Origin of the sequence: Aeromonas sp. R4-2 (assembly GCF_040908295.1) — a bacterium.
GTDB classification, from domain to species: Bacteria; Pseudomonadota; Gammaproteobacteria; order Enterobacterales; family Aeromonadaceae; genus Aeromonas; species Aeromonas veronii.
Window position 1 is genome coordinate 1 of the sequence record NZ_JBFODL010000017.1, and the last position, 56,290, is coordinate 56,290.

57 protein-coding genes (1 of these 57 cut by a window edge) are annotated in these 56,290 nt (G+C 59.0%); 19 read left to right on the forward strand and 38 right to left on the reverse strand.

The features are described from left to right. Window positions 1-181 precede the first annotated feature (181 nt). The 6 genes from AB5Y99_RS15890 to AB5Y99_RS15915 are packed head-to-tail and all read right to left on the reverse strand — an operon-like array spanning window position 182 to window position 5,009. Window positions 182-1,360: a hypothetical protein gene (locus AB5Y99_RS15890; protein WP_368210115.1), complete on the reverse strand. Its 1,179-nt coding sequence runs from the start codon at window positions 1,358-1,360 to the stop codon at window positions 182-184. Between the two features lie 2 nt (window positions 1,361-1,362). Next, complete coding sequence (locus AB5Y99_RS15895; protein WP_005339371.1) at window positions 1,363-2,025, reverse strand: energy transducer TonB; 663 nt, start codon at window positions 2,023-2,025, stop codon at window positions 1,363-1,365. Next, window positions 2,022-2,423, reverse strand: coding sequence for a biopolymer transporter ExbD (locus AB5Y99_RS15900; protein ID WP_005339369.1), 402 nt, complete (start codon window positions 2,421-2,423; stop codon window positions 2,022-2,024). The genes AB5Y99_RS15895 and AB5Y99_RS15900 overlap by 4 nt, the downstream gene beginning before the upstream one ends. Next, entirely contained in the window at window positions 2,420-2,950 is a 531-nt protein-coding gene (locus tag AB5Y99_RS15905) for a MotA/TolQ/ExbB proton channel family protein (protein WP_005339367.1), read from the reverse strand. Before AB5Y99_RS15905 ends, AB5Y99_RS15900 begins: the two co-directional genes overlap by 4 nt. Beyond that, window positions 2,947-4,251 (reverse strand): MotA/TolQ/ExbB proton channel family protein, encoded by a 1,305-nt coding sequence (locus AB5Y99_RS15910; protein WP_368210116.1) that lies wholly within the window; start codon window positions 4,249-4,251, stop codon window positions 2,947-2,949. The genes AB5Y99_RS15905 and AB5Y99_RS15910 overlap by 4 nt, the downstream gene beginning before the upstream one ends. Then, window positions 4,248-5,009, reverse strand: coding sequence for a DUF3450 domain-containing protein (locus AB5Y99_RS15915; protein WP_162895422.1), 762 nt, complete (start codon window positions 5,007-5,009; stop codon window positions 4,248-4,250). The genes AB5Y99_RS15910 and AB5Y99_RS15915 overlap by 4 nt, the downstream gene beginning before the upstream one ends. A gap of 210 nt (window positions 5,010-5,219) precedes the next feature. Here AB5Y99_RS15915 and AB5Y99_RS15920 point away from each other — a divergent pair, with 210 nt between their 5' ends. Further along, window positions 5,220-5,996, forward strand: coding sequence for a LuxR family transcriptional regulator (locus tag AB5Y99_RS15920; protein ID WP_005339360.1), 777 nt, complete (start codon window positions 5,220-5,222; stop codon window positions 5,994-5,996). Window positions 5,997-6,055: 59 nt separating this feature from the next. Here the strand turns inward: AB5Y99_RS15920 and glmS are convergent, their stop codons facing one another. After that, window positions 6,056-7,888, reverse strand: a complete 1,833-nt coding sequence (glmS, locus tag AB5Y99_RS15925) for a glutamine--fructose-6-phosphate transaminase (isomerizing) (RefSeq protein WP_005355853.1) — start codon at window positions 7,886-7,888, stop codon at window positions 6,056-6,058. Between the two features lie 56 nt (window positions 7,889-7,944). Then, window positions 7,945-8,718 (reverse strand): DeoR/GlpR family DNA-binding transcription regulator, encoded by a 774-nt coding sequence (locus AB5Y99_RS15930; protein WP_100652083.1) that lies wholly within the window; start codon window positions 8,716-8,718, stop codon window positions 7,945-7,947. Window positions 8,719-8,840: 122 nt separating this feature from the next. On the opposite strand from AB5Y99_RS15930, the gene blrA reads away from it, so the two are divergent. From blrA to creD, 5 genes are all read left to right on the forward strand, one after another. Beyond that, a complete protein-coding gene (blrA, locus tag AB5Y99_RS15935) occupies window positions 8,841-9,515 on the forward strand; it encodes a beta-lactam response regulator transcription factor BlrA (protein WP_033138557.1) in 675 nt (224 codons plus the stop codon). Then, window positions 9,512-10,933 (forward strand): beta-lactam sensor histidine kinase BlrB, encoded by a 1,422-nt coding sequence (blrB, locus tag AB5Y99_RS15940; protein ID WP_368210118.1) that lies wholly within the window; start codon window positions 9,512-9,514, stop codon window positions 10,931-10,933. Before blrA ends, blrB begins: the two co-directional genes overlap by 4 nt. 80 nt (window positions 10,934-11,013) lie before the next feature. After that, window positions 11,014-11,808, forward strand: a complete 795-nt coding sequence (gene blaOXA / locus AB5Y99_RS15945; RefSeq protein WP_368210119.1) for an OXA-12 family class D beta-lactamase — start codon at window positions 11,014-11,016, stop codon at window positions 11,806-11,808. 111 nt (window positions 11,809-11,919) lie between these two features. After that, window positions 11,920-12,399: a DUF1566 domain-containing protein gene (locus AB5Y99_RS15950; protein WP_368210121.1), complete on the forward strand. Its 480-nt coding sequence runs from the start codon at window positions 11,920-11,922 to the stop codon at window positions 12,397-12,399. 117 nt (window positions 12,400-12,516) lie between these two features. Continuing rightward, window positions 12,517-13,893: a cell envelope integrity protein CreD gene (gene creD, locus AB5Y99_RS15955; protein WP_368210123.1), complete on the forward strand. Its 1,377-nt coding sequence runs from the start codon at window positions 12,517-12,519 to the stop codon at window positions 13,891-13,893. Between the two features lie 52 nt (window positions 13,894-13,945). Here creD and glmU read toward each other — a convergent pair whose 3' ends face one another. The 15 genes from glmU to mioC form a co-directional block, all read right to left on the reverse strand. Continuing rightward, window positions 13,946-15,307 (reverse strand): bifunctional UDP-N-acetylglucosamine diphosphorylase/glucosamine-1-phosphate N-acetyltransferase GlmU, encoded by a 1,362-nt coding sequence (glmU, locus tag AB5Y99_RS15960; RefSeq protein WP_368210126.1) that lies wholly within the window; start codon window positions 15,305-15,307, stop codon window positions 13,946-13,948. 94 nt (window positions 15,308-15,401) lie between these two features. After that, window positions 15,402-15,830: a F0F1 ATP synthase subunit epsilon gene (locus tag AB5Y99_RS15965; protein ID WP_005339345.1), complete on the reverse strand. Its 429-nt coding sequence runs from the start codon at window positions 15,828-15,830 to the stop codon at window positions 15,402-15,404. An 18-nt stretch (window positions 15,831-15,848) separates the two neighbouring features. Continuing rightward, entirely contained in the window at window positions 15,849-17,237 is a 1,389-nt protein-coding gene (atpD, locus tag AB5Y99_RS15970) for a F0F1 ATP synthase subunit beta (RefSeq protein ID WP_005339344.1), read from the reverse strand. Window positions 17,238-17,270: 33 nt separating this feature from the next. Beyond that, window positions 17,271-18,137 carry a F0F1 ATP synthase subunit gamma gene (gene atpG / locus AB5Y99_RS15975; RefSeq protein ID WP_005339343.1) on the reverse strand — a complete coding sequence of 289 codons (867 nt, stop codon included), beginning with the start codon at window positions 18,135-18,137 and terminating at the stop codon, window positions 17,271-17,273. 43 nt (window positions 18,138-18,180) lie between these two features. After that, window positions 18,181-19,722, reverse strand: a complete 1,542-nt coding sequence (atpA, locus tag AB5Y99_RS15980) for a F0F1 ATP synthase subunit alpha (RefSeq protein ID WP_005339342.1) — start codon at window positions 19,720-19,722, stop codon at window positions 18,181-18,183. 15 nt (window positions 19,723-19,737) lie between these two features. Continuing rightward, entirely contained in the window at window positions 19,738-20,271 is a 534-nt protein-coding gene (atpH, locus tag AB5Y99_RS15985) for a F0F1 ATP synthase subunit delta (RefSeq protein WP_005339341.1), read from the reverse strand. A gap of 13 nt (window positions 20,272-20,284) precedes the next feature. Continuing rightward, on the reverse strand, window positions 20,285-20,755 hold the full coding sequence (atpF, locus tag AB5Y99_RS15990) for a F0F1 ATP synthase subunit B (RefSeq protein WP_005339336.1): 471 nt from the start codon (window positions 20,753-20,755) through the stop codon (window positions 20,285-20,287). A 54-nt stretch (window positions 20,756-20,809) separates the two neighbouring features. Further along, on the reverse strand, window positions 20,810-21,052 hold the full coding sequence (atpE, locus tag AB5Y99_RS15995; protein ID WP_005307205.1) for a F0F1 ATP synthase subunit C: 243 nt from the start codon (window positions 21,050-21,052) through the stop codon (window positions 20,810-20,812). Between the two features lie 58 nt (window positions 21,053-21,110). Further along, window positions 21,111-21,893: a F0F1 ATP synthase subunit A gene (gene atpB, locus AB5Y99_RS16000; protein ID WP_005339335.1), complete on the reverse strand. Its 783-nt coding sequence runs from the start codon at window positions 21,891-21,893 to the stop codon at window positions 21,111-21,113. An 8-nt stretch (window positions 21,894-21,901) separates the two neighbouring features. After that, window positions 21,902-22,312, reverse strand: coding sequence for an ATP synthase subunit I (locus AB5Y99_RS16005; protein ID WP_019445506.1), 411 nt, complete (start codon window positions 22,310-22,312; stop codon window positions 21,902-21,904). 190 nt (window positions 22,313-22,502) lie between these two features. Further along, window positions 22,503-23,411, reverse strand: coding sequence for a ParB/RepB/Spo0J family partition protein (locus tag AB5Y99_RS16010; protein WP_219265266.1), 909 nt, complete (start codon window positions 23,409-23,411; stop codon window positions 22,503-22,505). After that, window positions 23,408-24,211 (reverse strand): ParA family protein, encoded by an 804-nt coding sequence (locus tag AB5Y99_RS16015; RefSeq protein WP_005357226.1) that lies wholly within the window; start codon window positions 24,209-24,211, stop codon window positions 23,408-23,410. Before AB5Y99_RS16015 ends, AB5Y99_RS16010 begins: the two co-directional genes overlap by 4 nt. 26 nt (window positions 24,212-24,237) lie before the next feature. Next, on the reverse strand, window positions 24,238-24,864 hold the full coding sequence (gene rsmG / locus AB5Y99_RS16020; RefSeq protein ID WP_041202839.1) for a 16S rRNA (guanine(527)-N(7))-methyltransferase RsmG: 627 nt from the start codon (window positions 24,862-24,864) through the stop codon (window positions 24,238-24,240). A gap of 8 nt (window positions 24,865-24,872) precedes the next feature. Further along, a complete protein-coding gene (gene mnmG, locus AB5Y99_RS16025) occupies window positions 24,873-26,762 on the reverse strand; it encodes a tRNA uridine-5-carboxymethylaminomethyl(34) synthesis enzyme MnmG (protein ID WP_058056584.1) in 1,890 nt (629 codons plus the stop codon). 508 nt (window positions 26,763-27,270) lie between these two features. Then, entirely contained in the window at window positions 27,271-27,720 is a 450-nt protein-coding gene (mioC, locus tag AB5Y99_RS16030; protein ID WP_216947644.1) for an FMN-binding protein MioC, read from the reverse strand. 396 nt (window positions 27,721-28,116) lie between these two features. Here mioC and AB5Y99_RS16035 point away from each other — a divergent pair, with 396 nt between their 5' ends. From AB5Y99_RS16035 to fhuB, 5 genes are all read left to right on the forward strand, one after another. After that, on the forward strand, window positions 28,117-30,213 hold the full coding sequence (locus AB5Y99_RS16035) for a TonB-dependent siderophore receptor (protein WP_368210127.1): 2,097 nt from the start codon (window positions 28,117-28,119) through the stop codon (window positions 30,211-30,213). Between the two features lie 79 nt (window positions 30,214-30,292). After that, the gene (locus tag AB5Y99_RS16040) at window positions 30,293-31,939 is read left to right on the forward strand and encodes a multidrug ABC transporter permease/ATP-binding protein (RefSeq protein WP_368210130.1); all 1,647 of its coding nucleotides are present in this window, start codon (window positions 30,293-30,295) and stop codon (window positions 31,937-31,939) included. A 46-nt stretch (window positions 31,940-31,985) separates the two neighbouring features. Further along, entirely contained in the window at window positions 31,986-32,750 is a 765-nt protein-coding gene (locus AB5Y99_RS16045) for an ATP-binding cassette domain-containing protein (RefSeq protein WP_113740549.1), read from the forward strand. A gap of 34 nt (window positions 32,751-32,784) precedes the next feature. Further along, complete coding sequence (locus AB5Y99_RS16050) at window positions 32,785-33,669, forward strand: ABC transporter substrate-binding protein (protein WP_368210172.1); 885 nt, start codon at window positions 32,785-32,787, stop codon at window positions 33,667-33,669. Next, on the forward strand, window positions 33,666-35,648 hold the full coding sequence (fhuB, locus tag AB5Y99_RS16055; protein WP_368210133.1) for a Fe(3+)-hydroxamate ABC transporter permease FhuB: 1,983 nt from the start codon (window positions 33,666-33,668) through the stop codon (window positions 35,646-35,648). Before AB5Y99_RS16050 ends, fhuB begins: the two co-directional genes overlap by 4 nt. A gap of 71 nt (window positions 35,649-35,719) precedes the next feature. Here fhuB and mnmE read toward each other — a convergent pair whose 3' ends face one another. The 8 genes from mnmE to AB5Y99_RS16095 form a co-directional block, all read right to left on the reverse strand. Continuing rightward, window positions 35,720-37,081 carry a tRNA uridine-5-carboxymethylaminomethyl(34) synthesis GTPase MnmE gene (gene mnmE, locus AB5Y99_RS16060; protein WP_019445516.1) on the reverse strand — a complete coding sequence of 454 codons (1,362 nt, stop codon included), beginning with the start codon at window positions 37,079-37,081 and terminating at the stop codon, window positions 35,720-35,722. 98 nt (window positions 37,082-37,179) lie between these two features. Further along, the gene (yidC, locus tag AB5Y99_RS16065) at window positions 37,180-38,826 is read right to left on the reverse strand and encodes a membrane protein insertase YidC (protein WP_111900872.1); all 1,647 of its coding nucleotides are present in this window, start codon (window positions 38,824-38,826) and stop codon (window positions 37,180-37,182) included. 5 nt (window positions 38,827-38,831) lie between these two features. Continuing rightward, on the reverse strand, window positions 38,832-39,080 hold the full coding sequence (gene yidD, locus AB5Y99_RS16070) for a membrane protein insertion efficiency factor YidD (protein ID WP_010672280.1): 249 nt from the start codon (window positions 39,078-39,080) through the stop codon (window positions 38,832-38,834). Further along, complete coding sequence (gene rnpA / locus AB5Y99_RS16075) at window positions 39,047-39,406, reverse strand: ribonuclease P protein component (protein WP_005339313.1); 360 nt, start codon at window positions 39,404-39,406, stop codon at window positions 39,047-39,049. The genes yidD and rnpA overlap by 34 nt, the downstream gene beginning before the upstream one ends. Next, on the reverse strand, window positions 39,406-39,540 hold the full coding sequence (rpmH, locus tag AB5Y99_RS16080) for a 50S ribosomal protein L34 (RefSeq protein WP_005307156.1): 135 nt from the start codon (window positions 39,538-39,540) through the stop codon (window positions 39,406-39,408). Before rpmH ends, rnpA begins: the two co-directional genes overlap by 1 nt. 270 nt (window positions 39,541-39,810) lie before the next feature. Next, window positions 39,811-40,545 (reverse strand): amino acid ABC transporter ATP-binding protein, encoded by a 735-nt coding sequence (locus tag AB5Y99_RS16085; protein ID WP_005339311.1) that lies wholly within the window; start codon window positions 40,543-40,545, stop codon window positions 39,811-39,813. Window positions 40,546-40,557: 12 nt separating this feature from the next. After that, on the reverse strand, window positions 40,558-41,226 hold the full coding sequence (locus AB5Y99_RS16090; RefSeq protein WP_019445518.1) for an amino acid ABC transporter permease: 669 nt from the start codon (window positions 41,224-41,226) through the stop codon (window positions 40,558-40,560). Beyond that, on the reverse strand, window positions 41,227-41,985 hold the full coding sequence (locus AB5Y99_RS16095) for an amino acid ABC transporter substrate-binding protein (protein WP_021230442.1): 759 nt from the start codon (window positions 41,983-41,985) through the stop codon (window positions 41,227-41,229). It lies immediately after the preceding gene. Between the two features lie 311 nt (window positions 41,986-42,296). On the opposite strand from AB5Y99_RS16095, the gene dnaA reads away from it, so the two are divergent. The 4 genes from dnaA (at window position 42,297) to gyrB (ending at window position 48,368) form a co-directional block, all read left to right on the forward strand. Beyond that, window positions 42,297-43,667: a chromosomal replication initiator protein DnaA gene (gene dnaA / locus AB5Y99_RS16100; protein WP_257691520.1), complete on the forward strand. Its 1,371-nt coding sequence runs from the start codon at window positions 42,297-42,299 to the stop codon at window positions 43,665-43,667. Between the two features lie 83 nt (window positions 43,668-43,750). After that, complete coding sequence (gene dnaN / locus AB5Y99_RS16105; RefSeq protein ID WP_005339306.1) at window positions 43,751-44,854, forward strand: DNA polymerase III subunit beta; 1,104 nt, start codon at window positions 43,751-43,753, stop codon at window positions 44,852-44,854. A 2-nt stretch (window positions 44,855-44,856) separates the two neighbouring features. Continuing rightward, window positions 44,857-45,960, forward strand: a complete 1,104-nt coding sequence (recF, locus tag AB5Y99_RS16110; protein ID WP_005339305.1) for a DNA replication/repair protein RecF — start codon at window positions 44,857-44,859, stop codon at window positions 45,958-45,960. Then, a complete protein-coding gene (gene gyrB, locus AB5Y99_RS16115) occupies window positions 45,957-48,368 on the forward strand; it encodes a DNA topoisomerase (ATP-hydrolyzing) subunit B (RefSeq protein ID WP_201906545.1) in 2,412 nt (803 codons plus the stop codon). The genes recF and gyrB overlap by 4 nt, the downstream gene beginning before the upstream one ends. 68 nt (window positions 48,369-48,436) lie before the next feature. Here the strand turns inward: gyrB and AB5Y99_RS16120 are convergent, their stop codons facing one another. From AB5Y99_RS16120 to AB5Y99_RS16140, 5 genes are all read right to left on the reverse strand, one after another. After that, window positions 48,437-49,201, reverse strand: a complete 765-nt coding sequence (locus tag AB5Y99_RS16120; protein WP_368210135.1) for a GNAT family N-acetyltransferase — start codon at window positions 49,199-49,201, stop codon at window positions 48,437-48,439. Between the two features lie 80 nt (window positions 49,202-49,281). Beyond that, a complete protein-coding gene (locus AB5Y99_RS16125) occupies window positions 49,282-49,659 on the reverse strand; it encodes a VOC family protein (RefSeq protein ID WP_368210137.1) in 378 nt (125 codons plus the stop codon). A 66-nt stretch (window positions 49,660-49,725) separates the two neighbouring features. Further along, on the reverse strand, window positions 49,726-50,430 hold the full coding sequence (locus AB5Y99_RS16130) for a YafY family protein (protein ID WP_201990994.1): 705 nt from the start codon (window positions 50,428-50,430) through the stop codon (window positions 49,726-49,728). Window positions 50,431-50,495: 65 nt separating this feature from the next. Beyond that, entirely contained in the window at window positions 50,496-51,455 is a 960-nt protein-coding gene (locus AB5Y99_RS16135) for a helix-turn-helix domain-containing protein (RefSeq protein WP_368210139.1), read from the reverse strand. A gap of 95 nt (window positions 51,456-51,550) precedes the next feature. Then, window positions 51,551-52,321, reverse strand: coding sequence for an MBL fold metallo-hydrolase (locus tag AB5Y99_RS16140; protein WP_368210141.1), 771 nt, complete (start codon window positions 52,319-52,321; stop codon window positions 51,551-51,553). Window positions 52,322-52,601: 280 nt separating this feature from the next. Between AB5Y99_RS16140 and AB5Y99_RS16145 the strand changes: the two genes are divergently transcribed. Both AB5Y99_RS16145 and AB5Y99_RS16150 read left to right on the forward strand, forming a co-directional pair. Next, window positions 52,602-53,015 (forward strand): Hsp20 family protein, encoded by a 414-nt coding sequence (locus AB5Y99_RS16145; RefSeq protein WP_005339298.1) that lies wholly within the window; start codon window positions 52,602-52,604, stop codon window positions 53,013-53,015. A gap of 92 nt (window positions 53,016-53,107) precedes the next feature. Next, complete coding sequence (locus AB5Y99_RS16150; protein ID WP_368210142.1) at window positions 53,108-53,548, forward strand: Hsp20 family protein; 441 nt, start codon at window positions 53,108-53,110, stop codon at window positions 53,546-53,548. A 72-nt stretch (window positions 53,549-53,620) separates the two neighbouring features. Here the strand turns inward: AB5Y99_RS16150 and AB5Y99_RS16155 are convergent, their stop codons facing one another. Further along, window positions 53,621-54,871, reverse strand: a complete 1,251-nt coding sequence (locus AB5Y99_RS16155) for a valine--pyruvate transaminase (protein WP_368210144.1) — start codon at window positions 54,869-54,871, stop codon at window positions 53,621-53,623. A gap of 293 nt (window positions 54,872-55,164) precedes the next feature. Here AB5Y99_RS16155 and AB5Y99_RS16160 point away from each other — a divergent pair, with 293 nt between their 5' ends. Further along, the gene (locus tag AB5Y99_RS16160; RefSeq protein WP_368210145.1) at window positions 55,165-55,398 is read left to right on the forward strand and encodes a hypothetical protein; all 234 of its coding nucleotides are present in this window, start codon (window positions 55,165-55,167) and stop codon (window positions 55,396-55,398) included. On the opposite strand, the gene AB5Y99_RS16165 is transcribed toward AB5Y99_RS16160, so the two are convergent. Then, window positions 55,328-56,152 (reverse strand): helix-turn-helix transcriptional regulator, encoded by an 825-nt coding sequence (locus AB5Y99_RS16165; protein ID WP_368210146.1) that lies wholly within the window; start codon window positions 56,150-56,152, stop codon window positions 55,328-55,330. The two genes, AB5Y99_RS16160 and AB5Y99_RS16165, sit on opposite strands and share 71 nt — an antisense overlap. 92 nt (window positions 56,153-56,244) lie before the next feature. Between AB5Y99_RS16165 and AB5Y99_RS16170 the strand changes: the two genes are divergently transcribed. Then, window positions 56,245-56,290: the start of a multidrug effflux MFS transporter gene (locus AB5Y99_RS16170; protein ID WP_149151855.1), read on the forward strand. 1,082 nt of this gene lie beyond the right edge of the window; the window shows 46 of its 1,128 coding nt (coding positions 1-46); its start codon is at window positions 56,245-56,247; the stop codon falls past the right edge of the window.

Consider the following 56,290-nt stretch of genomic DNA (forward strand, 5'->3'; position numbering starts at 1 on the left):
TCGCTTTTCTTTCGGCGCCCACTTCACTAGGAAGCTGGCTCATCAGTTCGGCGTGTTCCGCCGTGCTGGTAGGGGCGCATTATAGGGAGCCGCGCCGGGATGACAAGGACTTTTTGCAAAAATGCGTTCGTTTGCTGAAAAAGCGAACTGAACACCCCAAAACAGCCCCTTGGCACCTCTTTTACGCCGCTTTTTTGCTCAACTCTTCGCTTTGTGCCCGGATATAGTTGACCCAGCTGGTTGCCTTCTGCTGCCAGTGATCCTGTTGCTGCAGCTCACGGGCCAGCTCCAGCGCTTGGGCATACTGCTCCTTATTAAGGTGTGCCTGCACCAGCAATGCTTTGGCACGATTGCCTTGCTCGCCTTTCACCGACTTGATGGCAGCGAGCTGGGTCATGGCGGCATCTGTCTTGCCCTGTTGCAGCAGCAGTTCGGCGGCGCGCATGGCGGCTTTGGGCTGACCATGCTGGTTGGCCAACTGTTGCCAGCTATCGACCGCTTGCGACCACTCCCGGGCACCTTCCCACAATTGGGCCAGTAGTTGGCGGTTTTCAGCACTTTGCTTCATCTGTCCCTTGGCCATGGCCGCTTCCAGCAGACGGGCACCACGATAAGGCAGCCCTTGCCAGGCATAGAGGCGGATCAGCTGATTGCGGGCTGACCCATCATCCATCAGTTTTCTGTCGATGGCGGTCTGCAGCAATGCCAACGCCTGATCGCCGCGTTTGGCGGAGAGGTTGAGCGACACCGCCTGCTGCCACCATTTGCTCTCTTTGGGTTCGTGGCTGATCAACTCGGCCGCCTGATCGGCCGCCACGCCATAACGTTGCTGAGCGGTCAGGGCGGAGAGGCGAATGATGGCGGCCTGCTTCTGCCAACCCTTCTTCAACAACTGTTCGCTCTGGCTGGCGGCGTCACCGTACTGCTTGTTGTGGTAATAGAGGCCGGCCAGACGCAGGCGCAGCCCATCGTCTTGTTTGAGTGCCAGTGCCGCCTTGTAGCTGGCGATGGCGCCAGACCAGTTGGATTGCTGGGCCTGAATATCGCCGCGCAGCCGCAATAGCTGGAGCTGTTGCTGCTCGGGCCACTCTTTATAGGCAAGAGCCTGTTCGACATAACGGCTCGCCTGGGCGGTCTGTTGCAGATTGGCCGCCAGCGAGGCTTGCAACTGCGCCAGCCAGGCACGCTCGGCATCGCTATTTGGCTTGAGGCCGGACGCCTTGCTCTGGGCTTGTTGCCACTGACCGGACTGATAGAGCTTCATCACGGGTTCAAGCTGACGGGAGAAGTGAGGGCTGACCTCCATCGCCAGACAGGCTTGGCCGACCAGGGCCAGCAGACAGATCCAGATCCGCAACATAGTTATGACTCCAGTTTGAATTTGAGCGTGATGACTTGCACCAGCTTGTCGGTAGCGCCCGGTCTCGGCTGATAGCGCCACTTGTTGATCGCCTGAATGGCCGCCCGCTCGAACTGACGCTTGGGCTTGGCCTCGACCACTTCCACATCCTGCACGCCACCTTCGGCATTCACGCTAAAGCGCAGGGTGACGAATCCTTCGATCCCTGACTGCTGGGCACGATAGGGGTAGACCGGCTCGATCCGTTGCAGCGGCATCAGCATGTCACCGGCGCCGATACCCGCTCCCTGCTGCTGGCCGTGGTAGTTGCCACTCAATACCGGTGCGGTACTGGTCGCCACGCCGGGGGCATAGACCTGCACCGCGCTGAGGCTGGAAACCAGATCCAGACTCGGCTCAACGGCCGCCAAGGGGGCCGCTGCGGGCATCGGCAGCGGTGTCGAGGCCAATGCGGCGGGAGGCTCTGGCAGAGGCTCGGGTTCCTGCGGCACCGGACGCTCGCGTACCTGCACCTCGGTCACCTCGTTCTGCATATTGATGACGATAGGCTTCTGTTCGCTCGCCACCTTCTCGCCCCGGGGCGGTTCAACCAGCGTGGCCATGAACAGCAGGATGCCCAGACTGAGGGCGATCCCCAGCCCCAGGCTCATCAGCTTGTATTTCATTTCGGCGCCACCGCCACGGCGATATTGGCGATACCCGCCGCCTTGGCCTCATCCATCACCCGCACCACCTTGCCATGGGGCACTCGCTCGTCGGCCTGGATCACCAGACTGGCATCGGGTTGCTCCGCCAGCAGACGGGCGATGGTGGCCTGCACCCGCTCCACATCGATCTGCTTGCGGTCGAGGAAGATCTGACCCTGAGCCCCGATCGCCAGCATGATGCTGGAAGATTTCTGCGCCTTGGCCTGACTGGCCTGGGGTCGGTGTACCTCGAGCCCGGCTTCGCGCACGAAGGAGGTGGTGACAATAAAGAAGATCAGCATGATGAACACGATATCCAGCATGGGGGTCATGTCGATCTGCACTTCGTCACGCTGGCGTTTGGATTGCCGTCTCATTGCATTACCTTCTCTTCTCGCAGGCCGTCCCGGGTCTTGGCCAGCGCACGCTTGGCCTGACTCTCGAGCCGACTGAGTAACAACACGCCGGAGAGCGCCACCACCATGCCTGCCATGGTGGGGATGGTGGCGCGGGAGATCCCGCCCGCCATGCTCTCCGGGTTAAAGCGGTTGGCCGCAGCCAACGCATCGAATACGCCGATCATGCCGGTCACAGTGCCCAGCAGCCCCAGCATGGGACAGAGCACCACCAGGGTGCGGATGAAGATCAGATGACGGTTCAGTTCCAGCTCCGCCTGCGCCAGCCAGCGGCTGCGGATCGCCCGGGCGTGCCAACTGTGGCGCTCGCTGCGGGCCTGCCAGCGGCCGAGCAGCTGTTGCTGCAGCGGACCAAAACCCAGATTGAGGTAGAGCAACCGCTCGATCATCAAAATCCACATCAGCACCAGCAGGGCCAGAATGACCCAGAGCACCGGGCCGCCACGGCCCATGAAGCTCTGCAGCTGTTGCCAGATGTCGAGCATCATGCTGCTCGCTCCATCCCGCCGTTATTGCTCTCGGCGCGCTCGGCCAGAATGCCGGCTACCTGCTGCTCCAGTACATTGGAGAGCTCGGTGAAGCGCGATTGCAGCAGGCTGTGGGCCAGGATCAGGGGAATGGCCGCCACCAGCCCCTGTACCGTGGTGACCAGTGCCATGGAGATGCCGCCCGCCATGATCTTGGGATCGCCGGTACCAAACTGGGTGATGGCCTGGAAGGTGCCGATCATCCCGGTCACGGTACCGAGCAGACCCAGCATGGGGGCGATGGCCGCGATTACCTTGACCATGCCGATGCCGCGCTCCATGCGAGGAGTCTCCTGCAGGATCGCCTCATCAAGACGCAGCTCGAGGGTCTCCATGCTCAGCTCGGGGTGTTTGTCTGCCACCGTCAGCACCCGGCCGAGGGCGTTGTCGGCATAGTACTCACCGCTCTTGAGCTGGCGACGCACCAGCGTGAGTTCGCGGGAGAGGCTCCACAACCGTACAGCCGCAATTCCCAGACCAATAGCAGCCAGCAGCACGATAATGGCGCCAACCTGACCACCTTGTTGTACCTGCTGCCAGAAGGTGGGTGCCTGTGCCAGCATCGCCAGCAGAGTGCCATGAGAAGGATCCAGCGGCAGCGCTTCCCCTTCCTGACCCTGATAAGCCGCAACGGCAGAGAGCACGCTACCGGGCAGACCCAGTACCGGACTCAAGCCTTCGGCGGTCGGTTGCAGGAAGCCTTCGCTCCCCAGCAGGGCAAAACTGCCAACCCGGGTCAGCGACTGCTCGCTGGCAGCCCCCTGGGCATCGAGCACCTTGCCGTTGAACCGGGCAATCCGGCCAGATTCGCGGATCTCCTGCAGCAGAGTGGCGGGCAGCAGGGCGAGGGCGGCGCGATCCGGCACCTGTTTATCCTGTGCCATGATTTTCAGCGGGGCGAGACGCTCCGGGTACTGGCCCTCGACGGCGGATTCGCTCAGCAGCTTGACCGCATCGCTGGCGCCCTGACGGGTGACCGCGAAGATCTCGTTCATATCGCCGGAGGCTTGCTCCCACTGGGCGTTAAGCTCGACCAGCTGCTTCTCGTTGCTGGCGAACTTGCCGGCCAGATCCTTGCTCAGGCGCTGGGCCTCGGCCAGTCTGGCGCGGGCAGTGCCGAGCTCCTTGGCTACGGTCGCCAGATCTTGCTGAGCCTGCTGTTCACGAGCCTGTTCCTGCTGCTGCCACTCATCGGCGACAGCGGCGTTGGTACCGCAGGAGAGGGCAATAAGGAGGGGGAACCACTTCATGGTGACTCTCATGATTGGGCCTCCTGACTACGGCTGACAGAAAGGGGGACATTGAGCAACTGGGGAACTTTCTTGTCGGCGGCCACATCCATCGCCTCGGCGATAGGGGAGAGCCACTGGCTGTCGAGGGCTTGCCACTGCTTCGCCTCGGCAGACCAGCGCCATGCCTGACTGCGATCGGCCGTCATTGCCAGCAGGGAGACCCGGCCCAGCGCCAGCACATCGACCCGACGCGGAGCACCATCCAGCTCCAGCTCGGCGGAATAGCTGTCCATCCGGCTGCCGTACTCGGCTTCAATCTGATAGGCCTGCAGCAGCTGACGGAATTTCTCCGCCTCGCTAACGTCTGCGCGGGCCAGGGTCGCTTTCAACTGTTCAACCCGCGCCAGCCGATCTTCCTTGCGCAGCGGGATGTCGTTTTGCACCAGCTGTTCCAGATCCGCCTGCATCTGCAACATCAGCGGGATCAAGCCCTGACGGGTCTCTTGCACCGCTTCCAGCTGCAGGCTCAATTTACCCAGCTCATTTTGCTGATCGGCCACCAGAGATTGCATGTAGCGGTTGTAGGCTTCGAGGTCGCGCAGTTGCAGCTGGGCATTTTGCAGCTCCAGTCGTGCGGCAACGGCGGCATCGGCGGCTTTTTCCACTCGCTGCTGGGAGGCTTTCCCGGCAGCTATGCTGTTCTTGAGGGCGGGAGCAACCAGCTCATCCCCAATGGCAGCAAAGTGGACTGACAGTGGCAGCAGGGCCACACCCCATAATTTGTTCATTGAAATACATCTTACTAATGATAACTATTATCATTATCTCAAATGCAGGGCGGACTGGCAACGAGAGGATTTTCTTGGCCTTTATGCACAAAAACAGGATAATTTTTAAGCACGCACGGAATAAGTGGCGCCAATAGCCACCGCACAAATATAAATAACGATAAAAAATCTTTTCGATCAGTGTGATAGAGATCGAAAAAGGAGAAAGTAATGCTCAACGATGCGATCTGGGAACATATCGACAAGTTCACCAAGGCAACAAAAACCAGTGATATCCAGCAACTGCTGGAGCGCTTCAGTCATCAAATGGGCTTTGATTACTTTCGGCTGCTGATTATTTTCCCCATCAGCATGCAAAAATCCCACGTGGCACTGTTCAACAACTGTCCGACCACCTGGTTTGACGCCTATAGCGAAAACCAGTATCTGACCCAGGATCCAGTGGTCTATCTGGGGCTGAAACAGACCCAGCCGATCTTCTGGAACAAGCTCGACTGCGACTCGCCCTGGCTGCCCAGCGCCAGCCGCGACGTGATGAACCTGGCCGCCGATTTCGGGGTACGCAATGGCGTCTCCTTTCCGCTGCACACCCCGCAGGGGGAGCACGGCATCCTCTCTTTCATCACCAAGGACAAATCCAACTCCGACCTGATGTTTGAAAATGTTCCGCTGCTGTCGTTCTGCGCCAGCTACATCTTCAACTCCGCACTGCAACTGATCAAAAGCAGACCGGATATGATGAAATACCTGACCGAACTGTCGGATCGGGAGAAGGAGTGCCTGTTCTGGGCCAGCGAGGGCAAGACCTCCTGGGAGATCGCCACCATCCTCGGCATCAGTGAGCGGACGGTCAACTTTCACCTGACCCAGGTGACCAACAAGACCGACTCGAAGAACCGCAGTCAGGCCATCGCCAAGGGGATCACCAGCGGCATCATAGTGCCCTCCCTCGACGAGGTGACCATCACCAACCTGCGGCTGTCGTAACCCCTCAGCCGAAACAAAAAGAGCCGCAATTGCGGCTCTTTTTCATTTGAGAGAGTGACTTACTCGACGGTCACCGATTTTGCCAGGTTGCGCGGCTGATCCACGTCGGTGCCCTTGATGAGGGCGACGTGGTAGGAGAGCAGCTGCAGCGGTACGGTATAGACGATGGGGGCGATTACCTCTTCCACATGGTTGAGGTTCATGACCCGCATGGTCTCGTCGCTCTTGAAGCCGGTATCAGCATCGGCGAACACGTAGAGGATACCGCCACGGGCGCGCACCTCTTCCACGTTGGACTTGAGCTTCTCCAGCAGATCGTTGTTCGGCGCCACCACAATGATGGGCATCTCGGCATCGATCAGCGCCAGCGGGCCGTGCTTCAGTTCGCCAGCGGCATAGGCTTCGGCGTGGATGTAGGAGATCTCTTTAAGCTTGAGCGCCCCTTCCATGGCGATGGGGTACTGGCTGCCACGGCCGAGGAACAGGCTGTGCTGCTTGTCGGCAAACTCTTCGGCCAGGGTTTCGATATCCTTGGCCAGTGCCAGGCTCTCTTTAATACGCAGCGGCAGGGCTTGCAGCGCCTTGACCAGTTCGGCTTCGGCGGCGGCGCTCAGGTGGCCACGGCAGTGACCGACCGAGGCCACCAGCATCAGCAGGCCAGCCAGCTGGGTGGTGAATGCCTTGGTGGAGGCCACACCAATTTCTGCCCCCGCGCGGGTCATAAAGGCCAGATCCGATTCACGCACCAGCGAGGAGCCCGGCACGTTGCAGATAGCCAGCGAGCTCATGTAGCCGGATTCCTTGGCCAGACGCAGCGCCGCCAGGGTATCGGCAGTCTCGCCGCTCTGGGAGAGGGTCACCAGCAGGCTGTTGGGGCGCACTACCGATTTGCGATAGCGGAACTCGGAGGCGATCTCCACATCGCAGGAGACGCCAGCGATCTCTTCGAACCAGTAGCGAGCCACCATGCCGGAGTGATAGGAGGTGCCGCAGGCGACGATCTGCACGTGCTCGACCTTGTCAAAGATGGCGCGAGCGCCGTTGCCGAACGATTCGACCACCACGTGATCGCTGCCCAGACGCCCTTCCAGGGTGTTGGTGATCGCTTTGGGTTGCTCGTGGATCTCTTTGAGCATGTAGTGACGGTATTCACCCTTGTCACCGGCATCGTGGGAGAGTTCGGACTCCTGCTCTTCACGCACCACGGCGTTACCGTTGGTATCGAAGATATGCACATCGCGACGGGTCACTTCGGCCACATCACCCTCTTCCAGGAAGATGAAGCGACGGGTCACCGGCAGCAGCGCCATCTGGTCGGAGGCGATAAAGTTCTCGCCGATACCACGGCCGATCACCAGCGGTGAACCGGAGCGGGCCACCACCACGCGGCTGTCGTCGCGGCTGTCCATCACCACGGTACCGTAGGCACCGCGCAGCTGCTTCACCGCAGTTTGCATGGCGGCCAGCAGGCTGCCGGCGCTCTTCAGCTCGTGATGGACCAGATGGGCAATCACCTCGGTATCGGTGTCGGAGCTGAACACATAGCCTAGCGCCTTCAACTCTTCCCGCAGCTCTTCGTGGTTCTCGATGATGCCGTTGTGCACCACCACGATATGCTCGGAGACGTGGGGGTGGGCGTTGCGCTCGGAGGGCTCGCCGTGAGTGGCCCAGCGGGTATGGGCGATGCCGGTACCACCGTGGACGGACTGCTCGTCGAGCGCCTTGGCCAGCTCGGCCACCTTGCCCAGACGGCGAACCCGCTGCAACGGCTGGTTGGCGCTGAACACGGCCACACCGGCTGAGTCATAACCGCGGTACTCCAGACGGCGCAGGCCCTCTACCAGAATTTCAGCCACATCACGTTGGGCGACAGCCCCGACGATGCCACACATACACTTCTCCTTGAGATGCAAATCGTAAAGTCAGTTGGATGGTTCAGAGCTCGATGTCAGCAAGTGACCGGGGCGCAGATAAGCGTCACCCCCTGGGCTTGAATCTGTTCTCTGGCCTCGCTGGCCAGCCCCTCGTCGGTCACCAGGGTATGGATGCTCGACCAGGGAAGTTCGAGATTGGGGATCTTGCGGCCGATCTTTTCCGATTCGACCATCACAATGACCTCCCGCGATACCTCGGCCATGACCCGCGACAGGCCCACCAGCTCGTTGAAGGTGGTGGTGCCACGTTCCGGGTCGATACCGTCGGCACCGATAAAGAGCTGGTCGAAGTCGTAGGAGCGCAGCACCTGTTCCGCCACCTGCCCCTGGAAGGATTCGGAGTGAGGGTCCCAAGTGCCACCGGTCATTAACAGGGTAGGCTCATTTTCCAGCTCGCGCAGGGCACCGGCCACATTGAGGGAGTTGGTCATCACGATGAGGCCGCGCTTGTTGCCCAGCATGGGGATCATGGCGCTGGTGGTGCTGCCGCTGTCGATGATGACGCGGTTGTGATCACGCAGCCGCTCGGCCGCCGCACGGGCAATGGCTAACTTTCGGTTCGAAACTTGTTCAGGGTTGATCTCGACCACCATCTCGCTCGGCAAGGGGACGGCGCCACCGTAACGACGCAGCAGCAGACCGCCGGTCTCCAGTACCGCCAGATCTTTACGGATAGTCACTTCAGAGGTAGAAAAGTGTTTGGCGAGGGCGTCGACGCTCACTTCACCCTGCTCTTGTACCAGGGTCACTATGGTGTGTCGGCGTTGTTGAGTATTACGTTTGGTCATTTTTAAGTTTCGATTCGAAAGAACATCGAAATATTAGCCCCTTTTTCGGAAAAATAAAACAGCAAATAGGATCCGATTTGGTTCGATGCCAGAATGGGGTGCCAATTTGCGACGAGGATGCCATGCAAAAGAGAGTCATCTGGCTGGTGGAGGATGAGGCCAGCATCGCCGACACCCTGATTTACGCCCTGCAGACCGACGGGTTCGAGGTGGAGTGGTTCATGCTGGGCCAGCAGTTGCTGACACGACTGGAACAGACGCGACCCGACTTCCTGATCCTCGATGTGGGGCTGCCCGACATCAGCGGCTTCGAACTCTGCAAGCAGGTGAGGGCGCTGACCGATATCCCCCTGATGTTCCTCACCGCCCGCAGCGAGGAGATAGACCGACTGATCGGGCTGGAGATCGGTGCCGACGACTATGTGGCCAAACCCTTCTCGCCACGGGAAGTGTGTGCCCGGGTGCGGGTCATCCTGCGCCGCAGCCAGCCCGTCGCCCCCCAGCCCAGCGCCCTGCTGGTGCTGGATGAGGAGCGGGCCCGCATTCACTTTCGCGGTCAGCCGCTGGCCCTCACCCGTTACGAATATCTGCTGCTCAAGACCCTGATGCAGGCGCCGGGCCGGGTCTACTCCCGCCAGCAGCTGATGGATCTGGTGTGGCAGGATGCGGAGGAGAGTCTGGATCGCACCGTAGATACCCATATCAAGACCATCCGCGCCAAGCTGCGCGAACATGATCCCGAGGCCAACCTGATCCTCACCCACCGCGGGCTGGGCTACAGCCTGGAGCTGGCATGAGACTCGGGTTGCAACTGCTGTACGGCCTGCTGCTGATCTTCGCGCTGGCCGCCTGGTTCGTGCTGGAGATCTTCGTCGAGGAGATAAAACCCGGGGTGCGTAGCGCCACCGAGGATACTCTGGTGGATATGACCCAGCTGCTGGCACCGCTGGCGCTCGATGATCTGAAAGAGGGCAATATGATGAACGGGCGGTTGGCCAGCGCCTTCGCCCGCCTCAACCAGAATCCCATCAATGCGATGATCGACGGCCACCTCAAGCAGCAGGCGGAGTACCGCATCTATGTCACTGACCAGAAGGGCATGGTGATTTACGACTCCGACGGCACGGATCTGGGCAAGGATTATTCCCGCTGGAACGATGTCTACCGCACCCTGCGCGGCCAATATGGCGCCCGCAGCACCCGCACCGATCCCGACGATGCCGCCAGCTCGACCATGTATGTGGCGGCACCGCTGCGAGAAGGGGCCGAGATCATCGGCTCCCTCACCGTCGCCAAACCCAATCGCACCCTGATGCCAGCCATCGAGCGGGGGGAACAGGAGCTGCTGCGGGCCGGCGGCCAGATGCTGCTCATCTCGCTGCTGATCGGCAGCCTGCTAGTGTGGTGGCTCAACCGCGCCATCGGCAAGCTGGTGCACTATGCCGACTCGGTCAGCAAGGGGGAGGCGGCACCGCTGCCGCAGTTGCACACCGTCGAGCTGGATCGGCTCGGCCACTCGCTGGAGACCATGCGCCACCAGCTCGATGGCAAAAGCTACATCGAAGCCTATGTTCACAGCCTGACCCACGAGCTGAAGAGCCCGCTGGCCGCCATTCGCGGGGCAGGGGAGATTTTGGCCGAAACGCCGCCCCCCGAAGTTGCCAAACGGTTTATCGGCAACATCAATCTGGAAACCGCGCGCATGCAGCAGCTGATCGAGCGAATGCTGCAACTGGCGCGGCTGGAGTCGGGGCAGGGGCTGGATCGCCAGTCGGTGGAGCCAGCGAAACTGGGCAAGCGCACCCTCGACGCCCGCCAGATCATCGCCCTGCGCCGTCAGGTGGTGCTGGTAGCCGAGCTGGCCAGCGCGCCGAAACAGAAGTGGGATCCGCTGTTGGTGGAGCAGGCCATCGGCAACCTGTTGGATAACGCCATCGACTTCTCTCCCGCCAACGGGCAAGTCACCCTGAGCGGCAGCCAGCAGGAGGAGGGCTACTGTTTTCGGGTCACCGACTGCGGCCCCGGCATTCCCGACTACGCCCTGCCGCGCATCTTCGAGCGCTTCTACTCCCTGCCGCGCCCGGACAAGGGCAAGAGCAGTGGTCTGGGGCTCAGCTTCGCCCATGAGGTAGCCCACCAGCATGGCGGTCGTCTGACCCTGAGCAACCGGCCAGAGGGAGGCGCGCTGGCGGAACTCTGGCTGCCATTCACCTAGTCCCCCTGCAACTTCACATTCCCCACACAAAGCGGCATTAGACTGCCGCTTTCTCTCATCCATTTGCTCAAGGAAATGCTATGTCCCGCCTGCTTCTCTCCAGCCTGCTGGCTGCCGGTTTGCTCGCAGCCCTGCCTGCCTCCGCCGCCAGCGGCTGCTTTCTCTATGCTGACGGCAACGGCCAGACCCTCTCCAGCGAAGGAGACTGCTCCAGCCAGCTGCCGCCCGCGTCCACCTTCAAGATCCCGCTGGCGCTGATGGGTTACGATAGCGGCTATCTGGTGGATGAAGAGCATCCGGCACTACCTTACAAACCGAGCTATGACGGCTGGCTGCCCGCCTGGCGCGAAACCACTACCCCGCGCCGCTGGGAAACCTACTCGGTGGTCTGGTTCTCCCAGCAGATCACCGAATGGCTGGGGATGGAGCGCTTCCAGCAATATGTCGACCGCTTCGACTACGGCAATCGGGATCTCTCCGGCAATCCGGGCAAACATGACGGCCTGACCCAGGCCTGGCTCAGCTCCAGCCTCGCCATCAGTCCGGAGGAGCAGGCCCGCTTCCTCGGCAAGATGCTCAGCGGCAAGCTGCCGGTCTCGGCGCAGACCCTGCAGTACACCGCCAATATCCTCAAGGTGAGCGAGATCGACGGCTGGCAGATCCACGGCAAAACCGGCATGGGCTACCTGAAGAAGCTGGATGGCAGCCTCAACCGCGATCAGCAGATCGGCTGGTTCGTCGGCTGGGCCAGCAAACCGGGCAAACAGCTGATCTTCGTCCATACCGTGGTGCAAAAGCCCGGCAAGCAGTTCGCCTCCCTCAAAGCGAAAGAAGAGGTGCTGGCCGCCCTGCCCGCGCAACTCAAGAAACTCTGATCCCCACATAACCTGACGACAGGGCTGGAGGCCAAAGCTTCGCAGCCCACTCCGATCATCAGGGTCAGCCCGCCGACACTGGGCTGACCGCCATCCGCACAAGAGACAAAAATGAAATTATTCCTGTGGCTGCTCTGGCTTCCGGCCAGCATGGCGCTTGCTGCCTGTGATCTCTCCGACCGCCTGACGCGGCAGGGAGAAGTCATCCATGATCGGCTCAACCAGCTAGAATGGCAGGCGTGCAGCCTCGGCAGCCAGTGGCTGGAGGGGAAAGGGTGCGTGGGCACACCGGTCCTGCTGACGCTGCTTGAAGCCAAGGATGAAGCAGCCCGCCTTGGCGAGGGGTGGCGACTCCCCACCATCGAGGAGCTCTTCACCCTGCTCGACGAAAATTGCCGGGCGCCGATGACAGACCCGCGCTTCTTCTCCGATATCCATGACAACGGGGAAAATTCAGCCCCCTACTGGACCTCCAGCTCCATTGAGGAGATGCCGGAACTGGTCTATTACATCGACTTTATGCACGGACTCATCGACGGCCACACCGATCGTTTCGCACAAGCCGCCCGGTTGGTGCGCTCCCGCCCCTGAACAATCCCGCGGCGCCTGATGGCGCCGTTTTGCAGCAGTTCACCGCCACTTCACACAAGCCCATCACCACTTCACGCCGGACTGACAGACTCACTCCATCCAACAAGGAGACGTGTCATGGTCAAACAGATATTCACCCACAAGATATTTCTGCTGCTGTTGCTCAGCCTGCTGTTGATGGTGCCGGTGCAATCCATCATGGAGCTCAACCGGGAGCGGCAGATTTACCGCAATCAGGCCATTCACAGCATCATGGCCAGCAGCAGCGGCCCGCAACGACTGATGGGGCCCATTATCGTACAGCCCTATACCCGTTCGGTGACGGTCGAGCAGGAGGGCAAGCGCTTCGTCCGTCAGGAGCAGATCTACCGCTACCTGCTGCCGGAGCAGTTGGATATCAAGGCCAACATGGAGGTCACCCCGCGCAAGCTGGGCATCTATCAGGCGCAGGTCTACCAGACCCGCCTCACCCTATCCGGCCGCCTGCCCACCCGGCAGAGTTTGCTGAATGACGCGACCTCACCGCTCGGTGAAACGGCCGAGCTGGTGGCGGGCAAACCCTACCTGAGCCTGGTGCTCTCCGATGCCCGCGGTATCAACAGCGTCCCCGAACTGCAACTCGGCACACAGCGGATTCCGTTTGCCCCCGGCGCCCGTCTCGGTGACGCGCTGGCCGGTATCCATGCCCCGCTCGACAGCCTGCCCCAACAGGATGGCACCTTTCATCTGGAGCTCAATCTGCAGGGGATGAACGCCCTCGACATAGTGCCGCTGGGCAAGGAGAGCACCCTGCAGCTGGCGGGCAACTGGCCCCATCCCAACTTTATCGGTGACTTTCTGCCGGGTAGTCGCACCCTGAGCCCACAAGGGTTTGAGGCCAACTGGCAAACCAGTTGGTTCGCCAGCGACATGGAGACCCGCTTCAACCGGATGATGAACGGGGGCGATAGCCATCTCTCCACCTTCAGCGTCAGTCTGGTGCAGCCGGTGGATCACTATCAACTCAATGAGAGGGCGGCCAAATATGCCCTGCTGTTTATCGGCCTCACCTTTATCAGCTTCTTTATGTTCGAGCTGCTCAAGGGGCTGCGGGTTCACCCGATCCAGTACGCGCTGGTAGGCATGGGGCTGGCTATCTTCTATCTGGTGCTGCTGGCCCTGACCGAGCACCTCGGCTTTGGCTGGGCCTATCTGGTAGCCGCGCTGGCCAGCGTGCTGCTCAACGGCTTCTACCTCAGTCATGTGCTGGGTGGCCCGAAGCAGGGGATCGGCTTTGCTGCGCTGCTCGGGCTGGTCTATGCCATCCTCTACAGCCTGCTGCAGGCCGAAGAGATAGCCCTGCTGCTCGGGGCACTGCTGTTGTTCGCAACCCTGGCGCTGATCATGATGCTGACCCGCAAGCTCGACTGGTATCAGGTGATGGACTACAGCGCACCCGCGACCACATGGGCAGCCCCCCAGTCATCGACCAGTGACCCCAGCCATCAGTCATAAGCCCAAAAAAACCGGCGCCATCAGGCGCCGGTTCTATTTTATTGATCGGGCATCACTTCTTCTTGACCGGACGAGCCCAGTTTTTAATGTGACGCTGGGGCACCCGGGTGATCACCAGCTCGTTCTCGGCCACATCCTTGGTGATGGTAGAACCCGCCCCCAGAGTCGCCCCCTTGCCGATACGAACAGGCGCTACCAGCTGGGTATCAGAACCGACGAATACATCATCCTCGATGATAGTCTGGAATTTGTTGACCCCGTCGTAGTTGCAGGTGATGGTACCGGCACCGATATTCACCCCAGCTCCGATCTCGGCATCACCCAGATAGGTCAAATGACCGCACTTGGAACCGACACCAAGACGGGCCTTCTTCATCTCGACGAAGTTGCCGACGTGGGCATCCTGCTCCAGCACGGCACCCGGGCGCAGACGGGCAAACGGGCCGACCGAGCACTGATCCGCCACCTGAGCCCCTTCAACGATGGAGTAGGGCTTCACTTCGGTGTGATCGCCAATGACGCAATCCTTCAGCACGGCACCGGCACCGATACGGACGTGGTTACCGAGGGTTACCTTGCCTTCGATGATGACGTTGACGTCGATCACCACCTCTTCACCAATCTCGAGGGTTCCGCGCAGATCGAAGCGGGCCGGATCAATCAGTGTGGCTCCGGCGATCATCAGCTTCTCGGCCTGCATCTGCTGGTAACTGCGCTCAAGGGCAGCCAGCTGGACCCGGTTGTTGGCCCCTTCCACCTCGGCGGCGCGCTCCGGATGGACCGCAGCAATCGGGCAGCCATCGGCGTGCGCCATGGCGATCACGTCGGTCAGGTAGAACTCACCCTGGGCATTTTTGTTGTCCAAGCGGGAGAGCCAGCTGCGCAGTTGACCGCCGTTGGCCACCAGCACGCCGGTGTTCACCTCACGAATAGCCAGCTGTTCGGCATTAGCATCCTTCTGCTCGACGATGCCGACCACCTGACCGTTTTCACGGACGATACGGCCATAACCGGTGGGGTTGTCGAGCACCACAGTCAGCAGTGCCATCCCGTTTTCAGCCTTGGCAGCCAGCAGTCGCTGCAGGGTCTCTGGCTGGATCAGCGGGGTATCGCCGTAGAGCACCAGCACATCGTCTTCATCCTTCCAGAACGGGATGGCCTGGGCGACGGCATGACCGGTCCCCAGCTGCTGCGCCTGCAGCACCCAGTTCACATCGGCCGCCACGATCCGCTCTTTCAGCAGCTCGGCACCGTGGCCATAAACCAGATGCAGCTGCTCGGCACCGACCTGACGGGCAGTATCGATCACATGGGAAACCATGGGTTTGTTGGCTACCGGGTGGAGTACCTTGGGCAGGGAAGAGCGCATGCGGGTACCTTTACCCGCCGCCAGGATCACGACGTTGAGGGACATAAATTGACCTTTGGAACATGAGGAAATACTCGGCGGAGTCTATCCAACGGGTAAAAAAAAAGCGACCCGAAGGTCGCTTTTTACATCACCGTTATTAGCGGTAATTCTTTTTGACGATATCGATGACTCGCAGTTGAGCCATCGCCTTGGCCAGCTCGGTGGCGGCCTGGGCGTAGTCGATATCACCATGGGAGCTGTGGATCCGCTCTTCGGCTGCGCGCTTGGCTTCCTGGGCTTTCGCCTCATCCAAGTCGTCAGCACGAATCGCGGTGTCCGCCAGCACGGTCACGGATTCAGGTTGTACTTCCAGCATACCGCCGGAGATGTACAGCACCTCTTCAGTTCCGTTCTGCTTCACCAAGCGGACCAAGCCCGGCTTGATGGCAGTCAGCAACGGAGCATGACCGTGGCGGAGACCCAACTCACCTTCGGAGCCTGATACCTGAGCGGATTGCACGCGACCGGAAAACAGTTTTCCTTCGGCGCTCACCACGTCCAGGTGAAAGGAGATCATCTCTGCCATGGGCCCTCCTGTCGAGGCTTACAGTTTCTTGGATTTCTCGACGACTTCGTCGATACCGCCAACCATGTAGAACGCCTGCTCGGGCAGATCGTCATACTCGCCTTTCAGGATGCCCTGGAAACCACGGATGGTCTCTTTCAGCGGCACGTATTTACCCGGAGAACCGGTAAACACTTCTGCTACGAAGAACGGCTGGGACAGGAAACGCTCGATCTTACGGGCACGGGCTACGGTCAGTTTGTCTTCTTCTGACAGTTCATCCATACCCAGGATGGCGATGATGTCCTTCAGCTCTTTGTAGCGCTGCAGTACGGTCTGAACGCCACGAGCGGTCTCGTAGTGTTCTTTGCCAACCACCAGCGGATCCAGCTGACGAGAGGTAGAGTCCAGCGGGTCAACGGCCGGGTAGATACCCAGTGCCGCGATTTGACGGGACAGTACGACGGTCGCATCCAGGTGGGCGAAGGTGGTCGCCGGAGACGGGTCAGTCAAGTCATCCGCAGGCACGTAAACGGCCTGTACGGAGGTGATGGAACCGGTCTTGGTGGAGGTGATACGTTCTTGCAGAACACCCATCTCCTCGGCCAGGGTCGGCTGGTAACCTACTGCGGAAGGCATACGGCCCAGCAGTGCGGATACTTCAGTACCGGCCAGGGTGTAACGGTAGATGTTGTCCACGAAGAACAGCACGTCACGACCCTCGTCACGGAACTTCTCGGCCATGGTCAGGCCGGTCAGCGCAACGCGCAGACGGTTTCCGGGCGGCTCGTTCATCTGACCGTAAACCAGAGATACTTTGTCCAGTACGTTGGACTCCATCATCTCGTGGTAGAAGTCGTTACCCTCACGGGTACGCTCACCTACACCGGCGAACACAGAGTAACCACTGTGCTCGATCGCGATGTTACGGATCAGCTCCATCATGTTTACGGTTTTGCCTACACCGGCACCACCGAACAGACCAACCTTACCACCCTTGGCGAACGGGCATACCAGGTCGATAACCTTGATGCCGGTCTCCAGCAGATCGTTGCTGTTGGACTGATCTTCGTAGCTGGGGGCAGCGCGGTGGATAGACCAGCACTCTTCTTCACCGATCGGACCTTTTTCGTCGATTGGCTCACCCAGTACGTTCATGATCCGACCCAGAGTCGCAGTACCGACCGGAACCTGGATGGATTTACCGCTATTCACTACTTCCAACCCACGACGCAGACCGTCGGAGGAGCCCATGGTGATGCAACGAACGACGCCGCCACCGATCTGTTGCTGAACTTCCAGCACCAGACCCTGGCCTTGACCTTCGCTAACGACCTTCAGTGCATCGTACACCTGGGGCACGGCATTCTGCGGGAACTCGATGTCCACCACAGCGCCGATGATTTGGACGATGAAACCGTTACTCATGTCAAATCCTCTAAACCTTTGATAACCCTTGCCTTACACCGCAGCAGCACCGGATACGATCTCTGTCAGCTCCTGGGTAATACTGGCCTGACGGGCCTTGTTGTATACCAGTTGCAGATCGTTAATCAGGTTACCGGCGTTGTCAGTCGCGGCTTGCATGGCAACCATTCGGGCTGCCTGTTCACTTGCCAAGTTTTCCACTACACCCTGGTAAACCTGAGATTCGACGTAGCGAACCAGCAGGGTATCCAGCAGCTTCTTGGGATCCGGCTCATAGAGGTAATCCCAGTGGTGTTTCTTGGCGAGCTTGCTGTCTTCAGTTACGGGCAAAGGCAGCAGTTGATCGACCCGTGGTTGCTGCACCATGGTGTTGACGAACTTGTTGTACACCAGATACAGCTTGTCAATCTCACCGTTGTCGTAAGCCTTCAGCATGACCTTGACTGAACCAATCAGGTCATTGACGCTCGGACTATCGCCCAGTCCTGCGACATGAGCTTTAACCTTGGCGCCGTGCCGTTCAAAGAAGTTGGAGGCCTTGTTACCGATCAGTGCCAGGTCAACCTTGGCACCTTTCGCGCTCCATTGCTTCATATCATTGAGGGCAGCCTTGAACAGGTTGATGTTCAGACCACCACACAGGCCACGGTCGGTGGAGACGACGATGTAACCCACTCGCTTGACCTCACGTTCGATGAGGTAGGGGTGCTTGTATTCCAAGTTCCCCTGAGCGATATGGCCGATCACCTTGCGCATGGTTTCAGCGTACGGACGGCTGGCAGACATGCGTTCCTGCGCACGGCGCATTTTGCTTGCTGCCACCATTTCCATAGCGCCGGTGATCTTCTGAGTGTTTTTCACACTCCCGATCTTGTTACGTATCTCTTTTGCGCCGGCCATCTCTTACTCTCCATCAAGTGGCAGCTCACGCTGCCACACACGCTTACCAGGTCTGGGTTGCTTTGAAGCTATCCAGCAACGCAGTCAGCTTGCCAACGATCGCGTCGTTGTAGTCGGCTTTGGCATTGATTTCAGCCATCAGCTCGGCATGCTGGGTATTGGCGTAAGAGAGCAGAGCGGCTTCGAAGTCGACGATCTTGTTCAGCTCGACATCGGAGAGATAGCCTTTCTCGGCGGCGAACAGCACCAGAGACTGGTGAGCCACGCTCAGCGGAGAGTACTGCTTCTGCTTCATCAGCTCGGTCACTTTCACACCGTGATCCAGCTGCTTGCGAGTCGCTTCGTCCAGATCGGAAGAGAACTGGGCGAATGCCGCCAGTTCGCGATACTGGGCCAGCGCGGTACGGATACCACCGGACAGCTTCTTGACGATCTTGGTCTGAGCAGCACCACCTACACGGGATACGGAGATACCCGGGTCAACCGCCGGACGAATACCGGAGTTGAACAGCTGTGAAGTCAGGAAGATCTGACCATCGGTGATGGAGATCACGTTGGTCGGAACGAACGCAGATACGTCACCCGCCTGGGTTTCGATGATCGGCAGCGCGGTCAGAGAGCCGGTCTTGCCTTTCACTTCACCCTTGGTGAACTTCTCTACGTACTCGGCGTTAACGCGAGCAGCACGCTCCAGCAGACGGGAGTGCAGATAGAAAACGTCACCCGGGTAAGCTTCACGTCCTGGCGGACGGCGCAGCAGCAGGGAGATCTGGCGATAAGCTACGGCCTGCTTGGACAGGTCATCATAGATGATCAGCGCGTCTTCACCGCGGTCACGGAAGTACTCACCCATGGAGCAACCGGCATACGGAGCCAGGTACTGCAGAGCAGCCGCTTCGGAGGCAGAGGCAACAACCACGATGGTGTTGGCCAGGGCGCCGTGCTCTTCCAGCTTGCGCACCACGTTGGCGATGGTGGAGGCCTTCTGGCCAATCGCAACGTAGACACACTTAATGCCGGAATCTTTCTGGTTGATGATGGTGTCGATCGCGATGGCGGTCTTACCAACCTGACGGTCACCGATGATCAGCTCACGCTGGCCACGACCAATAGGGATCATGGCATCGATGGCTTTCAGACCGGTCTGGACCGGCTGGTCAACAGACTTACGCTCGATAACGCCTGGTGCGATCACTTCGATCGGCGAGAAGCCGTCGTTGTCGATCGGACCTTTACCGTCGATCGGCTGACCCAGGGTGTTCAACACCCGGCCCAACAGACCACGACCTACCGGCACTTCCAGAATGCGGCCAGTACCTTTTACTTTCATTCCTTCTGACAGACCGTCATAGGAACCCATAATCACCGCACCGACGGAGTCACGCTCCAGGTTCAATGCCAGAGCGTAGCGGTTGCCCGGCAGCTCGATCATCTCACCCTGCATGGCATCAGCCAGGCCGTGAATACGAATGATACCGTCGCTCACAGAGACGATAGTACCTTCGTTACGCGCTTCGCTCTTTACATCAAACTGCGCAATGCGCTGCTTGATCAGCTCGGCGATTTCAGTGGAATTCAGTTGCATGCTCTAATACCCCAATCAAGATTGCAGCGCGTCAGCCATGCGATCCAGCTTACCGCGGACTGTGCCGTCGATTACCAGATCACCGGCCTTGATGAGCACCCCGGCCATCAAGGACGCATCGATGCTGCAATTCAGCTTCACTTTGCGCGCGAGACGTTGTTCCAGAGAAGCCTGAATATTGGCTTTCTGCTGGTCGGTCAGTTCGATCGCCGAAATCACGTCAGCCTGAACCTCTTTATCCAGTTCAGCTTTGAACGCTACAAATTCAGCAACGACCGCCGGCAGCACACCCAAGCGACCATTCTCGGCCATCACCCGGATCAGGTTCTGGCCATGCACGTCGAGTTGCTCACCGCAGACACCGACAAACAGCGTTGCCAGCTCTTCGGCGGCCACAGAGCCGTTTACCAGGTTGTGCATGGTCTCGTTTTCCACTACTTGCGCAGCAAAACCGAGCATACCCAGCCACTGGTCAACCGCCTTGTGCTCAACGGCAAACTCGAAAGCAGCCTTGGCGTAGGGGCGAGCGATTGTAGTCAGTTCAGACATAGCCCCGTTCCCGTTACAGTTCTGCTACCAGTTTGTCGACGATGTCGCTGTTGGCAGCCTGGTCGATTTGACGCGCCAGGATCTTCTCTGCACCAGCAATGGCAAGAGCAGCAACCTGCTTACGCAGTTCTTCTTTGGCACGATGACGTTCAGCTTCGATCTCGGCACGGCCCTGAGCCAGGATTTTTTCCCGCTCAGACTGGGCACCAGCGGCAGCTTCATCAATGATCTGGGCTTTACGTTTGTTAGCCTGTTCAATGATTTCAGCAGCCTGCAGCTTGGCTTCTTTCAGCTGATCGGTGGCGTTGGCCTTGGCCAAATCCAGATCTTTCTTGGCACGTTCGGCAGAAGAGAGACCGTCAGCAATAGCTTTCTGACGGGCTTCGATGGCAGCAATCAGCGGCGGCCATACGTACTTCATGCAAAACACTACGAAGAAGAAAAAAGCAATTGCTTGGCCGAGGAGGGTGGCATTGATATTCACAGCCGATGTCCTCTTAAGTTAGTTAATGGGTTATGCCTGGAGAGTCGTAACGACTTAGCCAGCAACCGCAAACATCACGTACAGACCCAGACCAACGGCGATCATCGGGATCGCATCCACCAGACCCATTACGATGAAGAACTGGGTACGCAGAACAGGGATCAGATCCGGTTGACGAGCAGCACCTTCCAGGAACTTGCCACCCAGGATACCGATACCGATGGAAGCGCCGATAGCAGCCAGACCCATCATCATTGCAGCAGCGATGTACAGCAGGTCCATGTTCAAGTTTTCCATGAGGATCTCCAGTTATTTAGATGTAATTGATTGTATAAAAAGGATTATTTGAGTTGCATCAACCATGGTCTTCCTGCGCCATCGACAGATAGACGATGGTCAGAACCATGAAAATGAATGCCTGCAAAGTGATGATCAGGATGTGGAAAATTGCCCAAGGCACGGACAGGATCCACTGTGACCACCAGGGTAACAAACCAGCAATCAGGATAAAGATCAGTTCGCCAGCATACATGTTGCCGAACAGTCGAAGACCCAGAGAAACAGGTTTGGAAATCAGCGTAACAGTTTCCAGGATGAGGTTAACCGGGATGGCCGCCGGGTGGTTGAAAGGCTGAAGCGTCAGCTCCTTCACAAACCCGCCGATACCCTTGACCTTGATGCTGTAATACAGGATCAAGAAGAACACGCCCAAAGCCATGGACATGGTGATGTTAACGTCAGCAGAGGGAACCACACGCAGATAGGGAATACCCATCAATTGTGCAGCGTGAGGGATAAAGTCAACGGGGATCAGATCCATGAAGTTCATCAGGAAGATCCACACAAACACCGTCAGCCCCAAAGGTGCGATGACCTTGTTACGACCGTGAAAGATGTCTTTGACGTTACCATTCACAAACTCGACCAGCATCTCCACAAAGCACTGCAGCTTACCCGGCACCCCGCTGGTAGCGTTAACGGCTACTTTGCGGAACAGCAGGATAAACAGGGCGCCTAGCACGACGGAAAATACCATTGAGTCGATATTGACCGTCCAGAACCCGGACCCGACTTGAAGGTGGGTCAGGTGGTGGGAGATATATCCCTGAGGAGTCAGGACTTCTCCGGTTGCAGACATGAGTTTTCCTAATAGTGGTTGTTAAGCGTGAATGAAACCATCCACTGTACAACGAGGGCGAGGATATAAGTGGCGAAAAACGAGACGGTAACGACCTCGACTCCCGCACCAAACATCAGGGCGAATAGACCTGTTGTAGAAATGAGCTTAATCCCTGCCCCACCATAAAAGTCCCGCAAAACCAGGCCCACACTCTCGGTTGTCACCTTGCGGCGCAGCACCCAGACAGTAAACAAGGCTTGAGGAACCCAGTACATCCCCCCTCCGTAGAGGGCGGAATAACCGGCGCTGGCACCAGTCAGGTAAAACCAGACGGCACTCATCGCCAGGATCAGGATGAGCTGACAAACGAGCATAACCAAGGCCAGTGTCAAACCTTCCAAGGCTATTTTCTGCTTCACCAACCTACCCCTGAACATTACAGAACTGTAAAAAATCGGGATCCGAAGACCCCATGTTAACAGCTCTTAAAGCCGGTCAAATTATACCCTTGAGGGCAGCTATTGCAATATGACAAAAATCCTTAATTTTTGCGGCTTTCCGCGGCAAATCAGGGTTATGGTCATATCAAAAGGAATGGATGTTTTATTACTACAAAAAGCGTAAAAATCACGATTCCGACACGCCAAAATAGCCCAATATACGGTCCAAATCGGACAAATTCTCGTAACTTATTACTAACTTCCCGCTATCCCGCTTGCCAGGCTGAAGTTGCACCTGATTGCCAATTTTTTCTGCCAGTTGGCGCTCCAGGTAGCCGATCTGCGGATCACGGGCCGGTTCGACCCTGGCTTTTGCCGGTTCGAGCGCTTTTTGCACCAGCTTCTCGGTATCGCGTACGGTCAGCCCTTTCTGGGCAACCAGCTTGGCCAGTTCAGACTGGGCCTGGCCGCTCAGAGCCAGCAGGGCACGGGCATGGCCCATGTCGAGGTCGCCATGCTCGACGAAACGCTTCACATCGTCGTTGAGCTGGTTGAGACGCAACAGGTTGGTCACCGTGGTGCGGGACTTGCCCACCGCCTCGGCCACCTGCTGGTGGGTGAGTTCAAATTCGGTCAGCAGTCTTTGTAAAGCGACCGCCTCTTCGATGGCATTGAGGTCTTCCCGCTGAATATTCTCAATCAGCGCGATGGCGACGGCAGCCTCGTCGGGTACATCCTTGACGATGCAGGGTACCACCTCGAGCCGCGCCAGCTGGGACGCGCGCCAGCGCCGTTCACCGGCGATGATTTCGAAGGATTTTTCGCCGAGAGGGCGTACCACGATGGGCTGGATCACCCCCTGGGCGCGGATGGAGTTGGCAAGCTCTTCCAGTGCATCCTGGGACATGTCCTTGCGGGGCTGGTACTTGCCGGACTGCAACCACTCCACCGGCAGCTTGCGCAGCTCGCCCTGATTGGTGGGGGCCATGGCCTCTTCAGTACGTTGATCGCTCATCACCTGTTTCTGGCGGGCAGCCGTGCTGGTACTGAGCAGGGCATCCAGCCCCTTGCCCAGTCCACGTTTTTTCGGAGTCATATGCTCTCTCGGTCTGCGATGGTCGCCTGACGTTCCTGCTCCTGGCGGCGCAGGATCTCGCCAGCCAGTGCCAGGTAGGCCTTGGCGCCCACCGATGATTTGTCATAGTGCATGGCCGGAGCACCGAAACTCGGGGCCTCCGCCAGTCTAACGTTGCGGGGAATGATGGTGCGGTAGACTTTGTCGCCAAAGTGCTGTTTTAGCTGATCGGACACATCATTGGCCAACCGGTTGCGGTGATCGAACATGGTGCGCAGCACCCCTTCGATCTTGAGCTCCGGATTGACCACGGCGGCCAGCTTGCTGATGGTGTCGACCAGGGCGGTGAGCCCCTCCAGCGCGTAATATTCGCACTGCATGGGCACCAGCACGGAGTCGGCAGCAGCCATGGCGTTCACGGTCAGCATGTTGAGAGAGGGCGGGCAGTCGATGAAGACGTAGTCGTATTTGTCCCGCACCGAGGCCAGCGCATTGCGCAGGCGGATTTCGCGGGCGAAAAATTCCATCAGACGGATTTCGGCCGCGGTCACGTCGGCGTTGGCGGCGATCAGGTGATAGCCCCCGGTGGTTTCGGGGATGATCACTTCGCTGATGGGGGCATCCTCGATCAGCAGCTCATAGGCGGTGCGCTCGACGTCATACTTGTCGACACCGCTGCCCATGGTGGCATTGCCCTGCGGATCCAGATCGATCACCAGCACCTTGCGCCGGGTGGCAGCCATGGAGGCGGCCAGATTCACACAGGTGGTGGTTTTACCCACTCCACCCTTCTGGTTGGCTATGGCGATGACTTTTCCCACACGATCCCCTAAATGAAACTGCGACCCTATTCGGGCTGGATATGTTTGAATTCCAGCAGATGACGTTCGCCTTCCAGCTCCGGCACCCGCAACTCATGACAGGCTACCAGACGGATATTGGCAGGCAACTGGGCCAGCTCCTGCTCGGGATATTGTCCCTTGAGTGCCAGGAAGCAGCCCTGTTCTGACGGCAGGTGGTGACACCAGCTCAGCATGTCCTCCAGCGAGGCAAATGCCCGACTCAGTACACCATCAAATCCCACCTCGGGTTGATACTCTTCAACCCGGGATTTGACCGGCGTCACATTGGTCAGACCCAGCTCCTGGATCACCTGACGAATGAAGTTGATCCGCTTGCCCAGACTGTCGAGCAGGACGAACTGCTTGTCCGGATTGATGATCGCCAGCGGCAATCCCGGCAGGCCGGGACCTGTCCCCACATCGATGAAGCGCTCACCGTGCAAGTGGGGGCTTACCACCAGGCTATCGAGGATATGCTTGACCAGCATGGCGTCCGGATCTCGCACCGAGGTGAGATTGTAAGCCTTGTTCCACTTGTGCAGCAACTCGACCAACTGCACCAGTTGGCTCTTTTGGGTATCGGTGATAACAATTCCGGCCTGCATGAGCAGGCCGTTCAATCTTTCCAACATGGGATTCCTCAGGCGGTTTTACGCAGCAGGCCGTGTTTTTTCAGGTGAACCAGCAGGATGGAGATGGCCGCCGGGGTGATGCCGGAGATGCGGGAAGCCTGACCAATGGTCTGCGGCTTGGCATCGTTCAGCTTGGCTTTCACCTCGTTGGAGAGGCCGTTCACCTCGCGATAGTCCAGATCCAGCGGCAGCAGGGTGTTCTCGTTGCGCAGCTGCTTTTCCACTTCATCGTGCTGACGCTCGATGTAACCGGCGTACTTGATCTGGATCTCAACCTGTTCGGCCGCGGCAGGATCAGTCACGGAAGGGCCGACACCTTCGATGGCCATCAGCGCATCATAGGTCACCTCGGGGCGACGCAGCAGCTCTTCCAGACTCTGTTCGCGGGTCAGCGGGGTGTTGACCAACGCGTTGACCGCTTCCAGTGACGGATGTTGCGGGTGGATCCAGGTTGAACGCATGCGCTGACGCTCCAGCTCGACCTGTTCCATCTTGGCGTTGAACTTGCTCCAGCGCTCGTCATCCACCAAACCCAGCTCGCGACCGATGGCGGTCAGACGAATATCGGCGTTGTCTTCCCGCAGCAGCAGGCGATATTCGGCGCGGCTGGTGAACATGCGGTAAGGCTCGCGGGTCCCCAGGGTGGAGAGATCGTCCATCATCACGCCCATGTAGGCCTGATCCCGACGAGGATTCCAGGGATCCTTGTCCTGGGCACGCAGGGCCGCGTTCAGGCCGGCCATCAGGCCTTGTGCTGCCGCCTCTTCGTAACCGGTCGTGCCGTTGATCTGGCCAGCGAAGAACAGGTTTGGAATGCACTTGCTCTCCATGTTGGCTTTTAGATCCCGCGGATCGAAGAAATCATATTCGATGGCATAGCCCGGACGGGTGATGTGGGCGTTCTCGAAGCCGCGCACGGAACGGACTATCTGCACCTGCACGTCAAACGGCAGGCTGGTGGAGATCCCGTTCGGATAGAGTTCGTGGGTGGTAAGGCCTTCCGGCTCGACGAAGATCTGGTGCGCCGTCTTGTCGGCGAAACGGGTGATCTTGTCCTCGATCGACGGGCAGTAGCGCGGGCCGATCCCCTCGATCACCCCGGCGTACATGGGGCTGCGATCCAGGTTATTGCGGATCACCTCGTGGGTACGCTCGTTGGTGTGGGTGACGTAGCAGGGCACCTGACGGGGATGCTGGCTGGCATCGCCGATAAACGAGAAGACGGGGCGCGGATCGTCGCCGTGCTGTTCCTGCATGACGGAGAAATCGACGCTGCGGGCATCGATGCGCGGCGGCGTACCGGTCTTGAGACGATCGATGCGCAGCGGCAGTTCACGCAGGCGTTGGGCTAGGGCGATCGAGGGAGGATCCCCGGCACGGCCGCCCTTGTAGTTTTCCATCCCGATATGGATCAAACCATTCAGGAAGGTACCGACCGTCAGCACCACTGTCTTGCCGCTGATGCGGATCCCGCTCTGGGTGACCACACCGGCAACACGATCCCCGTCCATGATCAGATCGTCACAGGCCTGCTGGAAGATCTTCAGGTTCGGGTAGTTCTCCAGCATCTGGCGAACGACGGCCTTGTAGAGCAGGCGATCCGCCTGGGCACGAGTGGCTCGCACTGCCGGGCCCTTGGATGAGTTGAGGGTGCGGAACTGGATCCCGCCAAGATCGATGGCACGCGCCATGATCCCGCCAAGAGCGTCAACTTCCCTGACCAGGTGTCCCTTGCCGATCCCGCCGATCGCCGGATTACAGGACATGTGTCCCAGCGTATCGATATTGTGGGTCAGCAACAGGGTGTTCATGCCCATACGGGCTGCCGCTGTTGCTGCTTCGGTTCCGGCATGACCGCCACCGACGACGATCACATCAAATTGTTCATGGTATTGCATTGGGATCACCTTGATCTGCACGCCTGAAGATCTTTATTTGCCTGGGCTAAAGGGCGGAACATTCTATCTGTTTCGCGTCCTGAGGGGAACGTCTACTTAACGTTCAGTATGAAGGGAGGATCCACTAATTAGATCTTAAGGATCTTTAGATCGATCTTTTACTGGATCTCTTATTAGGATCCACCCTTTCTGTTGATAAGCACTTTTTGATCATAAAGATCATTAATTTAAGGACGATCCTAGCTTGTGGAAAAGCTTGGATCCTGGCCCAGTGAACGAGGGGATAACCAGGACTTTTATACACAGAGGTCTGTCGGTCTGGATCTAATACATGGATAACTATAGGTTTTGCAGAGCTTTACACCGTAGTTATGCACATTACCCCTGGGCGTTGTGGGTAACCTTGTAGAACAACTCCCCCGGATCAATCTGTTAATAACATGGTGGATAGTCGATCTGGGGATAAGTGGGGAGATCAAGCTTTTTTTCAGGATCTCCCGTACGCTGATCAGGCGATCATCGTCATCCAGTCGCGGATCCACACTTCTGCGGCATCTTCGGGGATCTCGTGTTGGGTCACATCGATGTCGAGCCGCTCGCCGATCCGGCTGGCTCCGCACTCGGCCAGCAGCCGATCCAGCGTCTTGCCACCCTGGCAAAAGGTGTCATAACTGCTGTCACCAAGGGCGATAACGCCATATTTCAATGAATTAAGATCCGGATGCAGCTCGGCAAGATCCTTGGCGAAGGGTTGCAGGTTGTCGGGCACATCCCCGGCACCATGGGTGGAAGTGACCACCAGCAGGATGGATCCCGCATCATCCAGTACCTCTGCCAGCTTGGCCGGGTTGTGGATCCGGGTCTGGTGGCCAGCCTGTTCCAGCAGGTTGGCGACGTGGTCTGCGACATATTCGGCGGCGCCCAGCATGGAGCCGACGACGAGATTGAGTTTGGCCATGGAATGGATCCTGATTTCAGACAAAGAAACGGAAAGCCGGATTCTACCGCCAAAGGGTGTGGATAAATATGGATAAAGCTTGGGGATAATGGATCCAGTCAGATAATGCCGCCGGATCCATCCTGCCGATCTTTTTTCTGCTTCTTTATATTCCTCTTCATTTTCTTCTCCGTTCATGGCTCTCCTGATGACGCCCATCCCCCGCGAAATCCTGCCAACGATGCAGCTAGATAACAATGTAGATGCAAATGATTAGCAATTATTGAATCGATTCGATCACGGCTCCTGTAGTAGGATTGCGCTGCTTTATTCGCCCATGGAACAGGGTGATGTCGTGACAAACGACCACAAATAACAATTAAAACAACATAACTCATTGATAAACGAGACTTTAATATGATTGCGCAAAAATACACTACAGGACTCGGCAAGAAGGGAGCCTTCGGCGTGCTTTCGCTCTCCGGTTTGCTCGTCTCTCTGCCGCTGATGGCCGAACAAACCACCGCTGAGCTGCCCAAAGCCAGCGAAACCATGGTGGTGACAGGTACGGCCATGAAGGTGGAAGTGCCGATGGCCGAGACCCCTCGCGCCGTCTCCGTGGTTAATCGCGAGGAGCTGGATCAGCACGCCGTGTTGCAGCTTGATGAAGCGATTCGCTACCGTTCCGGCGTATTGACCGGCCTCTATGGCTCAGACAACAACACCGACTGGTTCAAGGTGCGTGGCTTCGATGCCGCCTCTTATCTGGATGGCAACCGCTTGTTTGGCACCGGCTACTACGTCTGGACGCCGGAACCGTTCGGTCTGGAGAGTGTGGAAGTGCTGAAGGGGCCAGCCTCGATCCTTTACGGTGAGGCGCCTCCGGGCGGGGTGATCAATGCCATCAGCAAGCGACCGACCGCCACGCCGCAAGGGCAGGTAGATCTGCAGCTTGGCAGCCGGGATCATCGTCAGGTCGGGGTGGACGTCTCTGATGCGCTCTCCGACAACAGCCGCTACCGCATGGTTGCTCTTTATAAAGAGCGTGATGGTGTGCTTACCGGTACTTACAACGATCGGGTTTATCTGGCGCCCAGCGTCACCTTCGATCTTTCGGATCGTACCAGCCTGACCCTGCTGGCCAGCTTCCTGCACGACGAAGGGGTCCCGACCAACGGCTTCTTCCCGGTCTATGGCACCCTGAATACGTCAGGTGGCCAGATTGATCCCTCCACCAACCTGAGCCAGCCGGATTACGATCGCAACCGCAATACCCAGATCTCCACCGGTTATGAGCTGGCCCACCAGCTCAACCAGACCTGGGAGTTCAAGCAGAACGTCCGCTTCAACTACAACGATCTGCTGCTGCGCCAGACCTATATCTTCCCGACCTATGAAGGCACAACCGCCAGTCGTGGTCTGGTTTACCGCGATGGCAATACCAAGAGTGCCACCATGGATAACCAGATGGTGGGTTACTGGAACACCGACAGCACCGAGCAGACCTTGCTGCTGGGGGTGGATCTGCAGCGTCACGTCAATGAAGGGGTCGAGGCCGACAACTACGGTATGGGCTCCATCAATACCATGAACCCGGATTACAGCGGCTTCCCCAGTTTTGACGAGTCGACCGCCACTCACCAGAAGAGCTCCAAGGGCCAGAGCGGCCTCTATGCCCAGCACCAGATCCGCTGGGACGATCGCTGGTTGTTGACTGGCGGTGGCCGTTTTGACTATGTGGAGACCCACAACACCAATACCAGCAAGGACGAGCGCCAGTACGATCACGAGCTCTCCCTCTCGGGCAGCCTGATGTATCTGGCTGACAACGGCCTCTCTCCCTACTTTGCCTATGCCGAGTCGTTCGAAGTGCTGCCGGGGATCGATCCCAACACCCGAAACTCCTACAAGCCGCTCAAGGGCAAGCTCTACGAGACCGGCGTGAAGTATGCGCCTGCCTTCCTCGACGGTTACATCAATCTGGCGTTGTTCGATCTGGCCCAGACCAACTCGCTGGTCTCTACCGGTTCCGGCCAGCAGACCCAGGCGGGTGAAGTGACCTCTCAGGGGATTGAGCTGGAAGGGAGCGTGCAGGTGACCGATGCGCTGCGTCTGACCGCTGCTTATACCTACACAGATGCCAAAACCAACGACACCGGCAGTGGCGATCGCCGTGCCAGCCTTATCCCGCGCCACCAGACCTCCTTCTGGGGTAACTACAAGGTGCAGCAAGGGGTGACTTCGGGTCTGGAGCTGGGTACCGGTGTACGTTATATCGGTTCCAGCGTGGGTATTGGCGCCGTGAATGCGGACTACACCCCCATCTACGGCTCTGCCGAGGTGCCAGCCCATACCGTTTGGGATGCGATGATCGGGTATGACTTTGCCAAGAATTGGCGTGCCCAGCTCAACGTCAACAACCTGCTGGGTGAAACCTACGTGGCCAGTTGTGACTACTACTGCTACTACGGTGAGCCGCGCAGCGTAGTGGGCAGCATCAACTACCGCTGGTAATCGAAGTCGGGCGGGAACCGGATTCCCGCCCTTCTTTTCACCCGCAGTTGTTCTGATCTCTCTGGAATACCGGTCCGTTATGGAACTCTTGTCTCTGGTTTATCGCCAATATCGTTGGCCCTTTATCGCCATTACCCTGCTCAGTCTGCTCAGTGCCGTCAGCGGGATTGGTGTCATTGCCTTTATCAATCAGTCTCTTATCGAATCTATAGGTGATCCGCTGCCGATCCTCGGTCAGCTGGTCGGCCTGATTGTGTTGCTGCTGGTGATCACGCTCGGATCTCAGCTGGCCCTGACCACCCTCGGTCACCATTTTGTCTACCGGTTGCGTGGCCGTCTGCTCAAGCAACTGCTGGATACCGATGTCGCCCGCATCCGCCAGATTGGTCAGGGGCCGCTGCTGGCCTCCCTCTCCAGCGATATCGGCCAGATCACCATCGCCTTCGTGCGCCTGCCTGAGCTGGTGCAGGGGCTGGTACTCACGCTGGGCTCTGCCCTTTACCTTGGCTGGCTCTCTCCTGCATTGCTCGGGGTGACTGCGCTCTGGGTCACCGTCACCATGGTGGTGGGCTGGTTGCTGGTGAACCGTGTTTATCGCCATTTCTCCCACATGCGTCAGGCCGAAGATCGGCTCTATCAGAACTATCAGGCCATCATTGCGGGCAGCAAGGAGCTGGCGCTCAACCGCGAGCGGGCTCATTTCGTTTACCACCAGCTCTATGAGCAGAATGCCCGTGACTACCGCCAGCAGATCATCCGCGCCGACACCTATCACCTGAGCGCGGTGAACTGGTCGAATATCATGATGCTGGGGGCCATCGGTCTGGTCTTCTTTCTGGCCAACGGCCTTGGCTGGGCCAACACCAATGTGGCCGCCACCTTCGCCCTGACCCTGCTGTTCCTGCGCACCCCGCTGTTGCAGGGGATTGGCGCCCTGCCGACCCTGCTTGCCGCTCAGGTGGCGTTCGACAAGATCGCCGCCCTCAATCTGGCCGAGCCGGATGCGGACTTCCCGCTGCCGCCCGCCATCCGCCCCTGGCAGCGTATCGAGCTGGAGCAGGTGAGCTTTCACTATCAGGGGGAGGGCGGTTTTGCCGTTGGCCCCATCGATCTGGTCATCGAAAAGGGGGAGCAGATCTTCATCATCGGTGGCAATGGCTCCGGCAAGTCGACCCTGGCCATGCTGCTGACCGGCCTCTACCAGCCGGTATCGGGCCGGATCCTGTTGGATGGTGAACCCGTCACCGATCGCAATGGCTATCTGGCGCTCTTCTCGGCCATCTTCACCGACTATCACCTGTTCCAGCATCTGCTGGGGCCGGAACCCAAGGATGAGCTGGTGGCCGAGTGGCTGGAGCGGTTGCAGATGGGCAGCAAGCTCACCATCGAGGATGGCTTTATCGCCGATATCGATCTCTCCCAAGGGCAGCGCAAGCGGGTCGCCCTGCTACTGGCGCTGGCCGAGCAGCGCGAGGTGATGCTGTTTGACGAGTGGGCTGCGGATCAGGATCCCCAGTTCCGTCGCATCTTCTATCAGGTGCTGCTGCCGCGCCTCAAGGAGATGGGCAAGACGGTGATTGCCATCAGTCACGATGATCACTACTTCCCGCTGGCCGATCGCCTGCTGGAAATGCGTCAGGGTCAGCTCACCGAACTGACCGGCGCGCGCCGCGCCGAAGTGAGCCGTGATGCGATCGCTCACCTGGATTGCGAGGTGCTGGCTTGATGCTGGCACCGATGAGACTGGCGGCAAGCCAGCACAGGAATTGCTTATGTTCGAGATGAAATCAGCCAGCTTCACGGTCAATGACCGCACGCTGCTGCACCCCACCGACCTGCGTTTCGAGCAGGGACAGGTCTATGGCCTCATCGGCCACAATGGGTCGGGCAAATCGACCCTGCTCAAGCTGCTGGCACGCCAGCAACCCCTCAGCGACGGCGAGATCCTGTTCGATGGCAAGCCGCTGCCCGACTGGGGCAATCGGGAGTTTGCCCGTCAGGTGGCCTATCTGCCCCAGCATCTGCCGAGCGCCGAGAATCTGCTCGGGCGGGAGCTGGTGGAGATGGGCCGCTATCCTTGGCGCGGCCTGTTGGGCCGGATGGGGGCGGAGGATCACCGTCAGGTCGAGCGTGCCATCGCTCTGACTCATACCGAACGTTTTGCCGATCGGCTGGTGGATACCCTCTCCGGCGGCGAGCGGGGGCGGGTCTGGCTGGCGATGCTGCTGGCCCAAGAGAGCCGCTTCATCCTGCTGGACGAGCCGCTGGCCGCGCTGGATGTGGCCCATCAGGTGGAGGTGCTGACGCTCGTCAAGCAGTTGAGCCGTCAGCTAAACCTCGGGGTCATCATCGTCATTCACGACATCAATATGGCCTCCCGCTTCTGTGATCGGCTGGTGGCGCTCCACTCCGGCCGCCTGCTTACCCACGGCGAACCTGAGGGGCTCATGACCAGTGAGACCCTGCACGCCATCTATGGCATTCCGATGGAGGTCATTCGCCACCCGGCTCATGCTCATCCCATCGCCATCGTCTGACCGGGGGGCTCTCTTGAACCGTTTATTGAAGAAGATGGCACCCTGCCTTATCAGCCTGCTGCTGCCACTTGCGGCGCAGGCCGACACATCCCCGATCGCCTCTGCGCCGCTACCCCGTATCGCTACCGTCGACTGGACCATAGCCGAAACCCTGCTGGCGCTCGGGGTGACGCCGCTGGCGGTGGGGGATGCAGGCCCCTATCAGGCATGGGTCGGCGAGCCACGGCTACCCGCCGGAGTGGTGGATATCGGCCTGCGCACCCAGCCCAACCGTGAGCTGCTGGCGGAGCTCAAACCCGATCGTATCCTCATCTCGCCGCTGGCAGCCCCGCTGGCGCCAACTCTTTCCCGCATCGCGCCGGTGAGCACCATCGCCCTTTATGATGGGCAAACCGATCTGTGGCAGAGACTGCACGAGGTGACCCTGACCCTCGCCCGTATGGTGGGCAAAACCGCCGAGGGCGAACGGCTGCTGGCCGGGCTCGATCGGGATCTCGCCAGTATGCAGGCCGGATTGCCTGCGGATCTGCCGCCCCTGCTGGTGGTGCAGTTTATCGATGAGCGCCATGTGCGGGTGTTTGGTCGCCACAGCCTGTTCGATGCGGTGATGACGCGCCTCGGGCTGCGTAATGGCTGGCAGGAGCAGACCAATGATTGGGGTTTCTCGGTGGTCAGCATCGAGCAGTTTATGACCTTGCCAACCGCGCGGCTGGTGGTGGTCGATCCCATCCCGGTAGGGGTGAGCGAACGGCTGCAGGAGCCTGGGCTGTGGCAGCATCTGCCGCTGGTACGCCAAGCCCCCGTGCTGCATCTGCCTGCGGTCTGGAGTTTTGGCGGCGTATTGGCCGCCCGCCGTTTCGCCGGTCTGCTCAGCGATGCATTGCTGCAAGATGTCGAGCGTATGGAGGCTAGCCGATGAAGCGACTGCTCACATCGCCGCTGCTGCGGCCGGTCTCGATCCTGCTGGGGTTGACCCTCTTGCTCGCGTATTGGGAGCTGGCTCGCCAGCTGCCCGGTGCGCTCTGGTGGCAGAGCCTCTTCGCCCCCAATCTGGATGATGTCAGCCAAGCGGTGGTGCATTTCAGCTGGCTACCCCGCCTGGTTGTCACCCTGCTGGCCGGGGCGGCGCTCGGGCTGACAGGCACCCTGATGCAGCAGGTGCTGCGCAACCCGCTCGCGTCACCCACCACTCTTGGGGTGGCCTCCGGCGCCCAGCTGGCGCTGATGATGGTGACCCTGTTTGTCCCCTCCTGGTTGCTGCTGGGGCGGGAGTGGATCGCCATGGCCGGTGGCAGCCTCGCGATGGCACTGGTGTTTGCCCTGGCCTGGCGTCGTCAGCTCAATCCGGTGGTCATCGTCTTTGCCGGGCTGGTGATCAACCTCTATCTGGCGGCCATCAGCATGGGACTCTTGCTGTTCTTTCAGGAGGAGCTGAAAGGTTTGCTGGTGTGGGGCAGTGGCTCGCTAGTGCAGAACAGTTGGAGCGGGGTGAGTTACCTGTTACCCCGCCTGCTGGCAGCTGCTGCGTTGGCCGCAGTACTGGTGCGCCCGCTGGCGGTGCTGGAGCTGGATGATGCCAGCGCCCGCAGTCTGGGGGTCTCCCTGCAGCATCTGCGTTTTGCCGGACTGGGGCTGGCGGTGTTTGTCACCGCTTGCGTGGTGAGCGTGGTGGGGCTGATCGGCTTTATCGGGCTGGCCGCACCCGCCATGGTGCGGCTGCTCGGGATCCGCCAGCTCGGCCAGCGGCTGTTGTGGGCACCGATCCTCGGCGCCCTGCTGCTGGCAGCGACCGATCTGTTGCTGCAGAGCCTGAGCCGCTTCTGGCCAGTCTTGATCCCCACCGGCGCCATGACCGCCCTGCTGGGGGCGCCGCTGCTGCTCTGGCTGATCCCGCGCCTGGGTATCAAGTCGGGTACGCCTAAGGCAAACGCCGGCCTGCTGGTGGCTCGCCATCCGGCTCCGGCTCGCCTTATCGGCCTGTTGCTGGTCGGGCTGCTGCTGGCCGTGGTCGCCACCCTGCTGTTGGGGCAGGGAATGACGGGCTGGAGCTGGCCAAGCTGGCTCCGCTGGCAGGCCCAGCTGGAGTGGCGGTTGCCGCGCACTCTGGCGGCGGGGGCGGCTGGCGTGCTGCTAGCGCTGGCGGGCTCCCTGTTGCAGCGGGTCAGCAACAACCCGATGGCGAGCCCAGAGCTGCTGGGGGTGAGCGGTGGCACCTTTATGGGGGTGATAGCGACGGCCTTACTGCTGCCTGCTTTGCCGTTGCCCATAATGCTGCTGGGCGGCCTGATCGGGGCCTTCGCTTGTCTCTTGCTGCTGGTGGTGGTCAATCGCAAGCACGGCTTCCAGCCGGAGCGGATCCTGCTCTCAGGTATCGCCATCACAGCGTTGTTTGAGCCGTTGCAGGCCATCGCGCTGGCCAACGGCGACCTGCGGGTGCAGCAGCTGCTCTCATGGATGTCCGGTTCCACCTACTACGTCACCCTGCCGGTGGCCTATGGGCTGGTGGGGCTGGCGCTGTTGATGCTGGCCGCCTGCCTGCTTGTCAGCCGCTGGCTCGATCTGCTGCCAATGGGGAGTGCGGTGGCGACCGCGCTGGGCATTCGCCTCAACCGTGCCCAGCTCGCCATCCTGCTGCTGGTGGCCGTGCTCACTGCCAGCGCCACCCTGGTGGTGGGGCCGCTTTCCTTCGTTGGTCTGCTGGCACCACATATGGCCAAGCTGATGGGGTTGGTGCGGGCACGCTGGCACCTGCTTGGGGCCGCCGCTTCCGGCGCCCTGTTGATGGTCTCGGCGGACTGGGTCGGTCAGCAGATCCTCTTCCCGCAGGAGGTGCCGGTCGGGCTGGTCTCCACCTTGTTAGGGGGCGCTTACTTCATGTGGTGCCTGCGTCGCCTCTAGTTTTGCGGACAAAAAACGCACAACAAAAAGCCCGGGATGAACCCGGGCTTTTTGTTGTCTGCCGAATCGGCTTACTTGCCGATGCAGAAGCTGGAGAAGATGCGGCCCAGCAGATCGTCTGAGCTGAATTCGCCGGTGATCTCGGAGAGGGACTCCTGCGCCAGGCGCAACTCTTCAGCCACCAGCTCGCCGGCCACGAACACTTCCAGCTGCTCCTTGGCCACCAGCAGGCGCTCGGCGGCACGCTCCAGCGCATCCAGATGGCGGCGGCGGGCCATAAAGCCCCCTTCGGTGTTGCCCTGGAAGCCCATGCAGGCTTTCAGGTGCTCGCGCAGGGCAGGCAGCCCCAGCTCGGTCTTGGCTGAGATGCGGTAGACGGCGTGGCCTTGCTCCTGGCTCGGTGCCAGATCCTCGCCGGTCAGGTCGGCCTTGTTGCGAATGACGGTGAGGCCGATGTTTTTTGGCAACCGATCAACAAATTCCGGCCAAATTTCCCGCGGGTCGACCGCGTCTGTGGTGGTGCCATCCACCATAAACAGCACCCGATCGGCCTGTTCAATCTCGGCCCAGGCGCGTTCGATACCGATCTGTTCCACCTTATCCTGGGTGTCGCGCAGACCGGCGGTATCGATGATGTGCAGCGGCATGCCATCGAGATGGATGTGTTCGCGTAGCACGTCGCGGGTGGTACCGGCAATCTCGGTGACGATGGCTGACTCGCGCCCAGCCAAGGCGTTGAGCAGGCTCGATTTGCCGGCGTTGGGACGACCGGCGATCACCACCTTCATCCCTTCCCGCAGCAGGGCGCCCTGTTTGGCTTCCCCGCGCACGTCGTCCAGTTCGGACATGATGGCGTAGAGGTCGCCCGCCACCTTGCCATCGGAGAGGAAGTCGATCTCCTCGTCCGGGAAGTCGATGGCCGCTTCCACATAGATGCGCAGCCGGATCAGGCTCTCCACCAGTTGCTGAATTTTGCTGGAGAACTGCCCCTGCAGGGAGTGCATGGCGCTGCGGGCGGCCTGCTCGCTGGATGCTTCGATCAGATCGGCGATGGCTTCGGCCTGGGCCAGATCCAGCTTGTCGTTGATGAAGGCGCGCTCGCTGAACTCGCCGGGGCGGGCAGGGCGGATGCCATCGATTTTCAGAATGCGGCGGATCAGCATGTCCATGATGACGGGGCCGCCGTGGCCCTGCAGCTCCAGCACATCCTCGCCGGTGAAGCTGTTGGGAGCTTTGAACAGCAGGGCGATGCCCTGATCCAGTACCTGGCCTTGCTCATCCTTGAACGGCAGATATTCGGCGTAGCGCACCCGCGGGAGCTTGCCGAGCACTATCCCGGCGACCTGTTCGGCGGCGGGGCCGGAGACTCGGACTATGCCGACGCCACCACGGCCTGGCGCGGTGGCCTGGGCCACGATCGTATCTGTTGTCATCTTGCTTGGCTCGTTTGTTCGCTGATAGGAAAACGTAGTGGGGACATTGTAATAAAAAAGGCGGCCCGAAGGCCGCCTCTTTTGTCATCACGGGAAGATTAGCTGCGTGAATGCAGTCCTTTCTTCTCCAGCTGACGATAGATGATGGTCTGCTGGATGATGGAGATTACGTTGCTCACCAGCCAGTAGAGAGTCAGGCCAGCCGGGAACCAGAGGAACATGAAAGTGAAGATGATCGGCATGAACTGCATCACTTTCTGCTGCATCGGGTCGGTTACGGTGGTCGGGCTCATCTTCTGCAGATACCACATGGAGGCACCCATGAGGATTGGCAGCACGAAGAAGGGGTCCTTCACTGACAGGTCAGTGATCCACAGGGCAAACGGCGCGTGACGCAGTTCAACGGACTCCATCAGTGCCCAGTAGAGGGCGATGAAGATCGGCATCTGAACCAGGATCGGCAGGCAGCCACCCAGCGGGTTGACCTTCTCCTTCTTGTACAGCTCCATCATGCCCTGAGACATCTTCTGGCGGTCGTCGCCGAAGCGCTCGCGCAGGGCCGCAATCTTGGGTTGCAGCATGCGCATCTTGGCCATGGAGGTGTACTGGGCCTTGGTCAGCGGGAACATGATGCCGCGCACCAGCAGGGTCAGCATGATGATGGCCAGACCCCAGTTCTGGACGAAACCGTGGAACACGGTCAGCAGCCAGTGCAGCGGTTGGGCGATGAACCACAGCCAGCCGTAGTCGACGGTCAGGTCGAGGTGGTTAGCCACCTTGGCCATCTGGTCTTGCAGCTTGGGACCAACCCACAGCTTGCTGGTCACTTCAGCCTGTTGGCCGGCAGCCACGTCAACCAGCGGCGCCTTGTAACCGATGATGGCCTGGCCTTTACCAGGGATCACACGGCTGTAGAAGCTGTTGGTATCGTCGGCATTTGGTGCCCAGGCAGAGACGAAGTAGTGTTGCAGCATGGCGACCCAACCACCCTTGGTGGTCTTGTTCAGGTCGGCATCCTTCATCTCGTCGAAGGTGTACTTCTTGTAGCGGGTATCTTCAGTGGAGAAGGCACCACCACGGTAAGCGCTGGCTACCATGGCATGACCTTCCTGATCCTTCGGTGTGGCTACGGTCTGCTTCAGCTGACCATAGAACTGCACCTGAACCGGCTCGGCAGATTTGTTGTCGATCTTGTAATCAACGCCAACGGCATAGTCGCCACGCTTGAGGATGAACTCCTTGGTGAAGACCACGCCTTTGCTGTCGGTCCAGGTCATCGGAACGACGACTTGATCCTGACCATCGGCCAGCTGATAGCTGGTCTGGGCGGCTTCATAGGTAGGACGACCTTCGGCCTGACTGTCCGGACCGTTGCGACCCACCAGACCGCTCTGGGCGATATAGAGGTGCTCAGGCTGGCTGGTCAGCAGCACGAACGGTTGGTCCTTGCCCTCTTCCAGTTTGTGAGACAGCAGTTCGGCAGACACGACGTCACCACCCTGGGTATCCAGGGTCAGCTTGAGCACGTCAGAGGAGACGGTGATCAGCTTGCGTGCGGCAGTCGCGTTGGCTTGCTCGGAAACCTGAGGAATATCACCGGTCTGACCGGCTTCAGGTACGAAATGTTCGGTTTGGGCCACGGTAGTCGGGGCCGGCTTCGGAGCCTTGTCGGACTCCCACTGTTGCCAGAGCAGAAAGCTCACGAACAGCAAACCGATCAGGAGTAGATTGCGTTGTGATTCCATAGTCTTCAGTTTCTTCGCTTTGGTTGCGGAACCGGGTCATAACCACCCTCGGATAAGGGATGGCATTTTAATAGACGTTTGCTAGCTAACCAAACGCCTTTTATGAAACCGTGAAGTCGGATGGCTTCTATCGCAAATTGGGAACAAGTTGGAGTAAAACGGCAGCGCGGCCCGAGCAGAGGGCTAATGATTAGCTGATACAGGCGTATCAGTTTGATAGCTACCCATTGCAACGGCGTGACAGAGTGCGCCATAGCTTTTCCAGTAACTTGAACAGTTCCTCGTTATCCATCTCTTTCACACCGGCTTTGGCGATCACCACGATGTCGATAGCGGGCAGCTGATGTTGTTTGAGGCGGAAACTTTCCCGGACCACCCGTTTGACACGGTTACGCCAGACGGCACGCTTGAGTGCTTTTTTGGGCACAGCGAGACCAAGACGAGAGTGTTCGAGTGAATTGGGGCAGGCGAGAAGCGTAATTTGCGGGGAAGCAGCCCGGACAGGCTCGGCGAAAACGCGTTTGAAGTGTTCGGGAGTTAACAGACGTAACTCCCGAGAGAAGGTGTGCTGGGTAGGCATTAAACTACCAGACGGGCACGACCCTTGGCACGACGAGCGGCCAGAACTTTACGACCGTTGGCAGTTGCCATGCGGGCGCGGAAACCGTGAGAGCGCTTGCGCTTCAGGTTGGACGGTTGAAAAGTACGTTTCATGATTCGATTCCGTATTTCTGTACAGTTTTGATTGTCACACTTAGCCGACGCGCCAGCTATAGCGTGTGACGACTAGCAAAAGAGGCCGAATTCTAAACAGAGTTCGGCTTTTAGTCAATCCGCCGTTCCCTCTCATCCTGCCGTGGTCTTGAAAAGGCCGCTGCTGAGCGTGAGGATCCAGAGGATCAAGGGCTCCGGATTATACTGGCAACCCGGGGTTAAACAAGGGATCCCTCAATAAAAAAGGCGGCCAGGCCGCCAAAGAGAGAGCTATTTAAGGACTTTCCGCAAGAACTCCCGGGTACGGGGATCCTTGGGATCGACCAATATCTGATCCGGCGGGCCCTGCTCGACGATCCGCCCACCTTCCATGAAGATCACCCGATCGGCAACATCACGAGCAAATTCAATCTCATGGGTCACCACCACCATGGTCTGGTGCTGGCGGGCCAACTCTTTCATCAGTCCCAAAACCTCGTCGACCCACTCGGGATCGAGGGCCGAGGTGGGCTCGTCAAACAGGATCACCTTGGAGTGGGCCGCCATGGCGCGGCCAATGCCGACCCGCTGCTGCTGGCCGCCGGAGAGGGAGGCCGGATAGGCATCCTGCTTGTCGGCGAGACCAATGTCCTTGAGGATGCCGAGCGCTGTGGCGCGGGCCTCCGCTTTTGGCTGCTTCCAGACGGTGATCAGCCCTTCGGCGATGTTGTCGAGCGCCGTCTTGTTGGCAAACAGGGCGTAGTTCTGGAACACGAAGGAGGCCCGTTTGCGCAGCTCGATCGCCTGCTGTTCGCTGGCCTTGGCCAGATTCAGCTCAAGATCGTCGATGGCAAGGGTGCCCGCATCCGGGGTCTCCAGCAGGTTCAGGCAGCGCAACAGGGTCGACTTGCCGGTACCTGAGGGGCCTATGATGACGACAATTTCCCCCTTTTTGACCTCCAGATCGATACCGTTGAGCACCTGATTGCCGTGATATGCCTTGGAGAGGCCGGTTAGCTTGATCATGAGAGCCCTCCTTTAATAGGCACGGTTGAGACGGACTTCCAGCAGATGCTGCAAGCGGGTAAAGAAGATCACCACCACCCAGTAGATCAGCGCCACCGCCATAAAGCTCTCGAAGAACTTGAAGGAGGAGGAGGCTTCCATCTGCGCCTTGCCCATGATCTCGGCCACCCCCAGGGTGAAGGCCAGCGAGGTGCTTTTGATCATGTCGATGAAGTAGTTCATCAGCGACGGGGTGGCGATACGTGCCGCCTGCGGCAGGATGATCCGCTGCATCGCCTGATAACGGCTCATGCCGATACTGAGCGCCGCTTCCATCTGGCTTTTGTGAATGCCGAGGATGGCTGCGCGGATCGACTCGGCCATGTAGGCGGCGAAGTGCAGGGTCAGACCGACGATGGCGGCGGTAAAGGCATCCATCCCCACGAAGATCGGGAACAGTTGCGGCAGTCCGTAGTAGAGCAGGAACAGCTGAACGAGTAGCGGTGTACCCCGAAAGAACGAGATATAGAGCATCGCCAGCCAGTGAATCGCAGGGACGCGAAACACCCGTACTATCGCCAGGGCCAGCGAGAGTACGAGTGCCAGCACGAATCCCCACAGGGCCATTTCCATCGTGGTGCCCAGATATTTGAGCAGGATGGGAAACAGCCCCAGCGTGTATTCGAGGTCAAATTCCATCATTTATTTGTCGGTGATGTCGGAAGCGAACCATTTCTCGGAGATCTGACGCAGGGAGCCATCCTTGCGCATGGCGGTCAGGGCCTCGTCGACCTTCTTCAGCAGCGCCTGTTTCTCCGGGGTCTTCAGGAAGGGCAGGGCGTTCTCGATAGTCTCGAACGGTGCGCCAGCCTGTTGCAGCGGCAGCTTGGACTCTTTGATCAGCTGTGCGGTGGAGACTCGGTCCATCACGAAGGCGTCGATGCGACCCAGGGCGACATCCTGCTCGAAGGCGGAGTCATAGGTGCGGATATCGATCTTCTTGTTCGGGTCGTTCTTGCGCAGCAGCTCTTCGAAGTTGGAACCCAGGTTCACGGCCACCTTCTTGCCTTCCAGATCCTTGATACCGTGGATGGTGCTGTTGCCCTTGCGTACCACGATTTGGGCGCCGTCATAGACGTAAGGCTGGGAGAAGTCGTACTTCGCCTTGCGCTCGTCGGTGATGGTGATCTGGTTGGAGATGGTGTCGATGCGGCCGGTTTCCAGCATGCCGAACAGGCCGGAGAAGCTGGCGGTCACGAATTCGACCTTGTAGCCGGTGCGCTCGCCGATCTGGTTCCACATATCCACTTCAAACCCTTGCAGCTTGTCCTGCTTGACGAAGGTGAACGGGAAATATTTGCCTGACATGCCGACCTTGATGGTCTCCTGGGCGATGGCCTGACCGGACAGGGTGGCGAGCAGCATGGCTGCGCCGGAAATCAGTTTGATGGATGTTTTCATGGTGTTTCTCTCTCTCAATGTCTTGTATTTGTAGTTGTAATAACTGGTTTGGCCCTGATGTTATTGGAATAAAATTTAAAAAATAAATGACATTTGGTTATATGAAATAACAGGAGAGAAGCACGGGATCGACCAATCCGGACGGTGGATCAAGCTGTGGGTAACTTTGGGGATGAAATCCGATCCAAAGGCGCTGGATCCTTGAAAGTCAAGGATCTTATTTGCTGGATCCACCGGGCGATGGCTGGAGATCCGGCGGCTAAAAACGTAGAATAGCCGGTCTTTAGTTAATCAATCGACAGGAGTTTAGAGTGACTGCTTCGCTATGGCAGCAGTGCCTTAACCGGCTGCAAGATGAGTTGCCCTCGGCAGAATTCAGCATGTGGATCCGGCCGCTTCAAGCGGAGTTGAGTGACAATACTCTGACCCTGTATGCACCGAATCGCTTTGTTCTGGACTGGGTACGAGACAAGTATCTCATCCGGGTTAACGGCATCATCAACGAACTCTGCGGGGTCGACGGCCCCGCCCTGCGTTTTGATATAGGCAATCGTCCCCATCCTGTTACTGTCGCCAGAGCGCCGGTACAGGGTGCCGCGCCTGTGAATAACTTGCAGAAGAGCTGGGAAAGCAAGGCTGAAGCCAAGCCCGAGCCGAACCACAAGAGCAACACCAACGTGAACTATACCTTCGAGAATTTCGTCGAGGGTAAGTCCAACCAGTTGGCGCGTGCGGCTGCCCGTCAGGTAGCGGACAATCCGGGTGGTGCTTACAACCCGCTGTTCCTCTATGGCGGCACCGGCCTGGGTAAAACCCACCTGCTGCACGCCGTTGGCAATGCCATCAAGGAGAGTAAAAAAGATGCCAAAGTCATCTATATGCACTCCGAGCGGTTTGTTCAGGACATGGTGAAAGCGCTGCAAAATAACGCCATTGAAGAGTTCAAGCGTTACTACCGCAGCGTCGATGCCCTGCTCATCGATGACATCCAGTTCTTCGCCAACAAGGAGCGCTCCCAGGAGGAGTTCTTCCATACCTTCAATGCCTTGCTGGAAGGTAACCAGCAGATCATCCTCACCTCGGATCGCTATCCGAAGGAGATCAACGGTGTCGAGGATCGCCTCAAGTCCCGCTTCGGCTGGGGCCTGACCGTGGCGATCGAGCCGCCGGAGCTGGAGACCCGTGTCGCGATCCTGATGCGCAAGGCAGACGAGAACCAGATCCATCTGCCGGACGAAGTGGCCTTCTTCATTGCCAAACGTCTGCGATCCAACGTCCGTGAACTGGAAGGCGCCCTCAACCGGGTGATCGCCAACGCCAACTTCACCGGCCGTGCCATCAACATCGATTTCGTGCGCGAAGCGCTGCGCGACCTGTTGGCACTGCAGGAGAAGCTGGTCACCATCGACAATATCCAGAAGACGGTGGCGGAGTACTACAAGATCAAGCTGGCGGATCTGCTCTCCAAGCGTCGTTCCCGCTCCGTTGCCCGTCCGCGCCAGCTGGCGATGGCACTGGCCAAGGAGCTGACCAACCACAGTTTGCCGGAGATAGGTGATGCCTTTGGTGGCCGTGACCACACTACCGTTCTTCATGCCTGCCGCAAGATCGAGCAGCTGAAGGAGGAGAGTCACGACATCAAGGAGGATTATTCCAACCTGATCCGTACCCTTTCTTCCTGATAACGGAATCGAGTGGACAGATGCAGCGCGAATATTCCAACCTGATCCGAATCTTTTCCTCCTAATCACAACGGAGAGCACAGATGCAGCTCGAAATTAGCCGTGAGGCCCTGTTACGTCCTCTGCAACTGGTGTCCGGCGCCCTCGGCGGCCGACCGACCCTGCCGATCCTCGGCAACGTGCTGCTTGATGTCAGCAACGGTCTGCTGTCACTGACCGGTACCGATCTCGAAGTAGAGATGATCGGTCAGGTCTATCTGAACGGGGCCAGCGAAGATGGCCGCACCACAGTACCGGCGCGCAAGCTGCTGGATATCTGCCGTGGTCTGCCGGAAGGCGCCGAGATCCGTCTCAATACCGAAGGCGAGCGCCTGATCATCCGCTCCGGTCGCTCCCGCTTCAACCTCTCGACCCTGCCGGCCACCGAGTATCCGAATATCGAGGATTGGGAATCCGTGCTCGAGTTCGATATCAGCCAGCTGGAGCTGAAGAAGCTGATCGATGCGACCCAGTTCTCCATGGCCAGCCAGGACGTGCGTTACTACCTGAACGGCATGCTGTTCGAGAGCGAAGGTCACGGTCTGCGCACCGTGGCGACCGACGGCCACCGTCTGGCTACCTGCCGCCGTGAGGTAGTTGGGGAATCGCTGCCCGATCATCAGGTTATCCTGCCGCGCAAAGGGGTACTGGAGCTGGTGCGTCTGCTGGAAGCAGAAGACAAGCCGGTGCGGCTGCAGATCGGCCGCAGCAACCTGCGTGCTGCGCTGGACGGCTTCATCTTCACCTCCAAGCTGGTGGATGGCCGCTTCCCGGATTGGCGCCGCGTCATTCCGCGCAACAGCGACAAGGCCCTGATCGCCGGTCGTGAGGATCTGCGTCAGGCGTTTGCCCGCGCCGCCATCCTCTCCAACGAGAAATTCCGTGGGGTGCGTCTCAATCTGCAGGAAAACCTGCTGCGCATCACCGCCAACAACCCGGAACAGGAAGAAGCCGAAGAGCTGCTTGACGTACAATATGCCGCTGGCGAGATGGAGATCGGCTTTAACGTCTCTTATGTGCTCGACGTGCTGAATACGTTAAAATGTGACCAAATTCGGATTAGCCTGAGCGATTCCATCAGCAGTGCCATTATTGAGGATTTTGAACATCAGGATGCTCAGTACGTGGTGATGCCGATGCGGATCTAGTCGTGTCCCTGGTCAAACTCCAGCTCAGCGACTTTCGCAATATCCAGCAAGCCAGTCTCAAGCTGTCGCCCGGCCTCAACATTCTGGTCGGGTGCAATGGCAGCGGCAAGACCAGCGTGCTGGAAGCCATTCACTACCTTGGTCTGGGGCGCTCCTTTCGCACTCATTTGACCGGGCGGGTCATCCGCCAGGGGGAGAGGGCCTTTACCCTGTTTGCCCAGTGCGAGCTGGAGGGGCGTCAGGTACCGATCGGTCTTGCCAAAGACAAGAGTGGCGAGACCCAGCTCAAGATTGCCGGGGCACAGGCCCAGCGGCTTGCCGATTTGGCGGAGCTGTTGCCGGTGCAGTTGATCCATCCCGATGGTTTCAACTTGCTGACGGGCGGGCCTCAGGCTCGCCGCGCCTGGCTCGATTGGGGTGTCTTCCATCAGGAGCCGACCTTCTTTGCCCTGTGGGGGCGAGTGCGGCGGCTGCTGAAACAGCGCAATGCGCTGCTGCGCCAGAGCACCCAGTACCGCCAGCTGGCGTTCTGGGATCAGGAGCTGGTGCGGCTCGGGGGTGAGCTGGCCGAGTTTCGCGCCAGTTATTGTCAGGCCATTACGCCCCTGATCAAGGAGATGACGGCGGATTTTCTGCCGGAATTCGATATCAGTCTCGGCTTTTACCGGGGCTGGGAGAAAGATACTCCCCTCGGCGATCTGCTGGAGGCGGGGTTTGAGCGGGATCGGGCGCTGGGCTATACCGGTGTCGGTCCACAGAAAGCCGATGTTCGCCTCAAGGCGAACGGGGTACCCGCTCAGGATATTTTGTCCCGGGGTCAGCTGAAGTTGCTGGTCTGCGCCATGCGACTGGCCCAAGGGCTCTATTTGAATCAACATAGCAGCCGTGGCTGTATTTTTTTAATTGACGATTTTGCCTCTGAACTGGATGTCGACAAGCGCCGCTTGCTGGCCGCAAGGCTGAAGCAGTGTGCGTCCCAGGTGTTTATCACCGCCATCGACACCGGTCAGCTCGCAGACATGATGGATGCGAATGACTGCAAGTTGTTCCACGTGGAACAGGGTAAAATCTCCGAAACGTTAGAGAAGGCAGAGAGTAAGCTATGAGTGAAAATACTTACGACTCCTCGAATATCAAGGTGCTGAAGGGCCTGGATGCGGTCCGCAAGCGCCCGGGGATGTATATCGGCGATACGGATGATGGCTCGGGTCTGCACCACATGGTGTTCGAGGTCGTCGATAACTCCATTGACGAGGCGCTCGCTGGCTACTGCTCCGATATTCTGGTCAAGATCCATTCCGACGGTTCTGTCTCTGTGCGTGACAATGGCCGGGGTATCCCGGTAGACATGCACGAGGAGGAGGGCCGCTCCGCCGCAGAGGTCATCATGACCGTGCTGCACGCAGGCGGTAAGTTTGATGACAACTCCTACAAGGTTTCCGGTGGTCTGCACGGCGTGGGTGTCTCGGTCGTTAACGCCCTCTCTGACAAGCTGTTGCTGACCATTCGTCGTAACGGTCACGTCTACGAGCAGACCTATCATCTGGGTGAGCCACAGGCGCCGCTCAAGCAGATTGGCGACAGCACCGGCACCGGTACCGAAGTTCGCTTCTGGCCGAGCCCAGCCATTTTCAGCGATACCCTGTTCCACTACGAGATCCTGGCCAAGCGCCTGCGCGAGCTCTCCTTCCTCAACTCCGGTGTCTCCATCCGTCTGCAAGATGAGCGTGATGGCCGCGAGGCGCATTTCTGCTACGAGGGTGGCATCAAGGCATTCGTTGAATACCTGAACCAGAACAAGACCCCGATCCACCCGAAGGTGTTCCATTTCACCACCGAGCAGGATGGTATCGGCGTTGAAGTGGCGATGCAGTGGAACGACGCCTATCAGGAAGGGGTCTACTGCTTCACCAACAACATCCCGCAGCGGGATGGTGGTACTCACCTCGTTGGCTTCCGTACCGCGCTGACCCGTACTCTGAACTCCTATATGGACAAAGAGGACTACAGCAAGAAGGCCAAGTCTGCCGCCAGTGGCGACGACGTGCGTGAAGGTCTGATAGCCGTTATCTCCGTCAAGGTGCCGGATCCCAAGTTCTCCTCCCAGACCAAAGACAAGCTGGTCTCTTCCGAAGTGAAGACCGCCGTTGAACAGGCGATGGGTGAGAAGCTGGCCGACTTCCTGCTGGAAAATCCGGGCGATGCCAAGATCGTCGTCAACAAGATCATCGATGCGGCCCGTGCCCGTGAAGCGGCCCGCAAGGCTCGCGAACTGACCCGCCGCAAAGGCGCGCTGGATATCGCCGGTCTGCCCGGCAAGCTGGCTGACTGTCAGGAAAAAGACCCGGCTCTCTCCGAACTCTACATAGTGGAAGGGGACTCTGCTGGCGGTTCCGCCAAGCAGGGTCGCAACCGTAAGAACCAGGCCATCCTGCCGCTCAAGGGCAAGATCCTGAACGTAGAGAAGGCCCGTTTCGACAAGATGATCTCCTCGCAAGAGGTGGGCACCCTGATCACCGCACTGGGCTGCGGTATCGGTCGCGACGAGTACAACCCGGACAAGCTGCGTTATCACAACATCATCATCATGACCGATGCGGACGTCGATGGTGCGCACATCCGAACTCTGCTGCTGACCTTCTTCTATCGTCAGATGCCGGAAATCATCGAACGTGGCTACGTCTACATCGCCCAGCCGCCGCTCTATAAAGTGAAGAAGGGCAAGCAGGAGCAGTACCTGAAAGACGAAGACGCGCTGCTGCAGTACCAGACCGCCATGGCGCTGGATGGTGCCACCCTGCACGTTAACGAGTCTGCCCCGGCTATCGGTGGCGAGGCACTGGAGCGCCTGGTCAACCAGCACCGCTCGGTGACTCACCTGATCACCCGCATGTCTCGTCGTGCGCCGGAAGCGGTGCTGACCCAGCTGATCTATCAGCCGGAGTTGAACGAAGTGCTGCTGAACAGCGAGAGCGATCTGCTGGCCTGGTGTCAGGGTATGGAAGCCGTGCTCAACGAGAGCAACCACGGTATCCAGTACCAGATCCAGGTTCGTCGTGACGAAGAGCGCAGCCTGTACGTGCCGCATGCCGTAGTACGTCAGCACGGTGTCGACCGCGAATATCCGCTCAGCTACGACTTCCTGCAGTCCGGTGAGTACCGTCAGCTGGTTTCGCTGGGCAAGGAGATCGCCAACCTGATTGAGGAAGGTGGTTTCATCAAGCGTGGCGAGAAGGTCAAACCGGTTGCCAACTTCGTGGAAGCCGTCGAGTGGCTGATGGGCGAAGGCAAACGCGGAATCTACATCCAGCGCTATAAAGGGCTGGGTGAGATGAACCCTGACCAGCTGTGGGAAACCACCATGGATCCGGAAGCCCGCCGCATGCTGCGCGTCACCATCGACGACGCCGTCGGTGCTGACCAGCTCTTCTCCACCCTGATGGGTGATGCCGTTGAGCCCCGTCGTGACTTTATCGAGACCAACGCTCTGCGCGTAGCCAACCTCGACGTCTAATCAGACTCGCTGATTGCAATAAAAAGCCGCTCACAAGAGCGGCTTTTTTACATTTGTAGTCTGCTTTATCAGAGCATTTTGCTCATGATAACCAGGTTGTGGGGTAGCACAGCACCATCGCTAGCCGTGCGATGACGCAACGCTGGCACTATGTGGTGGATGACCCTGAACCCCAGCTTGACATAGAAAGACTCGGCGGTCTGGGTGCCGAGATTGACCTCGTAAACCCCTTGCTGCGTCAGGTACTCCAGCACGGTATTGGCGAGCAGGGTGCCGGTTCTTGCGGGTTGCCCAGGTTGCACCACCACAGTGCCAATATAGGCGTAACGCCGCTTATCCTGAGTCCAGATTGATCCGGACATGCCGCCCTGCAGCTCACCATGCTCATCGCGCAACATCAACACAAAGGTCGGCCAGATCTTGGGGTCCTGCTCATTGACGGCCTCGATATAGAGGGTTTTGCCTGCCGGATTAGCACCATAATCCAATCTGAAGATTGCCGTGTGATCCGGGCCTGCGGGCATATGAACGGCTTCGTGCAGATAACCGCTTTGAGTGAGAGGGGAATAGAGCTCCTGATACGTGGTGAGTATCACCACCTCATTGATGAGGTGGCCCTGCTGCCGTTGTTCATCGATCAGCTGATCCAGATAATCGAGCGGAGTACCGAGAAAGCTGGCTTCCGGGTAGTGGACGATGACGTTGGGGTTGAAGCCAAACTCCTGCTCACGCAGTTGCAGCAGGGCAAAAAGAGCCAACTGCTTCTCGCTCAGTTCATCGGCTGCGCAGTTCTCTGGCTGATACAGTTTGAGTGGATTATGTCGAGTGGTCATTGTTTATCCATAAAATGATGCGCGCAGATGATAACACAGCCGATGGGACGGGCACGTTCCACGTGGAACATTGAACCGGATTACCTCAGCTCAGGTGCCGGGCAGTAGAGGCGCAGACGATGGCCATCCGGATCGAGGGCCATGCAGGTGTAGCCAAACTCCATCTTGGTCGGCGCCTGGATCAGGGTGAGCCCGCGCGCCAGCCACTCGGCAGACAGGCGATCGACGGCATCATCATCCGGGAGGGCGAAGGCCAGCTCCATCGCTCCGGCCGTTTGGGTCACGGCAGGTTCAACTATGGCGCTGGACCAGAGTGCCAGTCTGGCGCCCGATTCGAAAACGAACATGGCAAAGGTAGGTGACTCCTCCACCGGCTGGCGACCGAACAGCTCGCGGTAGAAGAGCGCGCTGCGGGTCGGATTGGTAACGTAGAGGATGGTGAACTGGGGGACTAACATGGTGATGCTCCTTGCTGATGAGATGGCGCATCGGCGCCGACCCCGTCAGCATGGCGCTACCTGCTGTCAGTTTCTGTCAGCAATGAATTTCGGCTGCGGGATCTGCTGGGTGGCGCGCCACTCCTTCAGCAGGCTCTCTCTGCTTTTTGGATAGCGGCAATCTTGCGGCTGCATCCGAGTGATGCGATCGACCCGAAAGTGGCGAAAGCCCTGACGCAGTTCGCACCAGGCCACCAGTACCCGTACCTGTTCGAAGTAGCCGAGGGCAAAGGGCCAGACGGTGCGCTCAGAGGCCTCATCCTTGAGATCGCGATAGCCCAGGATCACCTTGCGTTGCTGGCGGATGGCACTGCGCAGGGGGGCTTCATCGGTGAGGCTGTCGCTGCGGGAGGTGCCGATCAGCAGGGCATTGCTCTGGAGCTGCAGGCGATAGTCGGCGGGCAGCACGGCTTCTATCTTGGCCAGCGCACTGCTGGCCGATGCACTCAAGGCTCCGTCACCGTGGGCGACGACCCAACGTGACCCCAGCACCAGCGCATCCAGCTCCTCTTCACTGAACATCAATGGCGGCAGCATGAAGCCGGGACGCAACACATAGCCGATCCCCGGTTCGCCCTCGATATGGGCACCCTGCGCCTGCAGAGTGGCGATATCCCGATAGAGGGTGCGCAGGCTGATGCCAAGCTGGCTGGCCAGTTCCGCACCTGTGATGGCGTAGCGGTGGCCGCGCAGCAGCTGGAGCAGGGCCAGCAGGCGTTCGGAACGGGACATGGGATGACTCCTCGGAATTTCTGGTTAGCCTGCCATAGCGGAGTGAGCGGGTATAGAGGATGTCATCAGACATTGTTGCCACGAAAAGATCGTCGCCACTCGCTGGGGGAGATGGCAAAGCGGGCTCGAAAGTGATTGCGCAGGGAGGTGGCACTCTTGAAGCCAACCAGCTCGGCAATGCGATCGATTGAATGGCCGCTTACCTCCAGCAGCTCCTGACTGCGCCTGAGCCGCTCCGCCAGCAGCCATTCACCCACCGAGAGGCCGGTTGCCTGATGAAAACGGCGGGTAAAGGTGCGTCGACTCATCAGGGTGAGATCTGCCAGAGAGTCCAAGGTATGGGGGGCGGCCAGATGGGCACGCAGGTGGTCGAGCAACTGGTTCATCCGGACATCGCGGGTGGAGGCGGGCACCGGCTGCTCGATAAACTGGGCCTGACCCCCTTCCCGGTGGGGCGGGATCACCAGCCGTCGCGCCACCTTGTTGGCGATGGCCGAGCCGTGGTAGTGGCGCACCAGATAGAGGCAGCAGTCCAGCCCGGCGGCAGTACCTGCCGAGGTGACCAGCCCATCGTCATCCACATAGAGGGCGTTGGTATCGAGCTGCACGCAGGGAAAGCGGCGGCAGAAATCCTGTTCGTACTCCCAGTGGGTCGATGCCTTGCGACCATTGAGCAGCCCGGCGTAGGCGAGCACATAGGTGCCAAGACAGAGCCCGACGAGCCGGGCACCTCTGGCTCTGGCGGCAATCAGGGCATCGAGCAGCGCTGCAGGTGGCCGTGCTGACGGGTCGTGCCAGAAGGGGATGACGATGATCTCCGCCTCGGCCAGCACCTCCAGCCCATGGGGCGCCTGAATGGTGAAGCCTTGCGCCGAGTGTGAGTGGCGGTTGCCATCACCGCAGCAGATCTTGAGCTCGAACAGCGGCTGGCCCGGCAGGATGTCGCCGAAGATGAGGCAGGGGACGGCGCAGTGAAAAGGGCTGAAGTGATCGAAGGTCACCACGGCAACGATCGGGGTGGTCATGGTGTTGGCTCCTCTCTGCGCGCAGACCACTCATCATAAGCATTTGGCAGTGAAAGCCGAAGGGCCGTGCGCGCTGTTCGGCATGGCCCAGTCAGTTACAGCGAGAGAGCCTCGCCATCCGCCGGTATCCGCACCCGATCCATCATGCCTCGCTCGGTCAGATAGGTATGAAGTTCCTGGCGTGACAGCACTGCGTGGTTGACCGCCTCCATATGGCTGGCGATCAGCGTGGCTTGCGGTGCGGCCTGATAAACGGCAGCGACATCCTCCTTGCCCATGATGATGGAACCGAGCCCGGGCACCTGTGCATCGCCGCAGTTGAGGATGATGACCTCGGGTTGATGCTGTTGCAGGGCTTGCTCGACCGAGGGATGCCAGATGGTATCACCGGCCAGATAGAGGCTCTGTTCATCGGGGTGGGAGAAGACCACACCGCACACTTCTCCCATGCGCTCGCCCAGCACCGCCATCAACTGGTCGCTGCCGTGCTGGCCACCGGTTTGCTGCAGGCGAATGCCGGCAAACGCGGGCTGGTCGCTCAGCAGGCGCACATCCTCAAAGCCACTGGCACGAATGGCATCGGCATCTTTCTGATGTTGCACCAAGAGCGGCAGATGCTTGGGGAGCAGGGCTCTGGCGGCATCATCCCAGTGGTCGGGATGGTCGTGGGTGACGATAACGGCATCCACATCGACCAGCTCATCGAGCGGCAGCGGCAGCTCGACCAGCGGATTGCGCAGCTGGCTGTTGGCGGTGCCCTCAAAGCCGGGGAAGGCCCCCTTGGCCGAGAGCATGGGGTCGATCAGAAAGCGGGTGCCGGCATAGTCGAGCAGCAAGGTGGCGTTGCGAACCTGGGTAATCTTCATGGGATGGCTCCATGTTGGCTGGTGGATATGCAACCAATTATGGGGCGCTAAGCGAGTTGCCATCAGTGGCCCACGGGTCGATTATCATCACCATCGGGCCAACAGGTTGATGTTCTACAGGTCGGCGCGGCCATTTAAAAAATTTGAAAAAATCCCCTTGAAAGGAAAAAGTGAACCCCTATATAGGTAACAAGGCCGGAACGCTCGACAGAGGTTTCGACCAGGCGCCCGTCCATAAGGAGGGCAAACAATCCGTTATCGCTCATAAGAGGGTAATACTATGCGTTCTATCGACTTTTCTCCGCTCTATCGTTCTGCCATCGGTTTCGATCGTCTGGCCAATCTCATCGAATCTGCGGCCAGCAATGGCAATGCCGGCTATCCCCCCTACAACATCGAGCAACTGGGTGACAACGACTACCGCATCAGCATGGCGGTGGCAGGCTTTACCCAGGAAGAGCTGGAGCTGAGCTTCCAGGAAAATCTGTTGACGGTGAAGGGCAACAAGCAGGCCGATACCGGGCGCAACTATCTCTATCAGGGGATCGCCGAGCGTGGTTTCGAGCGCCGCTTCCAGCTGGCCGACTATGTGCGGGTGAAAGGGGCCGACCTGAAAAACGGCTTGCTGCACATCGAGCTTGTGCGTGAAGTGCCCGAGGCGATGAAGCCGCGCAAGATAGAGATCAACGGCTGATAGCTTGAATTCACTGAAATTTTAAAATTTCCCGGGTGCCGATGACGGGCCTGTGGAGAGTTGACCCTGTTGCTTATTAGAAGGATAGGATTATGCGTAACCTCGATTTTTCTCATCTCTATTCTAACGCCGTCGGCTTCGAGCGGATGGCCCGTGAGCTGGAAGGTCTGTTCGAGCAGAAGACCGCCGCTTACCCCCCGTACAACATTGAAAAGCGCGATCAGGATGGCTATCGCATCACGGTCGCCGTGGCTGGCTTCGAGCGCGAAGAGCTGGAGCTGGAGACCGAAAACGGCACCCTCAAGGTGAAGGGGCGCAAAGGGGCTGCGGCTGGTGAGCGTCAGTTCCTCCATCAGGGGGTTGCCGAGCGCGACTTCGAGCTCGCCTTCAAGCTGAGCCAGCACGTGGAAGTGCAGGGCGCCAAGCTGGAGCATGGTCTGTTGACCATCGACTTGGCTCGCGAACTGCCGGAGGCGCTCAAGCCCCGCGCCATCCCCATCGGTAAACCCGAGCAGCTGGCGCTGCCCGGCTAAGCAAACCGGATCGCGATAAACAACAAAGGCCTGCATCTGCAGGCCTTTCTGTTTTTGTATCGCCGGATTGGATTAACCAGCGTAGAGGGCGTTTATCTCGTCGGCCAGGATGGCGATGCCGCGGCGAACCAGCTCCTCGCTCTGGGAGTAGTTGAGGCGAATGCACTCCTGACTGTGGCGCCACTTGGGGTCATCAATGCCGGGGAAGAAGTAGTGACCCGGCACGATCAGCAGGTTCTTCGCCTTCAGTCGCTCATAAAGTTCCTGACAGTGGATCGGCAAGCCTTCAAACCAGAGCCAGAGGAAGAGGGCGCCTTCCGGCTTGTGGATATGGAAGCGCGGGTCGGGGATCGCTTCGCGCAGCAGCTGCACCGCCAGCTCCGCCTTCTGCTGATAGAAGGGCTTCACCACCTGTTCGCTGAGGGCAATGATATCGCCGCTCTCGATCATCGGGATGGTGATGGCAGGCCCCAGACTGCCCGGTGCCAGATTGATGATGCCGCTGAGGTTGGTGATGGCCTGGATGATCTTCTCGTCGGCAATGACGATGCCGCAGCGGGTGCCTGGCAGGCCGAGCTTGGAGAGGCTCATGCAGAGGATGGTGTTGGCGTTCCAGAATGGCTTGGCTTCGCTGAAGATGATGCCCGGGAAGGGGACGCCGTAGGCGTTGTCGATCAGCAGCGGGATTCCCTTGTCGCGGGCGATCTGATCGAGGTGTTCGATCTCTTCATCGGTCAGCACATTGCCGGTGGGGTTGGTTGGGCGGGAGACGCAGATCACCCCGATATCGTCGCCCACCTGCAGGCTCTCGAAATCCACGTGGTATTTGAACTGGCCATCGGGCAGTTTCTCGATGGTGGGCTTGTAGGCCACGAAGTAGTCGTCCGCCAACGCCGAGTCGGCATAGCCGATGTATTCGGGGGCAAGCGGGAACAGCACCTTCTTCTTGCGGCCATCGGCAAATTCGCCGGCCAGCAGGTTAAACAGGTAGAAGAAGGCATTCTGGCTGCCGTTGGTCAGGGCGATATTGCGAGCCGAGATATCCCATCCCAGCTCCTTGCTGAGCAGGGCAGCCAGCGCTTTGGTGAACCTGTCTTTGCCCTGGGGGCCGTCGTAGTTGGCCATCGCTTTGACCAGCTCGCCGTTGTCGAGCAGGCTCTTGGCCTCGGCCTGAAAGCGTTCCAGCATGGCGGGGATGGGGGCCGGATTGCCGCCACCCAGCATGATGGCGTCCGGATTGGTCAGCCCCTGATTGAGGTCATCCATGAGTTGGGTAATGCCGGCGTGGCGAGTGAACTTCTCGCCGAACAAGGAAAATTCCATTCAGTGACAGATCCAGATTTGAGTTACGGGGATGTAGCACCATAGCTCAGTTTAAAAGTGGGTGTCGATCAAAAAGATGGGACGTTCCACGTGGAACATGGTGCAAAAATCAAGCGTGGTTAAAAGCACCAACTGTTGGTTTAAAAATGACCGAGCGGGATGCATTTTGCGACTCAATTTGGTATCGAGATATAGTTAATTTAAACAAAATCATCATGTTATGGATTGCGTGAGGATTGGCACAACTATTGGAATAGCTATCTGGTCATCTCAACCATACCGGAGCAAACCAGATGAAAAGCCTGATCGCTACCCTGATTGTGAGTGCCCTGAGCCTGAACGTGATGGCCAACGAAAACCCGCGGCCCGAGCTGGAGAGTGCCAAGCTGGAACAAGATGTGCAGAGCGAGTTGCAACAGGCATCCCACGCCGTGGTGAAGGATGCGCTGCACAATCTCAAACCGCTGGCGCTGGATACCCTGGTGGTGGAGGCGAGTCAGGCTGTGGCGACTCACTCCGAGAGTTGAGGTAGCGCAGGGGGGTCTGTCCCGTATGTTGTTTGAAGAAGCTGATAAAGGCGCTGTCGCTGGAGAACTCCAGCGCAGCGGCAATCCGGCTGATGGACTCGCTTTCGGCCAGCAGCTCCATGGCGCGCAACAGCCGCCACTGCTGACGCCACGCCTGATAGCTCATGCCGGTCTCCCGCATGAAGATGCGGCCAATGGTCTTGTCACTGGCACCCACCCGTTCGGCCAGCCGGTTGAGCCGATCGGGCAGGGCATCCCCCCGCTTCAACTGCTGTAGCCAGTCGCCCAGTCTGGGATCGGTTGGCAGCGGCAGCTGCCACGACTCCCGTGGCGCCTGCCCCAACTCCTCCATAAACAGTGCCACCGTCCGTTGTTGCTGCTCTTGCGGTTTGTCCCACGGCCAGAGCGCCATCCGTTCGATCAGTTCGTGCAGCAACGGATTGACCGCCAGCACTTCGACCGTGCCGGGCAACTCGGGGTGCGGCTGGAAGTAGAGGGAGCGGTAGGCAACGACACCGCGCATCAAGATCCTGTGTGCGGTGCCTGCTGGCAGCCAGGCAGCGCGGGTGGGCGGCAGCAGGCAGACCCGACCTTCCAGCTCCATGGTCATGCAGCCGGATTGGGCGAACAGCAGTTGATGGCGCTGATGTTGATGCAGACCCGAGTCGTGCCAGCCGAGGGCGGAGGCAATGCCGATCACGCTGCCGGTCAGCTGGTCGGGGTCAAAAGGGTGATCGGGAAGAATAAAGGCCATATGTCCGATTTTTGATGTTTATAGTCCTGCTTATTGTAATCAGACAATCGGCATCTCTCTAGAATGGCGACCTCTTGTGAAGGAGGTTTGTCATGAACAACAAGTTGCCACCGCTCTGGCTGGTGGTGGGATTGATGA

Coding starts and splice junctions, on each gene's coding strand:
- rpmH (WP_005307156.1), bottom strand. CDS start 39,540: ATGAAACGTACTTTTCAACCGTCCAACCTGAAGCGCAAGCGCTCTCAC.
- AB5Y99_RS15915 (WP_162895422.1), bottom strand. CDS start 5,009: ATGAACAAATTATGGGGTGTGGCCCTGCTGCCACTGTCAGTCCACTTT.
- AB5Y99_RS16090 (WP_019445518.1), bottom strand. CDS start 41,226: ATGATGGAATTTGACCTCGAATACACGCTGGGGCTGTTTCCCATCCTG.
- atpB (WP_005339335.1), bottom strand. CDS start 21,893: ATGTCTGCAACCGGAGAAGTCCTGACTCCTCAGGGATATATCTCCCAC.
- AB5Y99_RS16040 (WP_368210130.1), top strand. CDS start 30,293: ATGGAACTCTTGTCTCTGGTTTATCGCCAATATCGTTGGCCCTTTATC.
- yidD (WP_010672280.1), bottom strand. CDS start 39,080: ATGGCGCACTCTGTCACGCCGTTGCAATGGGTAGCTATCAAACTGATA.
- atpG (WP_005339343.1), bottom strand. CDS start 18,137: ATGGCCGGCGCAAAAGAGATACGTAACAAGATCGGGAGTGTGAAAAAC.
- atpD (WP_005339344.1), bottom strand. CDS start 17,237: ATGAGTAACGGTTTCATCGTCCAAATCATCGGCGCTGTGGTGGACATC.
- AB5Y99_RS16005 (WP_019445506.1), bottom strand. CDS start 22,312: ATGTTCAGGGGTAGGTTGGTGAAGCAGAAAATAGCCTTGGAAGGTTTG.
- AB5Y99_RS16165 (WP_368210146.1), bottom strand. CDS start 56,152: ATGGCCTTTATTCTTCCCGATCACCCTTTTGACCCCGACCAGCTGACC.
- rsmG (WP_041202839.1), bottom strand. CDS start 24,864: ATGTTGGAAAGATTGAACGGCCTGCTCATGCAGGCCGGAATTGTTATC.
- atpE (WP_005307205.1), bottom strand. CDS start 21,052: ATGGAAAACTTGAACATGGACCTGCTGTACATCGCTGCTGCAATGATG.
- AB5Y99_RS15930 (WP_100652083.1), bottom strand. CDS start 8,718: ATGACCAAACGTAATACTCAACAACGCCGACACACCATAGTGACCCTG.
- AB5Y99_RS16035 (WP_368210127.1), top strand. CDS start 28,117: ATGATTGCGCAAAAATACACTACAGGACTCGGCAAGAAGGGAGCCTTC.
- atpH (WP_005339341.1), bottom strand. CDS start 20,271: ATGTCTGAACTGACTACAATCGCTCGCCCCTACGCCAAGGCTGCTTTC.
- AB5Y99_RS15895 (WP_005339371.1), bottom strand. CDS start 2,025: ATGAAATACAAGCTGATGAGCCTGGGGCTGGGGATCGCCCTCAGTCTG.
- AB5Y99_RS15900 (WP_005339369.1), bottom strand. CDS start 2,423: ATGAGACGGCAATCCAAACGCCAGCGTGACGAAGTGCAGATCGACATG.
- AB5Y99_RS16010 (WP_219265266.1), bottom strand. CDS start 23,411: ATGACTCCGAAAAAACGTGGACTGGGCAAGGGGCTGGATGCCCTGCTC.
- AB5Y99_RS15890 (WP_368210115.1), bottom strand. CDS start 1,360: ATGTTGCGGATCTGGATCTGTCTGCTGGCCCTGGTCGGCCAAGCCTGT.
- AB5Y99_RS16050 (WP_368210172.1), top strand. CDS start 32,785: ATGGCACCCTGCCTTATCAGCCTGCTGCTGCCACTTGCGGCGCAGGCC.
- creD (WP_368210123.1), top strand. CDS start 12,517: ATGGTCAAACAGATATTCACCCACAAGATATTTCTGCTGCTGTTGCTC.
- AB5Y99_RS15910 (WP_368210116.1), bottom strand. CDS start 4,251: ATGAGAGTCACCATGAAGTGGTTCCCCCTCCTTATTGCCCTCTCCTGC.
- glmS (WP_005355853.1), bottom strand. CDS start 7,888: ATGTGTGGCATCGTCGGGGCTGTCGCCCAACGTGATGTGGCTGAAATT.
- AB5Y99_RS16150 (WP_368210142.1), top strand. CDS start 53,108: ATGCGTAACCTCGATTTTTCTCATCTCTATTCTAACGCCGTCGGCTTC.
- mioC (WP_216947644.1), bottom strand. CDS start 27,720: ATGGCCAAACTCAATCTCGTCGTCGGCTCCATGCTGGGCGCCGCCGAA.
- AB5Y99_RS16155 (WP_368210144.1), bottom strand. CDS start 54,871: ATGGAATTTTCCTTGTTCGGCGAGAAGTTCACTCGCCACGCCGGCATT.
- AB5Y99_RS15905 (WP_005339367.1), bottom strand. CDS start 2,950: ATGATGCTCGACATCTGGCAACAGCTGCAGAGCTTCATGGGCCGTGGC.
- yidC (WP_111900872.1), bottom strand. CDS start 38,826: ATGGAATCACAACGCAATCTACTCCTGATCGGTTTGCTGTTCGTGAGC.
- gyrB (WP_201906545.1), top strand. CDS start 45,957: ATGAGTGAAAATACTTACGACTCCTCGAATATCAAGGTGCTGAAGGGC.
- AB5Y99_RS16130 (WP_201990994.1), bottom strand. CDS start 50,430: ATGTCCCGTTCCGAACGCCTGCTGGCCCTGCTCCAGCTGCTGCGCGGC.
- AB5Y99_RS16095 (WP_021230442.1), bottom strand. CDS start 41,985: ATGAAAACATCCATCAAACTGATTTCCGGCGCAGCCATGCTGCTCGCC.
- fhuB (WP_368210133.1), top strand. CDS start 33,666: ATGAAGCGACTGCTCACATCGCCGCTGCTGCGGCCGGTCTCGATCCTG.
- AB5Y99_RS15965 (WP_005339345.1), bottom strand. CDS start 15,830: ATGGCAGAGATGATCTCCTTTCACCTGGACGTGGTGAGCGCCGAAGGA.
- mnmG (WP_058056584.1), bottom strand. CDS start 26,762: ATGCAATACCATGAACAATTTGATGTGATCGTCGTCGGTGGCGGTCAT.
- AB5Y99_RS16140 (WP_368210141.1), bottom strand. CDS start 52,321: ATGAAGATTACCCAGGTTCGCAACGCCACCTTGCTGCTCGACTATGCC.
- AB5Y99_RS16085 (WP_005339311.1), bottom strand. CDS start 40,545: ATGATCAAGCTAACCGGCCTCTCCAAGGCATATCACGGCAATCAGGTG.
- blrA (WP_033138557.1), top strand. CDS start 8,841: ATGCAAAAGAGAGTCATCTGGCTGGTGGAGGATGAGGCCAGCATCGCC.
- atpA (WP_005339342.1), bottom strand. CDS start 19,722: ATGCAACTGAATTCCACTGAAATCGCCGAGCTGATCAAGCAGCGCATT.
- blrB (WP_368210118.1), top strand. CDS start 9,512: ATGAGACTCGGGTTGCAACTGCTGTACGGCCTGCTGCTGATCTTCGCG.
- AB5Y99_RS16145 (WP_005339298.1), top strand. CDS start 52,602: ATGCGTTCTATCGACTTTTCTCCGCTCTATCGTTCTGCCATCGGTTTC.
- AB5Y99_RS16120 (WP_368210135.1), bottom strand. CDS start 49,201: ATGACCACTCGACATAATCCACTCAAACTGTATCAGCCAGAGAACTGC.
- AB5Y99_RS15950 (WP_368210121.1), top strand. CDS start 11,920: ATGAAATTATTCCTGTGGCTGCTCTGGCTTCCGGCCAGCATGGCGCTT.
- AB5Y99_RS16135 (WP_368210139.1), bottom strand. CDS start 51,455: ATGACCACCCCGATCGTTGCCGTGGTGACCTTCGATCACTTCAGCCCT.
- dnaN (WP_005339306.1), top strand. CDS start 43,751: ATGCAGCTCGAAATTAGCCGTGAGGCCCTGTTACGTCCTCTGCAACTG.
- mnmE (WP_019445516.1), bottom strand. CDS start 37,081: ATGACAACAGATACGATCGTGGCCCAGGCCACCGCGCCAGGCCGTGGT.
- AB5Y99_RS16045 (WP_113740549.1), top strand. CDS start 31,986: ATGTTCGAGATGAAATCAGCCAGCTTCACGGTCAATGACCGCACGCTG.
- blaOXA (WP_368210119.1), top strand. CDS start 11,014: ATGTCCCGCCTGCTTCTCTCCAGCCTGCTGGCTGCCGGTTTGCTCGCA.
- AB5Y99_RS16125 (WP_368210137.1), bottom strand. CDS start 49,659: ATGTTAGTCCCCCAGTTCACCATCCTCTACGTTACCAATCCGACCCGC.
- AB5Y99_RS16160 (WP_368210145.1), top strand. CDS start 55,165: ATGAAAAGCCTGATCGCTACCCTGATTGTGAGTGCCCTGAGCCTGAAC.
- AB5Y99_RS15920 (WP_005339360.1), top strand. CDS start 5,220: ATGCTCAACGATGCGATCTGGGAACATATCGACAAGTTCACCAAGGCA.
- glmU (WP_368210126.1), bottom strand. CDS start 15,307: ATGTCCCTCAACGTCGTGATCCTGGCGGCGGGTAAAGGTACCCGCATG.
- rnpA (WP_005339313.1), bottom strand. CDS start 39,406: ATGCCTACCCAGCACACCTTCTCTCGGGAGTTACGTCTGTTAACTCCC.